At 68.3% G+C, this 42,011-nt stretch carries 40 protein-coding genes (1 of these 40 only partly in view); 23 read left to right on the forward strand and 17 right to left on the reverse strand.

From position 1 onward, the window contains the following. The 4 genes from MX571_RS21860 to MX571_RS21875 form a co-directional block, all read right to left on the reverse strand. Positions 1–1,297, reverse strand: the 5' portion of a protein-coding gene (locus tag MX571_RS21860; RefSeq protein ID WP_247421772.1) for a class I SAM-dependent methyltransferase. 608 nt of this gene lie to the left of the window's left edge; 1,297 of the gene's 1,905 nt are visible here — the first part of the coding sequence; it begins with the start codon at positions 1,295–1,297; its stop codon lies beyond the left edge, outside the window. Positions 1,298–1,478: 181 nt separating this feature from the next. Beyond that, a complete protein-coding gene (locus MX571_RS21865; protein WP_247421785.1) occupies positions 1,479–1,934 on the reverse strand; it encodes a type II toxin-antitoxin system VapC family toxin in 456 nt (151 codons plus the stop codon). Then, complete coding sequence (locus tag MX571_RS21870) at positions 1,931–2,287, reverse strand: DeoR family transcriptional regulator (protein WP_247421788.1); 357 nt, start codon at positions 2,285–2,287, stop codon at positions 1,931–1,933. Before MX571_RS21870 ends, MX571_RS21865 begins: the two co-directional genes overlap by 4 nt. An 88-nt stretch (positions 2,288–2,375) precedes the next feature. Then, positions 2,376–3,800 carry a lipopolysaccharide biosynthesis protein gene (locus MX571_RS21875; protein WP_247421791.1) on the reverse strand — a complete coding sequence of 475 codons (1,425 nt, stop codon included), beginning with the start codon at positions 3,798–3,800 and terminating at the stop codon, positions 2,376–2,378. Between the two features lie 168 nt (positions 3,801–3,968). Between MX571_RS21875 and MX571_RS21880 the strand changes: the two genes are divergently transcribed. Further along, the gene (locus MX571_RS21880; RefSeq protein ID WP_247421794.1) at positions 3,969–5,006 is read left to right on the forward strand and encodes a glycosyltransferase family 4 protein; all 1,038 of its coding nucleotides are present in this window, start codon (positions 3,969–3,971) and stop codon (positions 5,004–5,006) included. Positions 5,007–5,100: 94 nt separating this feature from the next. Here MX571_RS21880 and MX571_RS21885 read toward each other — a convergent pair whose 3' ends face one another. Together MX571_RS21885 and MX571_RS21890 are read right to left on the reverse strand one after the other, a co-directional pair. Next, complete coding sequence (locus MX571_RS21885; RefSeq protein WP_247421796.1) at positions 5,101–6,171, reverse strand: glycosyltransferase family 4 protein; 1,071 nt, start codon at positions 6,169–6,171, stop codon at positions 5,101–5,103. Between the two features lie 62 nt (positions 6,172–6,233). Further along, complete coding sequence (locus MX571_RS21890; RefSeq protein WP_247421798.1) at positions 6,234–6,656, reverse strand: hypothetical protein; 423 nt, start codon at positions 6,654–6,656, stop codon at positions 6,234–6,236. 128 nt (positions 6,657–6,784) lie between these two features. Between MX571_RS21890 and MX571_RS22880 the strand changes: the two genes are divergently transcribed. From MX571_RS22880 to MX571_RS21905, 3 genes are all read left to right on the forward strand, one after another. After that, on the forward strand, positions 6,785–7,699 hold the full coding sequence (locus tag MX571_RS22880; RefSeq protein ID WP_247421813.1) for a M48 family metallopeptidase: 915 nt from the start codon (positions 6,785–6,787) through the stop codon (positions 7,697–7,699). 158 nt (positions 7,700–7,857) lie between these two features. After that, positions 7,858–8,088, forward strand: coding sequence for an antitoxin VapB family protein (locus tag MX571_RS21900; RefSeq protein WP_247421815.1), 231 nt, complete (start codon positions 7,858–7,860; stop codon positions 8,086–8,088). Next, the gene (locus tag MX571_RS21905) at positions 8,085–8,480 is read left to right on the forward strand and encodes a PIN domain-containing protein (RefSeq protein WP_247421826.1); all 396 of its coding nucleotides are present in this window, start codon (positions 8,085–8,087) and stop codon (positions 8,478–8,480) included. The genes MX571_RS21900 and MX571_RS21905 overlap by 4 nt, the downstream gene beginning before the upstream one ends. 17 nt (positions 8,481–8,497) lie before the next feature. On the opposite strand, the gene MX571_RS21910 is transcribed toward MX571_RS21905, so the two are convergent. Then, complete coding sequence (locus tag MX571_RS21910) at positions 8,498–9,532, reverse strand: halocyanin domain-containing protein (protein ID WP_247421833.1); 1,035 nt, start codon at positions 9,530–9,532, stop codon at positions 8,498–8,500. Positions 9,533–9,537: 5 nt separating this feature from the next. Continuing rightward, positions 9,538–10,683 carry a multicopper oxidase domain-containing protein gene (locus MX571_RS21915; protein ID WP_247421835.1) on the reverse strand — a complete coding sequence of 382 codons (1,146 nt, stop codon included), beginning with the start codon at positions 10,681–10,683 and terminating at the stop codon, positions 9,538–9,540. A gap of 175 nt (positions 10,684–10,858) precedes the next feature. Here MX571_RS21915 and MX571_RS21920 point away from each other — a divergent pair, with 175 nt between their 5' ends. Continuing rightward, positions 10,859–11,335 (forward strand): redoxin domain-containing protein, encoded by a 477-nt coding sequence (locus MX571_RS21920; RefSeq protein WP_247421837.1) that lies wholly within the window; start codon positions 10,859–10,861, stop codon positions 11,333–11,335. A 96-nt stretch (positions 11,336–11,431) separates the two neighbouring features. Here the strand turns inward: MX571_RS21920 and MX571_RS21925 are convergent, their stop codons facing one another. From MX571_RS21925 to MX571_RS21950, 6 genes are all read right to left on the reverse strand, one after another. After that, on the reverse strand, positions 11,432–12,487 hold the full coding sequence (locus MX571_RS21925) for an ABC transporter permease (RefSeq protein ID WP_247421839.1): 1,056 nt from the start codon (positions 12,485–12,487) through the stop codon (positions 11,432–11,434). Beyond that, on the reverse strand, positions 12,484–13,617 hold the full coding sequence (locus tag MX571_RS21930) for an ABC transporter permease (RefSeq protein WP_247421841.1): 1,134 nt from the start codon (positions 13,615–13,617) through the stop codon (positions 12,484–12,486). The genes MX571_RS21925 and MX571_RS21930 overlap by 4 nt, the downstream gene beginning before the upstream one ends. Beyond that, positions 13,614–15,218, reverse strand: a complete 1,605-nt coding sequence (locus tag MX571_RS21935) for an ABC transporter ATP-binding protein (RefSeq protein ID WP_247421843.1) — start codon at positions 15,216–15,218, stop codon at positions 13,614–13,616. Before MX571_RS21935 ends, MX571_RS21930 begins: the two co-directional genes overlap by 4 nt. 45 nt (positions 15,219–15,263) lie before the next feature. Continuing rightward, entirely contained in the window at positions 15,264–16,409 is a 1,146-nt protein-coding gene (locus MX571_RS21940; protein ID WP_247421846.1) for a BMP family lipoprotein, read from the reverse strand. A 374-nt stretch (positions 16,410–16,783) separates the two neighbouring features. Further along, complete coding sequence (gene msrA, locus MX571_RS21945) at positions 16,784–17,323, reverse strand: peptide-methionine (S)-S-oxide reductase MsrA (RefSeq protein ID WP_247421850.1); 540 nt, start codon at positions 17,321–17,323, stop codon at positions 16,784–16,786. A 102-nt stretch (positions 17,324–17,425) separates the two neighbouring features. Beyond that, complete coding sequence (locus MX571_RS21950) at positions 17,426–17,746, reverse strand: hypothetical protein (protein WP_247421855.1); 321 nt, start codon at positions 17,744–17,746, stop codon at positions 17,426–17,428. Between the two features lie 563 nt (positions 17,747–18,309). Here MX571_RS21950 and MX571_RS21955 point away from each other — a divergent pair. Continuing rightward, positions 18,310–19,131, forward strand: coding sequence for a ParA family protein (locus MX571_RS21955; protein ID WP_247421859.1), 822 nt, complete (start codon positions 18,310–18,312; stop codon positions 19,129–19,131). Then, positions 19,128–19,601 (forward strand): DUF8160 family protein, encoded by a 474-nt coding sequence (locus tag MX571_RS21960; RefSeq protein ID WP_247421862.1) that lies wholly within the window; start codon positions 19,128–19,130, stop codon positions 19,599–19,601. The genes MX571_RS21955 and MX571_RS21960 overlap by 4 nt, the downstream gene beginning before the upstream one ends. Before the next feature lie 179 nt (positions 19,602–19,780). On the opposite strand, the gene MX571_RS21965 is transcribed toward MX571_RS21960, so the two are convergent. Next, positions 19,781–20,977, reverse strand: a complete 1,197-nt coding sequence (locus MX571_RS21965) for a Cdc6/Cdc18 family protein (RefSeq protein WP_247421865.1) — start codon at positions 20,975–20,977, stop codon at positions 19,781–19,783. A 1,462-nt stretch (positions 20,978–22,439) separates the two neighbouring features. Between MX571_RS21965 and MX571_RS21970 the strand changes: the two genes are divergently transcribed. From MX571_RS21970 to MX571_RS21995, 7 genes are all read left to right on the forward strand, one after another. Then, entirely contained in the window at positions 22,440–23,012 is a 573-nt protein-coding gene (locus MX571_RS21970; protein ID WP_247421868.1) for a DUF7344 domain-containing protein, read from the forward strand. A gap of 221 nt (positions 23,013–23,233) precedes the next feature. Beyond that, a complete protein-coding gene (locus tag MX571_RS22950) occupies positions 23,234–23,410 on the forward strand; it encodes a DUF7563 family protein (protein WP_438267253.1) in 177 nt (58 codons plus the stop codon). Positions 23,411–24,175: 765 nt separating this feature from the next. Then, complete coding sequence (gene glmS, locus MX571_RS21975) at positions 24,176–26,002, forward strand: glutamine--fructose-6-phosphate transaminase (isomerizing) (RefSeq protein WP_247421871.1); 1,827 nt, start codon at positions 24,176–24,178, stop codon at positions 26,000–26,002. 155 nt (positions 26,003–26,157) lie between these two features. Beyond that, complete coding sequence (locus tag MX571_RS21980) at positions 26,158–26,889, forward strand: DUF4129 domain-containing protein (protein WP_247421875.1); 732 nt, start codon at positions 26,158–26,160, stop codon at positions 26,887–26,889. Next, positions 26,889–27,602 carry a DUF7269 family protein gene (locus MX571_RS21985; protein WP_247421878.1) on the forward strand — a complete coding sequence of 238 codons (714 nt, stop codon included), beginning with the start codon at positions 26,889–26,891 and terminating at the stop codon, positions 27,600–27,602. Before MX571_RS21980 ends, MX571_RS21985 begins: the two co-directional genes overlap by 1 nt. Beyond that, positions 27,599–28,990, forward strand: a complete 1,392-nt coding sequence (locus MX571_RS21990) for a DUF58 domain-containing protein (RefSeq protein ID WP_247421881.1) — start codon at positions 27,599–27,601, stop codon at positions 28,988–28,990. Before MX571_RS21985 ends, MX571_RS21990 begins: the two co-directional genes overlap by 4 nt. Continuing rightward, positions 28,987–29,688, forward strand: a complete 702-nt coding sequence (locus tag MX571_RS21995; RefSeq protein ID WP_247421886.1) for a DUF7519 family protein — start codon at positions 28,987–28,989, stop codon at positions 29,686–29,688. The genes MX571_RS21990 and MX571_RS21995 overlap by 4 nt, the downstream gene beginning before the upstream one ends. Before the next feature lie 401 nt (positions 29,689–30,089). On the opposite strand, the gene MX571_RS22000 is transcribed toward MX571_RS21995, so the two are convergent. After that, the gene (locus tag MX571_RS22000) at positions 30,090–31,082 is read right to left on the reverse strand and encodes an AAA family ATPase (protein WP_247421889.1); all 993 of its coding nucleotides are present in this window, start codon (positions 31,080–31,082) and stop codon (positions 30,090–30,092) included. Positions 31,083–31,324: 242 nt separating this feature from the next. Between MX571_RS22000 and MX571_RS22005 the strand changes: the two genes are divergently transcribed. The 4 genes from MX571_RS22005 (at position 31,325) to MX571_RS22020 (ending at position 33,051) form a co-directional block, all read left to right on the forward strand. Beyond that, positions 31,325–31,720: a hypothetical protein gene (locus tag MX571_RS22005; RefSeq protein ID WP_247421892.1), complete on the forward strand. Its 396-nt coding sequence runs from the start codon at positions 31,325–31,327 to the stop codon at positions 31,718–31,720. 292 nt (positions 31,721–32,012) lie between these two features. Beyond that, a complete protein-coding gene (locus MX571_RS22010; protein WP_247421895.1) occupies positions 32,013–32,156 on the forward strand; it encodes a hypothetical protein in 144 nt (47 codons plus the stop codon). Positions 32,157–32,317: 161 nt separating this feature from the next. After that, complete coding sequence (locus MX571_RS22015) at positions 32,318–32,494, forward strand: hypothetical protein (RefSeq protein WP_247421896.1); 177 nt, start codon at positions 32,318–32,320, stop codon at positions 32,492–32,494. Between the two features lie 335 nt (positions 32,495–32,829). Next, positions 32,830–33,051, forward strand: coding sequence for a DUF7511 domain-containing protein (locus MX571_RS22020; RefSeq protein WP_247421915.1), 222 nt, complete (start codon positions 32,830–32,832; stop codon positions 33,049–33,051). Between the two features lie 504 nt (positions 33,052–33,555). Here MX571_RS22020 and MX571_RS22025 read toward each other — a convergent pair. Further along, entirely contained in the window at positions 33,556–34,104 is a 549-nt protein-coding gene (locus MX571_RS22025; RefSeq protein ID WP_247421565.1) for a DUF7344 domain-containing protein, read from the reverse strand. A gap of 298 nt (positions 34,105–34,402) precedes the next feature. On the opposite strand from MX571_RS22025, the gene MX571_RS22030 reads away from it, so the two are divergent. The 5 genes from MX571_RS22030 to MX571_RS22050 form a co-directional block, all read left to right on the forward strand. Beyond that, positions 34,403–34,681 carry a PadR family transcriptional regulator gene (locus MX571_RS22030; RefSeq protein ID WP_247421922.1) on the forward strand — a complete coding sequence of 93 codons (279 nt, stop codon included), beginning with the start codon at positions 34,403–34,405 and terminating at the stop codon, positions 34,679–34,681. An 89-nt stretch (positions 34,682–34,770) separates the two neighbouring features. Continuing rightward, a complete protein-coding gene (locus MX571_RS22035) occupies positions 34,771–35,775 on the forward strand; it encodes a DUF8471 domain-containing protein (RefSeq protein WP_247421580.1) in 1,005 nt (334 codons plus the stop codon). Between the two features lie 833 nt (positions 35,776–36,608). Beyond that, positions 36,609–37,649, forward strand: coding sequence for a glycosyltransferase (locus tag MX571_RS22040; protein ID WP_247421583.1), 1,041 nt, complete (start codon positions 36,609–36,611; stop codon positions 37,647–37,649). Between the two features lie 142 nt (positions 37,650–37,791). Continuing rightward, the gene (locus tag MX571_RS22045) at positions 37,792–40,080 is read left to right on the forward strand and encodes a hypothetical protein (protein ID WP_247421586.1); all 2,289 of its coding nucleotides are present in this window, start codon (positions 37,792–37,794) and stop codon (positions 40,078–40,080) included. A gap of 107 nt (positions 40,081–40,187) precedes the next feature. Beyond that, on the forward strand, positions 40,188–42,011 hold a 1,824-nt coding region (locus MX571_RS22050; protein ID WP_247421919.1), incomplete at its 3' end, for a hypothetical protein.

Below are 42,011 nucleotides of genomic sequence, written 5' to 3' on the forward strand. Positions count from 1 at the left end.
GACGGGTCGTCGGGTTGTCGAACGCGAACAGCGTCCCCCAGCCGTCCTGCCGGTCGACGACGCTCGCCATCCCGCGGTCGATGGCCTCGCGCACGTCCGGGGCCGGTCGGCGCTCGTAGAGGTACGTCCAGCCGTACAGCACCAGCGCGTCCTCGCTGTGGTCGAAGCCGGTGCGAGGGGCGGCGTGGTCGAACAGGTCGCGGGCGCGGTCGAGGTACCGGCCGTCGAACACGTCGCTCGCCAGCGCGAACGCGCAGGTCAGCGGCCCGAGCCCGTAGCTCGACAGCTCGTCCAGCGCCCCGTCGTCGACCTGCTCCTCGAAGTAGGTCAACTCACGGCGGAGTTTCGCGTCGTGCTCGTCGGTGCCGTGCGCCGAGACGCGCCACTGCATCGCGCCCATCAGCGCGAACGGGGCGTAGCGCCACTGCGCGTCGTCTCGCGCGGTCCAGTTCGTCGGTCGGCCCTCGGCGTCGACCTCGTAGGTCAGCTCGCGGGCGACGTGGCCCCCCTCGCCGTCGTCGAGCCAGAACCCGGCCTCCTCGGCGGGCCGGAACAGGCAGTCGAGGGCGCGCGACAGGTCGCCCTCGCGGTCGGCGGGACGGGCGCTCAGGACGAGGTACGCGGCGTCCTCGGGCGCTCCCCGGGGCCGGCCGTCGTCACCGGGCGCGTTCAGCCGCGCCGTCGCGCGGTCGGCGTGGGCGACGAACGGCCGCTGGAGGGCGTCGGGCGCGAACGTCGCGAGCTTCGAGTGGAGCCAGTATGGGTGCTGGTAGACGAGTCGGTACTCGGCGAGCGACCAGTCCGGTTCCAGCAGGGCGCGAGCGTCGCTCGGTTCGTAGTACCGCATCCGGTACTTCCCGCCCGCCTCGTACGGCGAGCGCGGCGTCGGAATCGAGAGGACGAACCGCCCGTCGGGCGCGACGACGCGGCGCACCTCGGCGGTGAGCGCCGCGACGTCGAGGAACCGCCAGTCGTACGGCCCGACGCAGACCGCCGCGTCGAACTGGTCGTCCGGGAACGGGAGGCGCGGCGACTCGGGCGGAACCCGCTCGTAGCGCCCGACGCGGTCGCCGAGCACCGTTTCGGCGCGCTCGCTCGCGGCGTCGGCGAAGTCCACGCGGGTCACCGACTCGGCGGTCAGTCCCTCGGTGACGGTCGTCTCGCTGGCGACGTCGAGGACGTGCCCGCGCTCGCCGAACAGGTCCAGCGCCTGCTCGCGTTCGGCGTCGCGGAGGTACTGCGTGAGGGGGTCGGCGGGCGGCTGGTCGACCCAGCGCGTCAGCGTCTCCTCACGCACGGCGACCCCTCCTGGGGACGGTGTGTCGCGGTGTAGTCGTGTTCATGGACGGTGTTGCCGTGGCGTCCGCATCAGTAGTCGCGACATACCTCCCACGAATACGGAGCATCGACGAGCCCACGCGAGACGAGCGGGAATCCCGAGCACGCTGGCGAGGAGTGCACCGTCTCGCCGCTGTCGGTCACTCCCCGGTGAGTTCGATGTCCTCGGGAACGAGGGAGAATCCGAGCGTCCGGAAGTCGCTATCGAAGGCGAAGACGTGGTCGATGTCACGCTCCGCGGCGAGCACGCCGGTCGTGTGGTCGACGAACGAAATTTGCTGGTCGTCGTACCGCTCGAACTGCTCGGCTGCGGCCTCGAACGTCGGTCGCCCGACGGGGAGACGGTTGATACTGTCCGACCCTCTGATAGCGCGAAGCGCCCTCGTGGCGACGCTGTGGCCCAGTTTGTACAGCGCCAGTGTCGCGAACTCCGAGAGAACGGACTGGGACGTGTACATCGGTCGGTACGGAACGTCGCCGGACCGAATCCCATCGAACAGGCGGGTCGCCTCGTCGTGGTGTGCGTCGTCCTCGTCGGCCCGCGCGTAGAACGCCCCGGTATCGACGAATATCGGCGTCGCGCCGTCACGGCTCACGCCGACCGCTCACCGTAGAGGACGGCGTCGACGTTCTCCGAGACGTCCGACTCGCCCGACGCTCCCGGTTCGAACGACCAGAACGGATCATTCGGGTCGACAGCGTGTGCCGACTCGGTCCCGTCAATTCTCCACCAGACGACCCGACCGGCCGTCTTTCGACTGGCGAGGTGCCCCTGCTCTTCGAGCGTCCGGAGCTTCCGGCGGGCGGTCTCCCGGGAACAGTCGAGTGTCTCCGCAACGTCACCGGACGTGACGACCGGACCGTCGACAGTGGCGAAGACACCGAGCACGTCGTCGAGCGTGACGCTCTCGGCGTAACGGCCGGTGTCGTCGCGCTCGTCCTTGCTCATAGAGGAACCGAACAGCCGCTGGCAGATAGCTCCTGTGGTGAACCCAACACGGGTACACCACACCGAGTGCGTTCCACACCGGATGCGGTCAGCTCTCGGTCCGGGAGCGTGCGAGGCCGACGAACCGGGCGCGTGTCGGCGGGTGGACGCCGAGGCAGGCCCCGTAGGTGAGCGCGCCGAGCGCGACCAGCGCGAGCAGCGACCCCGCCGAGTCGGGGGTGACGACCCGCGAGGCCCCGAACACGACGGCACCCATCGCGAGCGCCGCCCCCACCTGCCAGGCGAGCGCGGTCCAGTCGGCTCGGAGCCGAATCTCGCTCGACAGCGCGCGCCACAGCAGCGCCGCCGCGACCCCCGCCGTGAGCGCCGTCCCGACGGCCGCGCCGAGCGGCCCGTACGCGAGCGCGAGGCCGACCGTGAGGACGAGGTTCGCCGTCAGGCCGACCGCGTTCGCCACGAACACGGCTCGCGGGCGGTCGAGGCCGAGCAGCGTCGACTGGACCACCTCCTTGACCGACTGGGCGACCTGCCCCGCGACGAGCACCGCGAGCAACGTCCCGCCGCCGAAGCCGTAGGCGACGGCCATGAACGGCCCCCCGAGGACGGCCGCGCCGACGACGGCGGGGACGACGAGGACGAGCGCGAGCGACAGCGACTCGGTGACGCTCTCCTCGATGCGCTCGATGGCCCCGCTCGACGCCCACGCGCTCACCGACGGCGACAGCGACGCGCCGACGGCCGTGCTCGCCATCGCGACGACGACGCTGACGCGCCACGCCGCCTCGTACGTCCCCACGGCGGCCTTCGAGACGAAGATGGCGAGGACGAGCGTGTCGAGCCACGAGTACGCGAGGTGGCTCACGTTCACGCCCGCGGTGTACGACGAGAACGACACGAGGCTCCGCATCGTCTCGCGGGTCGGCCGCGCGAACCCCGTGTCGAGCAGAAGGAGCGCCGCGAGCACGCGAACCGCGTGGCCGAGGACGAACCCGTAGACGAGACCGAGCGGTCCCACCCCGTCGAGGACGAACCAGACGCTCGCGCCGACCCGGACGAGTTCGCCGCCGAGTTCGACGCCCGCGCTGGTCGGGAGGCGGCGCTCCCCGCGGAGCGCGGAGAGGAGCACCCACTGGCCGGACTCGGCGGCGATGGCGACGACGAGTAGCGGCGCGACGGCCAGCCCCACCAGCGAGGTGAACGAGTCGGCGAACAGCAGGACGGCGGCGGTCACGGTCAGGAGCGGGACGGTGACGATGCCGAACGCGCCGGTGAGGTAGCGGGCGCGTTCGGTGGCGTCGCCCGCCCCCGCGAGTCGCTGGACGACGGCGGTGTCGACGCCGAACCGGGCGAGGACGGCGACGAGGACGACGACCGTCTCGAACGTGAAGTAGACGCCCAGCCCCGACGCGCCGAGCTCTCGGGCGAAGAAGACCGTGCTGGCGAAGCCGACGGCGCTACCGGCGAGGCGCGCGCCGAACAGCGCGAGGCTGTCGCGGTCGACCCCCTCAGCCATCGACGCCCTCCGCGTCGTGAGGGCGACCGACGGCGACCGGCGCGGACACGACCTCCGAAGACGAGCGACTCCCCACGCGACGCTGGTCGAGGAGGCGCTCTGTCATGGCCGAGGGGAGCCGTCCAGTCCGGATAGTTATATGACGGCTACCGCCGACCGACCAGAGGAATGGACCCCGAGGCCGCCCGCGTCGTCATGCTCTGCACCGACCCGCACCCCGCCCACGCCGGGTTCGCGCGGGCCGTGGGCGCAGAACAGGTCGGATTCCGCGAGCGCTCGGCCGGACCCCTCGCCGGCAGCGTCGCCGAGGACGCGCTGAACGCGCTGGCGTACCCCGACGCGGACGTCTACCTCGTCGAGGGGTCCCAGCCGCTGTACGCCGCGACGCTCGCCCGCGCCAGGACGGGCGCCAAGGTCGTCTACCTCTGTGCGGACCACGGCCTCTACGACCTCGGCCGCGGGTCGTTCGCGGGGCAGTCGGGACTCAAGACGCTCGTCGGGCGGTTCGGCCGCCCCGCCGTCCGCCGCATCGCCCGCCGGAGCATCGACGGCTGCGTCGCCGTCTCGGGGTTCGCCGCCGACTTCGTCCGGCCGTTCGTCGGGAGCGCCCCCGTCAGGGTCGCCCACCCGTACGTCCAGCCCGAGCGCTACGACGCCCTCCTCGATATCGACGACCCCCCCGACGAACCGACCGCGCTGACGGTCGGTCGCGGCGCGCGCTACAAGGGCGTCGACCTGCTCGTCGACGCGTGGCCGCGGGTGAGAGCGCGCCACCCCGACGCGACGCTCCACGTCGCCGGTGCCGGCCACCCCGGCGAGTACGGTGACGTTTCCGGCGTCCACGTCCACGGGTTCGTCGAGGAGTCGCGGCTGGTCGACCTGTTCGCCGCGAGCGCGCTGTTCGTCCAGCCCTCCCGGATGGACACGTTCCCCGTCAGCACGCTCGAAGCCTGCTGTGCGGGGCGGGTACCGCTGGTCACCGAGACGGCGGGCACCCGCTCGGAGGCGCGGGCGCTCGACCCGTCGCTGGTCGTCGAGCCGACGAGTGAGGCGCTCGCGAGCGGCGTCGCGGACTTCTTCGACCGCCCACGCCACGACCGCGAGACGCTCGCCGCACAGGCCCGCGAGCGCGGCCGGTCGTTCGACGCCGACACCCGGCAGGCGGCGTTCCGACGGGCGTTCGAGGACGTGGTCCGGCGGCTCTGACCGGCGACTGGTCGGTGGCGACGTGCTCGGCGACGACAGGGTTCGACAGCGGCTGGGTTCGGCGGCGACCGGTGTCGGCCGCCGTGGAGCGCGCTCAGAACTCGTCTACGGCGTCGGAGCCGTCGACGACCCGGTCGTAGACGGCCGCGACGCCGTCGGCGCAGTCGTCCCAGGTCGGTATCGCCGCGCTGGGTGCGGCGCGGCCGACGGCCCGGTGGACCGCCGTCGCGACCGTGTGCGGCGAGCGGTCGGCGACGCCGACGCAGTCCTCGCGGGCGGCCCAGTCGCGCAGGCCGCGCGTCGCCGAGACGACAGCGGGCGTCCCGGCCGCCAGCGACTCGCCGACCGTCAGCCCGTACGCCTCGACCGACGACAGCGCGAGGTGCGCGCTCGCCCCGGCGTAGAAGGCCGGGAGGTCGTCGTCCGGGACGTAGCCGAGGAACGTGACCCGGTCGGCGACGCCCGCTCGCCGGGCGAGACGCTCGAACGCGGCGCGTTCGGGGCCGCTTCCCGCGACCAGCAGGTCGTACTCCGGGAGCGAGGCGAGCGCCCGGATGGCGTGGCCGACGCCCTTGTACTCGACCAGTCGCCCGACACAGAGCAGGTACGGGCGGTCGCGGTCGTGGCCCGCCCCGCGGGCGGCCGCGAACCGCTGGTCGACGCCGTTGCGGACGAGCGTGGCGTCGACGCCGAAGTCGGCGGCGAGTCGCTCGCGCTCCCAGTCGCTGACGGCGACGACGGCCGCGGCGCGGGCGAGTGCGCGACGGCCGAGGGGCCGGTAGGCGGCGAGCAGGAGACGACGCAGTCGGTCGGCGCTCGTCCCGTGGTAGTGGGGCGTGGCGACGACCGGGACGTCGGTGGCGAGCGCCGCCTGGACGAACGGGAACGCGTGGTAGTTGTGGACGTGGACGAGGTCGGCCGGGCCGCCCTGGAGCGCCGAGGAGAGGCCGGGCGCGAAGTAGTACGCGTCGCCCGGCGCGACGCCCCGCAACCGGCGGACGGCGACGCCCTCGCGGACCTCGAACACCGGCAGGTCGCCGCCGTCGGCCGCGACGACCGTCACGCGGTGGCCGGCGCGCCGCTGGCGGGTCGCCAGCGCCCGGACGTGGCGCTCCACGCCCCCGTCGCTCGGGGGGTAGCGATGGGTGACGTGGAGGATGTGCATGGCGGTTTTTCGACGAGCGACCGTTTGGTTAAGAGTCCGTTATCCGGTCGCCGTGCGTGAGATTAGCTCGCGTCGTCGTCGAGGACGGCGTCGAGCGAGACGGCGTCGTCGTCCAGGAGCTTTCTGAACACCGCCTCCGCGCCCTCGTCGGTGATGACGGCGGGCGGCGACCACCCGCCCTTCGTCGAGAGCGCCTCGCGCGTGGCGTCGAACCCCTGGTCCTCGACGTACCACGTCAGGAGGTGGGCGAACTCCCAGGCCGACAGCGCTCGTTCGAACGTCACCGGCGTCACCGAGCGCTCGCCACTCGCCGTCCGGGTCCACAGCGAGACGTCGTAGGCGTCCGCCTCGTCCTCGGTGTCGACCCGTTCGGTCGTCGAGAGACCGCCACCCGCGTAGACGCCGACCGGTTCGACGGCGACGACGACGCCGTCACGCTCGAACCCCCCATCCCTGTCGGTCCAGTCCGGACACGGTGAGACCATACCCGGCGTGACCGCCACGCGCGGAAAAAGCTGTCCGCTCGGAGCGTGTCGCCGTCCTCGGCGAGAGGCGAGTCGGTGAGCAGCGACGCGGTGACTCTTTCTCCCCGGACGGTCGAGCAGTCGGTACAGTGTCAGTCGTCGTCCTCGGCGTGGTGGTGACCCTGTCGGTCGTCGTCGCGGCGCTCCACCAGTGGGTGCTCGACGCGCCGCTGCTCGAACTCGGCGGCGTGTCGTGGTTCCCGACCGGCGGCGAGCTGTCGGCCGCGGCGGCGCTCGCGCGGACCGCGCTGGCGGGAGTCGTCCCGCTCGCCGCGAGCGTCGCCGCGGCGATACTCGTCGCGACGACGCCGGTCCGGGTGTGGCTCTGGGGCGTCGTGGCCCTGCTCGCGGTGACCGTCGCCTGCTCGCCGGTGTTCGCGGTGTACCGCTACGCCGTCCGCCCGCCGACGCCCGCGGAGAGAGCGGTGCTCGGTTCGGCATCCACCCTCGGCTGTGACGTGCTGGTCGTCACGGACGCCGGGGACGGCCCCGTCAACGGCTACGCTATCGGCGGGCCGTTCCGGGACGTCGTCGGTGTCAGCGACTTCGCCCTGACGCACCTGCCGCCGGCGCAGGTGGCCGCGCTGCTGGCTCACGAGGTCTGTCACCACCGCGAGCGGCACGTGCTCGTCCGCGGCGCGGTGAGCGTGGCTGTCCTCGCCGTCGGGGCGGCGGTCACGACGGTGCTGTTCGACGAACTGGTCCTCGCGGTGACCGCCTGTCTGCTGGTGACCGTCCTCGTCGAACGCGTCGTCGCGTACTGGGTGATGCGCCGACTGGAGTTCCGGGCCGACGCGGTCGCCGCCCGGCGGACGTCGGTCCCGGCGGTCGTCTCGCTGCTGTCGGCGCTGGACGACGCCACCGATGTCGACCAGGCGCAGGTGCCGTGGCTGCTGCGACTGTTCTCGACACACCCCACCTACGTCGACCGAATCGCACGGCTCCGAGCACAGGAGTCCCGAGGCGGTGAGAAGTACCCGGCGACGCCGACCACCTCGCGGTAGTCGTGACACGGGCTGGCCGCCGCCGAGGGGCGACCCACGGCCGTCGACTGTCGGGGGGCGGCGGAACGCGACTGACAGAACCCGACTCTCGGAGACGGAGTGGTGCCGATGGTCCACGAGTTTATCATCTACCCTGCTCGTACACTGCTGTATACAGCATGTCGAAGAGCATCCGAGTCTCCGAGGAGTACCACGCCTTCCTCAAGGCCCACAAACGGGAGGGCGAGACGATGGAGGAGACGCTGCGACGACTCACGGGGGGCCCGGACCCAGAACTCGTGGCCGGAATCCTGTCCGACGACATGGCCGACGAAATCGAGAATCGCCTCGCACGGAAACGCGAGTCGGACGCCGACTCGAAAGACGCCCTCCGGGACCGACTGCGGTGATCCTCGACAGTTCGTACCTGATCGACCTGTTCCGCGGCGACGACGGCGCGTTCCGGGTCGGCGTCGACCTCCGAGAGCGAAACGTCGTTCAGCGAGTTCCTGCACCGGTCGTCGCCGAGCTCTCGTACGGTGTCGCTATCGAGGGAACCGACGAGGAGCGACGGCGCTTCGAGAACGCGATGGCGATGTACCCCGTGACGGCACAGACGCGTGAGCTGGCACGGGACGCCGGGGAACTGCTCGCACGGGCAGACCGCGATGCGGGTGGTGAGAGTGGCGTCGGGATGGTCGACGCGATGGTGGCGGCCGTCGGTGATGCGGTCGGAGAACCGATTCTCACCGACAACATCCGTGATTTCGAACGTCTCGGTGTCGAGACCGAGTCGTACTGACGTCGGCCGTCGGTACGCTACTCGCTCGACGTGATGTTCCGGAAGTGCTCGCGGAACGCGTAGAGGAACGGCGCGCCGAGGACGACGGCGCTCCCCCCGACGACGCTGTAGCCGAGCGTCGAGAACCGGGTCGTCGGCCCGTCGCCGACGACGACCACGCCCCGCATCCCCTCGTCGCCGTACTCGGTGCACTCGTAGGTGCTCAGGCCGTCGCCGTCGAACTGGACCGCGAACCGGTGGCCCGCTCCCGCGACCTGCTCGCTGTGGAACCCGAGGTCCGGGTCGGCCACGTCGTACGCGAGGTCGCCGACCCACTCCCAGACGACGGTCGTGCCGGGGTCGACGCGCATCGCCGGCGGGTCGAAGGCCAACTGCCCGCCGTTGCCCTCGGCCCCGACCTCGACGACCACCTCCGACTCGCCGCGCCGGTCGACGAGCGCGTGGTAGTTGTCCGTGTTCGCCAGCCAGCCGTCGTACGTCTCTTCCGGCTGGGTCGGCGTCTCGCCGGCGTCGTCCGTGTCGCCGCCAGCGCCACCGCCGCCACCGCCGCCGAGCGTGACGTCGGCGTCGCCCACGACGACGGCCCCCTTCATCCCCATCGCCTCGTGGGGGACACAGGAGTAGCGGACGACGCCGGGGTCGGCGAACGCGTGCTCGAACGTCTCGCCCGTCGAGCCGTAGTACTCGGAGGTGAACGAGCCGTCCTTCGCGGCGACGTTGTGCGTCCCGCCCTCGCCCGTCCACGTCCAGACGACGGTCGTGCCGGGGTCGATCCGGACCGCGACGGGGTCGAACGCGAACGACCCGCCGTTGCCCGACGTCCCGACCGCGACCTCGACGCTGGACTGCCCGCGCGCGTCGACGACCTCGCCGACGTTCTCGGTGTTCGCGAACCACGCGGAGAGGTCGACCGCGTCGCCCGAGCGACCGCCGTCGCCGGTGCCACCAGCCCCGCCGCCAGCCTGCGCCGTGGCGGGTGTGGCGAGCAGGCTCGCCCCGACCGTCGCGCCGGCCGTCGCCGCGAGGAACCGCCTGCGGGTGGTTCTGGTCATCGCGCTCACCCCTCGTAGCCCGCGTACTCCATCAGCGAGCGGAAGATGTCGGTGTCCATCGCCTCGTCGTAGACGATGGCGTTGAGCATCCCGCCGGGGTACGACGACCCGTTGCGGACGTGGTCGACCTTGTGGCAGTGCATGAGGTAGATGCCGGGGTCGGCGTCCGCCTCGAACTCGACGGTGTAGCGCTCGGCGGGCGCGACGTTGAGGACGTCCTGCTCGAACTGGAGCGCCTCGGGCATCGGGCTGCCGTCCTTCTCGACGACGCGGAAGCGGTGGTTGTGGGTGTGCAGCGGGTGGCTCATGAACCCCGCGTTGACCCAGTGGATGCGGACGGTGTCGCCCGACTCGACGATGATCGGCGAGCCGGTCTCGGGGTGGAGCGTCGCGGGCGCGGACTTCCCGTTGAGCGTGAACGCGTCGGCGTGGCGGTTCGTGAGGTCGTAGCTGACGTTCTCGCCGCCGTGCTGGCGCGAGAGGCGGGTGTCCCACTCCTTGGCCGTCATGAAGTACTCCTTGTCGGCCTCCTCGTACCCCTCGGGGTCGACGCGGAGGATACCGTACATCCCCATCTCCATGTGCATCGGCGTCTGGTAGTGGCAGTGGTAGAGGTGGGTCCCGGGGACGTTCGCCGGGATATCGTAGGTGTGACTCTCGCCGGGCATCACCGTGATGCCGGTCGTCGTCGGCACGCCGTCGTTCTCCCAGGTCTTGCGGACGCCGTGGAAGTGCAGCGTGTGGGGGACCTCCATCCCCGTGTTGTCGAGCGTGATCTTCAGGTCGTTCCCCTCCGTCGTCCGGAGGATGGGACCGGGGACGCTCGGCGTGCCGTCGTCGGCCTGGAACGCCCAGACCACGGGGAGGTTGATGGGCCCGCCCATCGACTCGCCGGGGTGGATGGCGTGGCGCGCCATGACGGACTTGATGGTCACCTCGTGGTTGCGCTCGTCGAGGTTCACCACCTCGGGGCGGCCGGTCCAGGGGAGGTTCGAGGGGGCCGCAGTGCCGTCCGTGGTCGCGTTCACGACCTGTGCGGAGGGCGAGGAGGTCGTGGTACACCCCGCCGTGGCGAGGAGGCCGACCGACCCGGTCGCTGCGAGGAACTGTCGTCGGGAGATTCCCGTTCCGGGGGCACCGATGTCTGACATACACGCTAGCGTTGACAGCTAGAAGAGATAATACGGAAACCCGATTCCCACTCGGTAAGAATCGCCGGTCTCGTCGGCTCTCTCGGGTGAGTTCCCCAGCGGGATAGCCCTCACGCCAGCGGCGAGCGCGACCGCCAGCACGACCCGTTTACCGCTCGCGGCCCTTCGAGCACGTATGGTATCCGAAGGCGACAGCGCACCCGACTTCACGCGGAAGGTGGCGACCGGCGACACGGAGGAGTTCACGCTCTCGGAGCGCACCGGCGACGGGCCGCTCGTGCTCGCCTCCTTCCCCGGCGCGTTCACGCCGCCGTGTTCGAACGAGATGGTCGCGCTCGAAGACCACCTCGACGACTACGAGGACGCGGGCGCGACGCTGTACGGCCTGAGCGCGGACTCGCCGTTCTGCCTCAACGCGTTCCGCGACGAGCAGGACCTCTCGTTCGACCTCGTCAGCGACATGAGCGGCGACGTCATCGAGGAGTACGGCCTGTCGATGGACGCCCCCGACCTCGGCCTCTACGGCGCGGCCAACCGCGCGGTGTACGTCCTCGACGACTCGGGGACGGTCACCTACGCGTGGGAGGCCGACGACCCCGCCGAGGAGGAACCCGACTACGACGAACTGCTCGACGCCATCGAGTCGGCCTGAACGGACGGACGAATCGCGACGCGGTCGAGACGAGGACCATCGTTTTCCTGTGGAGAAAAGCGCACCCACGGCAGGTACCTCACAGCGAGGCCGACCCTACTCCTCGCTCTCGTAGTGCTCGCCGACGGCCGACGGCATCCGGGTCGAGCCCCAGACGGTCAGCACGACGATGACCGCGACGTACGGGAACAGGTTGACGAGCCGGTTCGGGAGCTCGATACCCGCCGTCTGGAACTGGATCTGGAGCATGTCGAGGCCCCCGAACAGCAGCGCCGCGGCGGCCGCGCCGAGCGGGTTGTAGTTCCCGAACAGGTAGGCGACGATGGCGATCCAGCCGCGACCGTTGACCATCGTGTCGCCGGTGCCCGTGAACGACCCGGCGTGGGCCATGAGGACGGCGCCACCGAGGCCCGCCATCGCGGCCGAGAAGACGACGGCCACGTACCGGACGCGGGCGACGTCGATACCGGCCGTGTCGAGCGCCTCCGGGTTCTCGCCGGCGGCCTGGACCCAGTAACCGTACTTCGTCCGGTAGAGCAGCACCCACGCGGCGACGGCGGCGAGGACGGTGAGCCACACCAGCGGCGAGGTGTCGAACAGGATCGGGCCGACCACCGGCAGGTCGGCGAGCACCGGGATAGTGAGGTCGGCCATGCTCGCCAGGCCGGGGCTGTTCCGGTTACCCCAGAGCAGGACGGCGACGAACGGGCCGAACCCGAGACCGACGAACCAGACGGCGAGCCCCGCCACGATCTGGTTGGCCTCGTAGCGGACGAGCAGGACGCTGAACGCGACGCCGAGCACCACGCTGACGAGCGTCGCCGCGGCGATTCCGAGCCAGAGGTCGCCCTGGCTCGGCGACTCGCCGCCGAGGAGGAACGTCACCGCCGCGGCGTTGACCGCGCCGAATATCATGAACCCCTCCAGCCCGATGTTGAACACGCCGCTCTTCTCGGCGTAGAGGCCGCCGATGGCCGCGAGCGCGATGGGACACGACGCCTGGATGGCACGCTCGACGAAGCCGACGGTGAGGATGTCGGCGACCGGCAGGTCGAACACCGTCGTCGAGAGGATGCCGAGCGCCAGGACGGCGAGGGCGCTCCCGAGCAACAGTCGGTATCGGTCGCTGTAGCGCACGAGCGCGCCACTCATCGACCTTCACCTCCGAGGCCGGTTCGCTTCGCCGCCATCCGGAACAGCTCCGGCGCGGCGACGAACAGCACGACGAGCCCCGCGATGCCGTCGATCAGCTGGATGGGGATGTCGGTGTTGATGCCGATGTAGGAGCCGGCGGAGTCGAGACCGCCGAACAGCAGGCCGGCCGGGACGACCCCGAGGGGGTTGTTCGCCGCCAGCAGGCTCACCGCGATGGCGTCGAAGCCGTACGTCCCGATGCCGCCGGGGTCGCTGTAGTAGCCCTGGATCATGATGGCGAACACCGCACCGGCGACGCCCGCGACCATCCCCGAGAGGGTCATCGTGCTCACGATGGTCCGCCTGGCGTCGACGCCCGAGTACGCCGCTGCGGACTGCTGGTAGCCGCTCGTCACCATGTCGTAGCCGACCGTGGTCCGCACCATGAGCACCGCGATCAGGACGACGACGAGCAGTGCGATGGCGAACCCGACGACCGAGAAGTCGGGGTTGTCGTAGACGAGTCGCGGGAACGAGACGTACTCGGGAAGGCGTGCGGTGTTCGGTGCGCGGTTGCCCTCGCCGCGGAACGGTCCCTCGACGAGGAAGCCGACGACGCCGGTCGCGACGAAGTTGAGCATGATGGTCGTGATGATCTCGTTCGCGCCGGCGTACGCCTTCAGTATCCCCGGAAGCGCGGCGTACGCGCCCGCGGTGACGATGGCCGCCAGCGTCCCGAGGCCGATGAGGAGGACGCCGCCGGTCGGACCCTCGGGGAACATCGGTGCGAGCCACAGGATGGTGACGATGGTCGTGAACCCGCCGACGACGAACTGCCCCTGCACGCCGATGTTGAACACGCCCGCGCGGAACGCGATGGCGACCGCGACGCCCGTCAGGATGAGGATGGTCGCGAACTTCAGCGACCGGGCGGTCGCGCTGCGGTCGCCGAACGACCCCTCGAACATGGCGCCGAGGAACTCGGCCGGGTCGTAGCCCGCGGCCGCCACGATGACGAGGCCGATGAGCAACGCGAGGAGCGTCGACGCCGTCGCGATGGCCAACCGTTCGAGGACCGTCAGGTCGAGCACTCGGTCGGCCGCCCGGTCGAGTGTCGACCGCGCTCGACTCGACCCGTCGTCGCTCACGACCGCACCCCCTCGTCCTCCGGCCGCTCGTCGGTGGGTCGCGTGTCCGCGTCCGTGTCGGTCGCCCCCGTCGAGTCGAGGGTCCGGCCGGCCATCAGCAGGCCGAGCTCCTCGTCGCTCACCTCGTCGGGGTCGACGACGTCGATGAACTCGCCCTCGTACATGACCGCGATACGGTCGGAGAGCGCCCGGATCTCCTCGAGCTTCGAGGAGACGAACAGGATAGCAAGCCCCTCCTCGCGGAGGTCGACGAGGCGGTCGTGGATGAACTCGATCGACCCGATGTCGACGCCGCGGGTCGGGTGGGCCGCGACCATCACGTCCGGGTCGTGTTCGATCTCCCGACCGACGATGAACTTCTGCTGGTTCCCGCCCGACAGCGACCGGGCTCTCGCGTCCGTGTTCCCCGGCTGGACGTCGTACTCGTCGACGATCTCCTCGGCGTGGTCGCGGACGGCGGGCCAGTCGACGAACCGTCGGCTGACGAACCGCCCGACGGTCTGGTTGCCGAGCAGCGCGTTGCGCACGAGGTCGTACTCCTGGACGAGCCCCTCGGTCTGGCGGTCCTCGGGGACGTACGCGATACCGGCCTGGATGCGCCGGCGGCGGCTCATCCCGGTGATGTCCTGCCCGTCGAACTGGACCGTCCCCGCCGAGACGGGGCGGACGCCCGTGACGGCCTCGACCAGTTCGGTCTGGCCGTTGCCCTGGACGCCCGCGATACCGAGAATCTCGCCCTCGTGGACCGTGAGGTCGACGTCGGTCACCTGCTCGCGGCCGCGGTCGCCCTGGACGTGGAGGCCGTCGACGTCGAGCATCGGGCGACCGGGCGTGCGCTCTCTGGGTCGGCGCTCGGTGAGCACCTCGCGGCCGACCATCATGCGGGCGAGTTCCTGCTCGCTCGTGTCGGCCGCGTCGACGGTCCCGATGGCCTCGCCGTCGCGGAGGACGGTCACGTCGTCGGCGACGGCCAGCGCCTCGTCGAGCTTGTGCGTGATGAAGATGAGCGAGCGACCCGCCGCGGTGAGTTCGTTCATCACGTCGAACAGCCGGTCGACCTCCTGGGGCGTGAGCACGGCCGTCGGTTCGTCGAAGACGAGGACCTCCGCGCCACGGTAGAGGCTCTTGACGATCTCGACGCGCTGGCGCGCGCCGAGGTCCAGGTCCCGGATCGGCGTGTCGAGGTACTGGTCGACGTCGAAGTCGTAGCGCTCACAGATGTCCACCACGTCGCCCCGGGCGGCCGACTCGTCGACCAGCCCGTTGTCGGTCGGCTCGTGGCCGAGGATGACGTTCTGGAGCACCGTCATCGGCTCGACGAGCTGGAAGTGCTGGTGGATCATCCCGACGCCAGCGTCCATCGCGTCGCGAGGCGAGTCGAACTCGCGAGGCTCGCCGTCGACGACGACCGTCCCGGCGTCCTTCTCGTAGAGGCCGTAGAGGACGCTCATCAGCGTCGTCTTGCCCGACCCGTTCTCCCCGAGCAGGGCGTGGACCGTGCCGCGGTCCAGCGTGAAGTCGACGCTGTCGTTCGCGACGACGTCACCGAAGCGCTTGGTGATGCCCTCCAGTCGGACGGCGGGCTGGGCGTTACGTCCCATACGTGAGCGGGTAGATGTCCATGAGAGAGGTTCGAGCGACGGCGGTCAGTTACAGCCCGAGGCGGTGCAGGGGACGCTGATGTCGCCGCTCGTGATGCCCTGCTTCGCCTCGTCGATGTTCTGCTGGACGACGTCGGGCAGCTGGCCCTCGTAGGCCTGCCCGATGACGAGGTCGACCGCCTCGTCCTCGAGGCCGACGGTGTTCTGGCCGGCGACGCTGCTGAAGTCGTCCTGCGCGACGGCGGCGGCGACCTCGCGGGTCCCCTCGTTGATGAACTTCACCGCCGACCCGAGGATGACGTCCTGGAAGTCCGGGAGCGTCTGTGACTGGTCGGCGTCGACGCCGATGGCGAGGCGGCCCTTCGACTGGGCCGCCTCGAACACGCCGCGACCCGCCGCCGCCGCAGCGTGGTAGACGATGTCGGCTCCGTCGTCGTACTGCGAGCTGGCGATGTCGGCCGCCGTGCTCGTGTCGGTGTAGTTGCCGATGTAACCGACGTTGACCTGGACATCGGAGTTGACCCACTCCGCGCCCGCGACGTACGCCCGCTCGAACGCGTTGATGAGCGACCCGTCGACGCCGCCGACGAAGCCGATCTGGGCGGTGTCGGGCCTGGTCGAGCCACCGCCCCCGGTCAGCTCCTCGGTGGTCATCGTCCCGCCGAGCACGCCCGCGAGGAACGACATCTGGTGGTTCGCCCAGGTGTAGCCCGCGACGTTGGGCTGGTCGACGTAGTCGTTGATGAGCATCCAGTTCTGGTCGGGGTAGTCGACGGCGTTCTGCGACAGCGCCTCCGTGTGGTTGTACGACACCAGCACGATGAGGTCGTAGTCACCGCTCTGGGCGAGGTTGGCCTGCGTCGACTGGTACTGCGCCTGCTCGGTCTCCTCGACCTGGTTGATCTCGATGTTGTACTCCTCGCTCGCGGTCTGGAGACCCTGCAACGCCAGGTCGTTGAACGCGTTGTCGTCGAACCCGGCCGGACTGGAGACGATGGCGACGTTCGTCGGCTCGCCGCTTCCACCGCCGCCACCGTCGCTACTGGTCTCGTTGCCGCCGCTTCCGTTACCGCCGCCGTCGCTGCCGTTCCCGTCACTGCCGTCGTCGCCACCGTCGCCGTCGCCACCACCGCCGCCGAGACAGCCGGCGAGCGCAGTGGTTCCAGCGAGGACGGCCCCGGAAGCGAGCACGGACCGTCGGCTGATCGACTGCTGTGTGCTACCGGTGCTAGAATCGCTAGATTCCTCAGAGGGTCTTTCCATGATACTGAACGTCGTTAACTCACCTGCGCATAAATATTTGTATGCTTACTGAACTTTTCCTCGTACTGTCTTCCGTTGTATTTATTTTCCGCCAGTTAGTTACCACTACGGACAGGTCGGTCGGGGCGGCCGTTCACGGGTACTGAATCGGACAGTCCACGCACGACCGTCCGAACCGTCGTCGAGTTCCGTCCCACCGGCGAGAGCGGGAGGAGAGGAGTACGGTCCGACGAGTAGCGTCCGACTCGTTCGGAGACTGCCGGCGTCGGGCTCGGTCGAGGCACCCGGCGTCGCGGGCCTGACTACTGGGTGACGTTCGCGGCGAACTTCTCGCGGACCTTCCGGATCTTCGGGTCGGCGTTGAACTGGCAGTAGCCGTCGCCGGGATTCTTCTCGTAGTAGTCCTGGTGGTACTCCTCGGCCTCGTAGAACGTCTCCAGCGGTTCGACCTCGGTGACGATGTCGTCGTCGTAGGCGTTCTCCGACTCCAGTCCCGCGATGTACTCCTCGGCGAGTTCGCGCTGCTCGTCGTCGTGGTAGAGGACGATGGAGCGGTACTGGCTCCCGACGTCCGGCCCCTGCCGGTTCAGCGTCGTCGGGTCGTGGACCGTGAAGAAGATCGCGAGGATCTCCGGGTAGTCGACGACTGCGGGGTCGTACTCGATCTGGACGACCTCGGCGTGGCCCGTCTCCTCCCGACAGACCGCCTCGTAGGTGGGGTCCTCGACGTGGCCGCCCGCGTACCCCGAGGTGACCTCGTGGACGCCGTCGACTTCCTTGTACACCGCCTCGGTACACCAGAAACAGCCACCGCCGACGGTGGCGAGTCGCGTCTCGCTCATACCCGCGGTAGGGCGGCCCGACGGTTAACTCCCGCGCGTCCGTGAGTGGTCGCCGGCACGTTCGCGGGCGTTCGCCGAGGCCGAACGGTCGACCGCACCCGGTCAGGTCTCGGCCAGCGAGTCCAGGTCGAGCCCGAACGAGAGACCGCTCCCCTCGACCGACCGCGTACACGGCACCGTCTCGCCTTCGAGGTCCTCGACGTCGTCGAGCGCGAGGTCGTACGCGTCGAGCAGCGTCTTCAGTCGGCAGTTCATCCCCCAGACGGGCGGTATCGTCAGCGCCTCCTCGAACCGGTCGCCACTCGGGAGTCCCAGCACCACGGTCACCATCGGGTCGTCGACGCGGACCGCGACGACGGGGAGGTCGTCGAGGCTACCCTGCGTCGCGGCCAGCGAGTCCGCGACGTCGTCGATGTCGGTCATACGAGCGCGTTCGACCGACGCGGCATAAGCTCACCCGTCGGCGAGGCATCCGGTCGACCCGTCCAGGCGCGCAACTCGGCGGACCGTCGAACCCGTTAGGCGTCGAATCCCTCGCGTCTTCGGAGCGCCGACCTGAACGAGCGGGACGGCTCGGTTCGCGTGGTTCCTGCGAGACCAGCTGGTTCACCTGGTTCGGGGCGACAGGACGGTTCGGCTGGTTCACTCGGTTCGGACACACCAGACGTACAAGACAGTTTTGACGGTTTTGACGTGTTTGACAGTTCGTTCAGTTTTGCCACCAGAGACGGACGAACCGGAAAACCCCGATTGTACCGCCAGTCTCAGCCCCACCGCGCGCCGAGACCAGCACACGACGTTTCCGGTGAAAATGCCATCCACAGCTCTGTAGCCGCGATATTGTACCTATGACATTCACGGAACTTGTGACGTCCGATGTGTCTCGCCCGATTCGAGTAGTTCAGACAGTTTGTACGTCAAAACCAGTTCGCCCATCACGTACGCGTCTGACGTAACGTTAAGCCGACTCGTCCAAACCGGTTCGTATGGCCGGTCCAGCGAAGCTATCATTTTCGAATCAGAAGGGTGGCGTGGGCAAGACCACCGTCGGCATCAACGTCGCCGGCGCGCTCAACGCACGCGGGCGCGACGTGCTGTTCGTGGACCTCGACCCGCAGGGCAACGCGACGGAGGGCCTGGGCTTCCGCGAGGCGTACGACGAGGACCCACCCAGCCTGTTCGACGTGCTCACCGACCCCGAGCATCGTGACTCGTTCCCCGACCTGGTCCGCGACCACCCCGAGATGGACGTGGTCCCCTCGAACATCGACATGACCGCGGCCGAACCCGAGCTGACGCTCTCGCGGCGCGGCGGCGAGCAGTTGGCACTCGCGCTGGAGACCGTCGAGGACGACTACGACTACGTACTGGTCGACTGTCCGCCACACCTCGGCTACCTCACCGACAACGGTCTGCACGCGACGCGGAACGTCCTCATCCCGGCGCTCGCCGAGTCGACCAGCAAGCGCGCGCTCGAACTGCTGTTCGACCACGTCGAGTCGCTGGAACTCGACTACGACATCACCATCGCCGAGCGCGGCGTCGTCGCCAACCGCGTCGAGTCGACCAACGAGGGCCGGACGATGCTCGACTGGTTCGACGAGGCGTTCCCCGACATCCCCGTCTGGGAGGTCCGCAAGCGCGTCGCACTCCAGCGCGCGTTCTCAGAGGGCGTCTCGCTGTTCGAGTACGACCCCGAGGTCGACATGACCGAGACGTTCCTCGCCATCGCCGCGAACCTCGACGAGCAGTTCGGGTTCGACGACGCCCCCGCGGAAGCGACGGAGACCGCGGAGGTGCGCCGATGAGCGACGACCGCGCGAGTCGCCTACGCTCGCGACGCGGGAAGGCCCGGGAGCGCGCCGAAGCACAGCAGTCCGAGGCCGAGGAACGCGAACGGGAGTCGGGGGGCGAGTCAGTCGACGAGTCGGCGAGTGCCACGGAACCGGCCGACGCAGGCGCGACCGATGCAGCGACAGACGAGACCACCGAGACATCCGGCGACGAGCGCGACGCGAGGGATGCGAACGAAGACGAAGACGCCGGGGACGGCAGCGTCAAGGAGGAACGCGTCGGGACCTACATGTACCTCCCCGAGTCCCAGAAGCGCGAACTCCAGCGGGTCTACGGGACCCTGAAGGTCCAGTACGAGTACGAGTACGACGAGGAGTTCGAGAAGAACCGCCACTTCTTCCCCGCGGTCGTCCGCCACGGCCTGGAGACGCTCGACGGGATGGACGCCGCCGACGTGCGCGCGGTCGTCGACGACCTCGACTGACCCGGTTCCGACCGGCGACCCCCATCGAACGCCACAGTCGTGAACGGCTATCGACTGTCACCGACGGTTGACGACGGTCACCGATCCGTCGATTCGAATCGGCGGTACACACCACGTTTCCGGTGAAATCGGGAGATTGTCTCCAATGACAAAGAGTCTCTACTTCGAGTATAAGATGCCTACTCGGTGTCCATCAGCACGCTCTGGATGACCTCGGGGTCCTCGAGGAGTCGGTGTTCCGTGTAGCTCCCTTCGGCGGACCCGCCGCTGTGGCGGGACTGCTCGATGACGTCGAGGAAGGCGTGTTCCTTGAGCAGGTCGCGGACCCGGCGCAGCGACAGCGACTCCGACCCTTCCTGGCGGCAGACCTGCTCGTACAGCTCGTAGATGCGCGTCGTGCGGAACGCCTCGTCGTCGCCCTCGTTGAGCGAGAGCAGCGTCAGCGCCTGGAGCACGTACCGGGCGTGAGGCGTCGACCCGCGGATGAGTTCGCGGAAGCGGTCGGTCTCGGCGCGCTGGCGCGCCTGGACGACGAAGTCCTCCTGGACGACCTCCGCGCCGGTCGACTGCGCGATCTCGCCCGCGTACCGGAGGATGTCGATGGCCTTGCGGGCGTCTCCGTGCTCGCGGGCGGCGAGCGCCGCGGCCCGCGGGATGACCGAGTCGGCCAGGACCCCGTCCCGAAAGGCGTCCGACCGCGCGTCCATGATGTCGCCCAGCTGGGCGGCGTCGTACGGCGGGAAGACGAACTCGCGCTCGCAGAGGCTCGACTTGACGCGCTCGTCCATCCGGTCTTTGTACTTGATCTTGTTCGAGATGCCGATGACGCCGACCTTGCAGTTGGTGAGCTTCCCTGCCTCGCCCGCCCGCGAGAGCTGCATGAGGATGTCGTCGTTGTCGAGCTTGTCGATCTCGTCGAGGATGACGAGGACGACGTCGTAACACTCGTCGAGGATGGCCCAGAGGCGCTTGTAGTACGTCGCGGTCGCGATGCCCTTGTCGGGGATGTTGATACCCGTCTCGTCGGGTCGGTTGAGCGCGCTCGCGATGGTCTGGACCGCCTGGGTCTCCGTCGAGTCCTGCGCGCAGTCGACGTACGCGAAGTCGGTCGTCACCCCCTCCTCCTCGGCGGTGTCGATGAGTCGCCCGGAGACGTACTTCGCACAGAGCGATTTCCCCGTGCCGGTCTTCCCGTAGATGAGGACGTTGCTCGGGCTCTGGCCGAAGATGGCCGGGTTGACCGCGTTTGCGAGCTGGCTGATCTCCTCGTCCCGGCCGACGATACGCCCCTCGTCGGGGAGGTGGTTGATCTCGAGGAGCTCTTTGTTCACGAACACCGGGTCCTCCCGGATGAACAGGTCGTCGGCGTCGGACATCTGGATACACACCGCGTTTCCGGTGAAACGTCTTGACTGTTCCCCCTACAGGCCGGTGAAAGTGAAAAGAGACAGCACGTCCACTAATATACTACAGAAAGCATGATACATCCAACTGTTAGTGAGAACTCGAACGATACAACAATCCACGCGCGCACACCACGTTTCCGGTGAAACCGCCCGAGAGGGTGGGTCGGTCCACGAGAAAGGGGGGTCGGTGGTGAATCTCCGCTCGGATTCACCGGAAACGCGGTGTGTCCCTGTGGGCTCTCGTCGAGGCGAGACGTGAACCGGGAGCACCTCGAGATTGGTACACGAGACGGCGAGACGGCGAAGAGACGGAAAACAAGACGGAGTCGAAACCGGACGAGAGAGGCACCGCTCTGGACGGGCGCAGTATCCGACGATCTCGACTGTCGACGAACAGTAGCTTCGGGTCGAAGAGGAGTCCGTATCGAACGACGCTCGTCGTTCTCTTACTACTATGAAACTAGCTTGGTGGACTTTTCGCTGGTGTAGTATTTAATGATTGGTAGCTAGTCGAAACTGAAAGTGAACTCTCAGTCAGCGTGAGCATGCATATTCTGTCGGCATAGGGACGGCAGTTCGAGGTTAGCTGACTGGAGGCGTCTGGCCCATCGGTCGTCGTACCGATCAGCGACTCTGCGGCGTAAGGGACGGAGACGGGCGTTATCGGCAGCTCCGGTCCACCGACCGTTCTGCCCGACTTTTTCCATCGACCCCACGGCTCTCCACGCTCGCCCCCCTCCCCTCGACCCCCGTTTCACCGGAAACGTGGTGTGTGTGTCTCGACTCCCTCCACCCTCCGACCCTCCTTTCGAGTGGATCTACTGGAACGACGGTGAGTCGTCCACCGTGACGAGAGTCGCTGCTCGACCGGTCGGGGGGCTGTCCGATACCGCCCACCTATCGACCGAGAGCCGTCCGGGTGATACTCGGGAGTACCGAAGCGACGACTCCCACGGGTCCCCCTATCGCCGACGCTGATAGGGGGACAGCGGTGGGGGTTTCACCGGAAACGTGGTGTGTGTGGTCGGTCAGGCTGCCGACCACACTGTCGACGAGGTGTGGGTATCGCGTTCAGTCGGATACGGAGGCTGTCCGAACGATCGGTCACGACAACTCGGACCCGTTTCGGCGAGGCCGTGTTCTCCGAACACCGCTTCACCGGAAACTCGGTGTGTCCCGTCGCTCCCCGGACCCGCCGTGAGCCACCTGGTCCGCTCTCGAACCAGTATCGAAACGAGAATGTCTTTGAATTGCCGAATGATTTAAGCCCTAACAGCCAAAGCGCCAAATAGAAGCGGTAGAGCGGTCCTCGAACGTGTCGTCGAGGGTTCATCACATCCGTCGGGCGGCCACTGGCCAGACCATACCAAACTGTTTTGGTTCCACCTTGAAGACCGATGCTGGAGTCGGATACTGTGAAGGTCACGAACACATGAACGCTACGGGAGTCACGAAGACCGAGACCGAGACCGACCCCGAGACGGACGTCGCCGAGACGGCCGCTCCGGAGACACTCGCCAAAGACGACCTCTTCCACCTGCTACAGAACGAGCGCCGCCGCCGTGCGGTCCAGTATCTGCTCGAACAGGACGAGAGCGTCGACATGGGTAGCATCGCCGAACACATCGCCGCACTGGAGAACGACATCACGGTCGCCGAACTCTCTTCGGCACAGCGCAAGCGCGTGTACGTCGGGCTCTACCAGTGCCACCTGCCGAAACTCGACGAGGCGGGCGTCATCGACTACGACAAGAACCGCGGAACGGTCACCCGGACCGCCCTCACCGAGGACCTCGCGCCCTATCTGTCGGTCGGCGAGACGGACGTCGACGCCGAGGAGGAGTCGCCGTTCACCGCAGTCCAGTATCCGGCGGCCGTGACGGGCCTCGCGGTGGTATTGACCGTCGCCTCCTGGGCGTCGGTGCTCCCCGCTGCGGGCCTCTGGCTCCCGACCGTCCTGACGCTCGCGTTCGCGAGCGCCACGCTGGCGACCGCGGTTCGCTGAACCGGTTCGGACCGTCGCGACTCCAGCCCGCAGCGACTCCCGTCTTTCCCACTCGAACGTACTATCCTCTCGTTGCCATTTCGGTAGACGCTCTCACCGGCCTGTCGACGGCTGTATTCTCTCATGGATAGCTGAATTTTCGATAGTAGAACACGACTAACCGGGATTATAGAGTTGGTAGCAAAGGACGTTACTCCCGTCGTCTCAGTCGGTGTCGAACGATGAATCTGGTAAACTCCGCGCAAGCGACTGACTCCCAGCGGCGATGTAACAACTGCGGCGAATTCGTCACGCGACAGTTCGTCCGTGTCTTCGGTGACAACGCCGACGAGGTCTACGGCTGTCTCAGCTGCGGGACGGCCCGCGACCTCCGGGATGGGAAACAGATTCGTCCGTAGACCAGAATCGCCCGACCGAACGTACCTGTCATGTGTCCGTTACGCGGTGTCCGGCCGATTGGCCGGACGCACTCTCTTCGCTCGATACCGACCGGTCCGCCCGTAGTGACTGCGCTATCCGCACGACGACTACGCCGTCCGCAGCGACTGGTCTGTTCTCGGTGACTCGCTCACTCTCAGCGCCCCACCTCCCGTCACTCGACCGGTCGTCGAGTTCTCGGCGACTCTTCGTGTTTTCTCCCCCTCGTATTCTCGGCCTTCGACGCTCCGTTCCCCGTGATATCGCTATCGGTGCCGCCCCCGTGACCTACCGTCTCTCCGTCGCGATATCGGTGGGCTACACTCGCTGCGACTCCAGTAGCTGTCGGCGACGGCCGTTCCCTCCCGGAGCCGTCGGCCACGATACTCCCGGCTGTGGTCACTCCCGGAACACGTCGACACACCTCACCGCCGAGGCACGTCGGCGGGACGTTCGAGTGGACACACGACTTGAGTGCTCAAGCATCTCGTCGCGACGCACCCCGGCGACCGCTCTCGCTGCCGGTCCTGTCCGTTCACGGTTCGCCAGCCGTATGGGGGCTATAAACCGCCGGACTGCGGCCGAACTGACACAATCTTGTGAACGGAACCGAACGGTCACGAACGGTTGTCTGCACGTGACTTACACGGCTCATAATAATGTGCCGCAGGCGAGTACGTCGGTACAGATGAGGTCGTGGACTCCGTGTGCGGCCGGTCGCCGCGGGTGTCGACCTCGGACCAGCTATGTGTGGAATCATCGCGTGCATCGGAACGGACGACGCGGTCGGTGACCTGTTGACCGGCCTCGAGAACCTCGAGTATCGGGGCTACGACTCGGCCGGTGTCGCCGTCCAGAACGGGAGTGGAATCGCCGTCCGGAAGCGGTCGGGCCAGATCAGCGACCTCGGAGCGGCCATCGCGGCCGACACGCCCACCGGGCAGGTCGGCATCGGTCACACCCGGTGGTCGACCCACGGCCCGCCGACGGACGCGAACGCCCACCCGCACACGAGCCAGTCCGGGCGGGTCGCCGTCGTCCACAACGGTATCATCGAGAACTACGAGGCGCTCCGCGCACGCCTGCGCGAGGAGGGCTACACGTTCCGGAGCGACACGGACACCGAGGTCGTCCCGCATCTGGTCGAGCACTATCTTGACCGGGGGCTGGAGGTCGAGACCGCGTTCGAACGCACCCTCGACGACCTGGAGGGGAGCTACGCCATCGCGCTACTGGTCGACGGCGAGGACGTGGTGTACGCCGCCCGACAGGACTCCCCGCTCGTGCTCGGTCTCGTCGACGACGACGAGACCGGCGAGCGCCGGTACTACCTCGCCAGCGACGTCCCCGCGTTCCTGGAGTTCACCGACCAGGTCGTCTACCTCGAGGACGGCGACGTGGCGACCGTCGACCGCGACGGCTACCACATCCGCGACCGCGAGGGCGGCAGCGTCGACCGTGCCCCCGAGACGGTCGAGTGGAGCCCCGAGGAGACCGGGAAGGGCGAGTACGAACACTTCATGCGCAAGGAGATCGACGCCCAGCCCGAGGCACTCCGGGGCACGCTCGCCGGGCGCGTCGACGGCGACGACGTCGACCTCGACACGCTCCCCGACGGGACGTTCGAGGAGATCGACCACGTCCACCTCGTCGCGTGTGGCACTTCGTACCACGCGGCGCTGGCCGCCTCGCGACAGCTGGTCCGCGCGGGGCTCCCGGCCACCGCGTACCGTGCGAGCGAGTACCACGACCTGCAGCCGGTCGACGAGTCGACGCTCGTCGTCGCGGTCACGCAGTCGGGCGAGACCGCCGACACGCTCAGTGCGCTCCGTCGCGCCCACGAGGCCGACGCGCGGACCGTCGCCGTCACGAACGTCGTCGGCTCGACGGTCTCCCGCGAGGCGGACGACACGCTGTACATCCGCGCTGGTCCCGAGATCGGCGTCGCCGCGACGAAGACGTTCACCTCGCAGGTCGTCGCGCTGAGCCTGCTGACCCACCGCGTCGCCAGCGACAGCGCGGCCGCGACGGTCCGCGAGGACGCCGCCGAGTTCCTCGCGGCGCTGGAGGCGCTCCCCGAGGCCGTCGAGGACCTGCTCGCGACGACCGAGGCCCGGAGCGTCAGCGACGCCCACATCGGACGCGACGCGCACTTCTTCATCGGTCGGGACTTCGAGTACCCGGTCGCGCTGGAGGGGGCGCTGAAGTTCAAGGAGATCACCTACGAGCACGCCGAGGGGTTCGCATCGGGCGAACTGAAACACGGCCCGCTCGCGCTCGTCACCCCCGAGACGACGCTGTACGCGCTGCTGACCGGCGACCGCGGCGAGGAGACGCTGAAGAACGCCGAGGAGGCGAAGGCCCGCGGGGTCAACGTCGTCGCCGTCGCCCCCGAGGGGATGGCGGTCGGCGGCGTCGCCGACGAGGTGCTCCGCGTCCCCGACACCCACCCCGACGTCGTCGGCCTGCTCGCGAACGTCCAGCTCCAGCTCGTGTCGTACTACACCGCTCACGGCCTCGGCCGGTCCATCGACAAGCCGCGCAACCTCGCGAAGAGCGTCACCGTCGAGTGACGTGCTAGCTCGGTTCGTCCCCCACACTCCCTGAAACGGGCGGGACGACCGCCCAGAAGGTGTAGCTGCCGATTAACTATGCACGCGAGAGACGCTTTCTCTGTATCGACCGTGATGTCCACTGATACGATGCGGCCCACCGAACGAGGCGACCCATGAACGCCGACCGGGTCGTCGCGCTCGCCGTGGCACTCGCCTGCATCGTTGCGATGGGGGTCTCCGCGACGACGCTCGAATCGTCCCTCTCGTCCGACCCTGACGAGGTCATCGACCTCGACTTCGAGAACGTCCCCTTCGGCAACGACCAGGCAGAGACGATCAAGAAGCAGGTTGAATCCAACAAGGACAACCCCGAGCAGCAGGTCCAGAAGAAGGAGCCACAGCCCCAACAGCAACAGGAACAGCAGCAGCAACAGGAACAGAGCTCCGACTCCGGGGATCAGGGCGACGAGCAGTCCCTCTGGGAGCAGCTGCTCGACCTGCTGTTGGCACTCCTGCCGTTCCTCCTGGCGCTGCTCGGCCTGCTGGTCCTGGCCGCCGTCCTGAAGCGCTACGGCGAGCGGATTCTCGGGCTGTTGCTCGCGCTCCTCCCGCAGGGGAGCGACGGCGGCGACGGCACCGGCGTCGAGTGGGTCGCCGACCCGCGCAACGAGATCGAACGCGCGTGGCTCACGATGACCGACCGCGCTGGTATCCAGCGCCCCCGACAGATGACGACCGCCGAGTGCGCGAGCGCGGCCATCGCCGCCGGGCTGGACCCGGACGGCGTCAGCACGCTGCGCTCGGTGTTCGAGAACGTCCGCTACGGCACCCAGCCCGTCACCGACGACGACGCGCGTCGCGCCCGCGAGTCGCTGCGACGGATGGACCTCGGTGGTGAGTTCTGATGGCGTCGGTCAGACGTGCGCTCTGGTACCTGTTCGTCGTGCTGGGTATCGCCGTCTTCGGCGGCGCGCTCGCCGTCGTCCTCTCGCCGGAGCTGGGGGAGGTCCTCCCCATCCAACCCGCCATCGAGGCGCTCGGTAGCGACTACCTCGTCGTGGCGGGCATCGGCGTCCTCGCGCTCCTCGTCCTCGTCGTGATGCTCGTCGCTCGCGCGGCCAGTAGCGTCGACGAGGCCGCGGCCCCCGAACCCGAGTTCGTCGAGCAGGTGCCCGTCCTCGGCGCGGAGTTCGACGACCTGGTCGACCACGGCCTGGGCCTCCGCGCGACGTACTTCTCGGACGAACCCGAGGGGGTCCGCGAGGACCTCCGCGAGAAGGCCATCCGGACGCTGATTCGGAAACGGGGTGTCGCCCGGGAGGACGCCAGAGCGCTCGTCGAGTCCGGGCGCTGGACGGACGACCGGACGGCGAGCCAGTTCCTCGCGACCGACGGTGTCGCCCCGCGCTCGGCGCGCGTTCGCGCCGCGCTCAACGGCCAGTCGTGGCTCCAGTACGGGGCCGCGGCCACGGCCGAGGAGATCGTCCGCATCGCGTCCGACGCGGCGCCGAGCGGGCGGCCGGGGGCGTCCACCTCGACCGCACCACCGAACGACACAGCTGACGCCGCTGGACCGAACGCCGCCGGACCGGCCGGCACCTCCGGAGGAACACGATGAGCAACGCTACCGCCACCGCCAGCCAGTCGAACCAGTCGAACCAGTCGAGCCAGTCGGAGACGGCGTCGAGCTACGGCCAGCGCGTCTCCTCGGCCACCGACGGGGACGACCTCGCCGTCGAGGTCGAGCGCCGTCGGACCGGCCGCTGGCGCGGTATCGTCGCCGTCGCGCTGTTCGCCGGGGCCGTCGGCGTGCTCGCGGCCCGCCCGCTCCTGCTGCTCGCGACGGTGCCGGCCGCGGCGTTCGCGGCCTACCCGCGGATAACGGGGCGGCCGAAGCCGACGCTCCGCGTCGAGCGCACCGTCGACGACGACACCCCCGACCGGGGCAGCGACGTCGAGGTGACCGTCCGCATCACCAACACCGGTCGCTGGCCGCTCGTCGACGCGCGGTTCGTCGACGGCGTCCCGCCGATGCTCGCGGTCCGCGAGGGATCGCCCCGTCACGCCGCGTTCCTCTGGCCCGGCCGGTCGACGACGTTCTCCTACACCGTCGGCGCGGAGTACGGCCGCCACCAGTTCGACCCCGTCACGACGTACCTCCGGGACGTCTCGGGCGGGACGGAACTCGAAGCCACGGTCGACTGCGAGCCAGCGACGTCGCTGACGTGCACCGACGCCGTCCCCGAGGTGCCCCTCCGGAAACAGTCCCGGCACTCGACGGGCCGTCTCGTCACCGACGACGGCGGCGCCGGCATCGAGTTCCACCGCACCCGCGAGTACCAGAAGGGCGACCCGATGAGCCGCATCGACTGGAAGCGCTACGCGAAGACGGGCGACCTGACGACCGTCGAGTTCCGCGAGGAGCGCGCCGCGACCATCGTGTTGCTCGTCGACGCCCGCCAGAGCGCCTACCGCGCGAGCGCCGAGGGCGAACCCCACGGCCTCGCGTACAACCTCGCCGGAGCCGAGCAGCTGCTGACCGCGCTCGGCGAGACGCGTGACTACGTCGGCCTCGCGGCTATCGGCCGGGAGTTCTGCTGGCTCGCCGCCGGGGTCGGTATCGAGCACGAACTGACCGCCCGCGAACTGCTCGCGACCCACCCCGTCCTCTCGACGGTCCCGCCCGAGGAGGACGCCGAGAACCCCGACGAGCAGGCGGCCGAACTCCGCAAACGCCTCTCCGGTGACGCACAGGTCATCTACCTGTCGCCGCTGGCCGACGAGTACAGCACCTCGCTCGCGCTCACGCTGGAGGCCAACGGCCACCCGGTGACGGTCATCTCGCCGGACGTCACCAGCGACGCGACGGTCGGGAGCCGACTCGCGCGCGTCGACCGCCAGAACCGCCTCAGCTCGCTCCGTCAGGCCGAGATTCCGGTCGTCGACTGGACGCCGGACCAGCCCCTTGGAACCTCTATCGTCGACGTCATGGAGGCCTCGGAGTGACCCGCGTCGTCTACCACCCCTCGCGGGTGAGTTCTGCTATCGCCGTCCTCGCCGCGGCGGCGAGCGTCGCCGCGCTCGCGAAGGTGCCAGAACAGTACACGGCCGTCGGCATCTCGCTGGGCGGCGTGCTCGTCCTCGCGCTCGGCGTGGCCGTCTACCGCTGGGGCTACCGGTTCCTCGGCCTCCCCATCGCACTCGTCGGGGTGGCCGTCTCGTTCGCCGGGTTCGGCGTCGGCGTCGTGCAACTCGGGAGCTACGAGGCGAGCTTCACGCTCCGGGGGGAGCTCCTGGGGCTGCTCGGCGTCCCGTTCGTCGCGCTCGGCGTCGTCCCGGTACACCGGCGACTGGCGCGCCGACTCGTCTCGCTGGGGTTCGTCTTCCTCGTCCTCGGCGTCGTGTTCACGGGGGCGGTCAACGGCACCGGCACCGACCCCATCCCGCTGCTGGCGGGGATGGTCGCCGCCATCGTCGCCTGGGACGCGGGCGAACAGGCCATCAACGTCGGGCGACAGCTCGGCCGGTCGGCGCGGACGTGGCCCGCCGAACTCTCGCACTCGGGCGGCACCGCGGCGTTCGGCGGCATCAGCGTCGGTGCGGGGCTCGTGCTGTTCGACGTCGACGTCACCGGCCTGCCTCTGGAGAGCCTCCTGCTCCTCCTCGGCGCGGCGGTGGTGCTGATGATCGCGCTGTACAAGTAGCGCGACTCGCCCTCACACCACTCCGAGCGGTTCCCGCCACGCTCCGTTACGACCACGGAACCCCCTTCCCTCTCGCGCTCTCCCATCCCCCAGCGACGCGGCCCCGCCGCTCGCCGCCGTTCGCCACCGCGGCTCGTACGTGGCCATCGCACTGTCACCGGGTCACGCGACCGTCGAGGTCGCACAGCCCGTGTCGATGCGCGCGTCACAGCGAGACGGAGCGTCGCCGTCGGGGGTGCCCCCGGTCCCTCGGTTCGGCGTCTCCGACGAGGCATCGGTGAGCAGCGCGGTCGGGGACGACCGGCGCGGCCGCTCTCGTTCGGGTCACGGCGTCACGGAGTCGTCGAAAACGGGCCGAGTGCGGGCGGGTCGACAGCGTGGTCGGGTGCTCGTCCGTCGAGTCAGTCGTCGCCTGCTGAGGGCTGGCTCTGCTGCTGGGAGGTGTACTGGACGGTCGGGACCTCTATCTCCTCCAGAAGGTTCTGGACGACCGACTGCTTGCTGACGTTGCCGACGCGGGCGTCCGCGGTGAGGACGAGGCGGTGGGAGAGGACGGTGGGCGCGATGGCCTTCACCTCGTCCGGGGTGACGTACGCCCGGCCGTTGATGGCTGCGAGCGCGCGCGACGCCTCGAACAGGCGCTGGGTCGCACGCGGCGAGACGCCGGTCTTCACCCGCGAGTCCTCGCGGGTCGCCCGGCAGAGCCGGGTGATGTACCGTCGGACGTCCGGGTCGGTGTGGATGTGCTCGGGGGCCTCCCGGAGCGCGAGGGCCTCCTCGTCGTTCGTGACGCGTTCCGCGCTCGGCGACGTCGTGTCGCGGTTCGCCCGGCGGTTGATGATCTCCAGTTCGCCGTCCTCGTCGGGGTAGCCCAGCGAGGTCTTGATGATGAACCGGTCTTTCTGCGCCTCGGGCAGCGGGAACGTCCCCTCCTGTTCGACGGGGTTCTGCGTCGCGATGACGAAGAACGGGTCGGGCAGCGTGTGCGTCGTCCCGTCGACGGTGACCTGACCCTCCTCCATCGCTTCGAGCAGCGCGGACTGGGTCTTCGGGGAGGCGCGGTTGATCTCGTCGGCCAGCACGATGTTGGAGAAGATGGGGCCGGGCTGGAACTCGAACTCGCGGGTCTTCTCGTTGAAGATGTGCGTCCCGGTGACGTCGGAGGGGAGGAGGTCCGGCGTGAACTGGATGCGCGAGAACGAGAGACCGAGCGCGGTGGCGTACGACCGCGCCGTCAGCGTCTTCCCGGTGCCGGGGACGTCCTCCAGTAGGACGTGACCACGGGCGAGAAAGCCCGTCAGTACCGTTCGTAACACCTGTCTGTCGGCGATGACCGCCCGCGACACCTCGTCGAGGATCGCGTTGCTTCGCGAGTGAACCTCCTGTATCTCCATACCGTCTCTCTGTGGTGACGGGGCTTTGTTATCACCCGCATACGCACATCCCGACGACGCCCCTGGGCTCGGGACGGGCACTGTCGACTCTCACCGTTCGCGTCGGCACACTGTCGGTAAACGTATCGATTCGACCGATGGCGTCCCGTTTCAGGCGCGCTGCTGTCGTACGCAAGCCGCTGTAATCAGACGTATAACTTAACGGTGAAAGACCGTATTCGATGGCGGAGCGTCGACCGACCATGAGTCAGAACCCCAACAGCGGAACCGGTAACACCGCACAGGGCCGTCAGGGCCAGCAGTCTCAGCAGGGCACTGCCCAGGGACAGCAGACCCAGAACGCCCAGCAGGGCAGTGGTCAGGGAACGCCCCAGTCGAATCAACCGCCCCAGCGCCAGGCTCCGAACAGTACCACCGAGGAGGTGGGGAGCTGGTTCACCGAGACGATCGTCCGCGCGGGCATCCTCGTCATCGGTGTGGCGGTGATGCTCTTCGCCATCGGTCAGGCCGTCGGTGCGAACCTGGTCGAGCCGATGGCGGAGTTCTTCACCTCTGGCACTGGTGCGTGGTTCGTCGTGGCGTTCCTCGCGCTCCTGGTGATGGTTGCTGCGACGAAGAGTTGGCGTACCGTCAACTGACGTCGCGCGGCTACTCACGTATTTTTCGACGTTATCTACCCGGTCGCGCCGCGGTTACCGCTGTACGAGATAGATAACTAAGCCCCTGACTCACGGAGTAGAGCCTGCGCCCCACACGGGGTGTTGGATCGCCTGGGCGACCGCCGGGACCCCACGTGCCATCGTCACTGCCAGCGACATTCCCACCCCCGGTCGGCCCCACGCGCTCATTTTGACGGTCTGTCACGCTGCGAGTCGAGTCGGAAGATAGTAGTGTGCCGCGTCGAAGCTTTCGCTCCATGAGGGGGAACCGATGAGTATCATCACGTCGATCGTTGAGCGGTACCGCGAACCGACCCGTATCTACGAGTGTCGCCACTGCGGAACGACGCTCCCCGAGGCGGACGCCGTCTGCGAGGCCTGTGGCGAGACGTCGGTCGCCGTCTACGACCTCTAGCTCCGACCGCTCTCGCCCTCGACACGTCCGGTGTCTCCGGCCGCTCCGTCTCTACCGGGTCGTTTCGAACGACGGTCTCGCTCCGAGGGAGCGCACGAGAGACGTATTATTTCGCTATTCAATCTACTGCATTTATTGGGGCGTCACGGGTAGTCGGAGGTATGTCCACCCGAGAGGAGTGGCCGACGTTCGCGCTCGAGTACGAGTTCAACCTCGACGACGAGGGGCTCCCGTCGCTCGCCCCCGACCAGGTGGTCGTCTACGACCCGTCGGACCGGGGCGACGGCTGGCTGACCGCGACTCGTGGCTCGTACGTCGCCCTCGAAGACGTTCGGTAGCTCCCCCCGACCGTGTCGACCTCCTTCCCGCCAGTCCGAGGCCGTCGCCTCGACGCTGCTCCCTCGGCACGACGCTTCGAGCCGATCCGCGAGCGCCGCCACGACTGGAGTTCGGCCGACGAGTACGGGGGTCGACGGGCGAGGGACACACCCAGTTGTACCGGGCGTAGTCGGAGGGTTCTGCTGCAGAACCGCGTGACTGCGACGGCCTCGTCGGTCCGGGGGCGGAGGCGACGGTTGGACACGTCGGCAGGTCGATAGGGAGCGCTAAACAATGTCATACCGCCGCATAACTATACGACGTAGTGGTGTAGTGAGAGGTGTTCAGGACCCCTATGAGAGAGGACATCGATACATCACCACAGCGGGACGCCGAGGCGCAAGAGGGGTCACTGTTCGCGTGGCCTCGCTTCGAACTCGACTACACGGTCGAACCGTACGACGACGCACCGGACCTGTACACGTTCTACCCACACGACGCGTCCGACGAAGAGATCATCACCCAGTGGGTGTCGGCGGACGAGGAGTCCCTCGTCGACGTCACCGCGGTCCGGTGACCGGCCGAGCGCGCACCTGAGTCCGGCTTCTCCGTCGTCCGACGCGTGTTCACGGAGTGGACGGCTCGCGACTCGACGCCCGACGCCCGACGTTCGCCGGAACTCGCTCGTTCGTACCTGCCGCACTGACCGTTCAGTACCGACTGTGTCTAGCGAGTCTGACAGGCTGGTCTGGGCGGGCCGGACGCATCACGGTTCGACCGACTCGCCGCTCGCTCGTCGGTTGGCCCACTCGCCAGCCGGGTCCACTCACCTGTCGAACGTTCGCGGGTGTCCGTCCCGTCGCTGCCTCCGTCGATAGCGTTCGACTGCTCGTCGCTACACTACGGCCGTCGCTATGCCGGGGTCGTCGATGCGCCACGCGCTCGAGCATCTCGCGTGGTGGATGCAGTCGCGTGGTGGATGCAGTCGCGTGGTGGATGCAGTCGCGTGGTGGATGCGGTCGTCGGCCCGACGGCTCTCGGGGGTCTCGACGTCGTCAGAGAAGCGGCCGGGGTACTCGAACTACTCGAGGTCCTCGAGTTCGAGGAGGTCGCGGTCGTCGCTCGACCGCCGGGTGACGAACTGGAAGCCGACCAGCGCGAGCAGTCCGAGCGCGATGACCACCGCGGCGATGGCCGACGGGACGAGGTTTATCGCGACGGCACCGAGGAGGACGACGGCGACGGCGCTCAACCCGACGTAGTACCAGGTGAAGTCGCGGGTCTCCTCTTCCTCGACGGGGAGATACCGGACGATCTCTCCGGCGCGCTCGGTCAGCGTGACGGTGCCGTCGTCGCGGTCGTAGTCAGCGATGTCGAAGTCGTCGAGCTTCGGCAGGTGCGTCTGGTAGAGCGAGACGTAGACGCGTCGCCGCGCGGTGTCGTCGAGGTCCTCGATGGGAATCTCGTTCTCCCAGGCGGCGATCTGTCCGGCGAGTTCGTCGATGGTCGCGGGCTCCGTGCGCGTGTACAGATAGTACAGGATGTAGCGACGGCGCGAGTTGCTCAGGATGTTGAACGCGTCGTCGAGCGCCAGTTCCGACTCCTCCGACATCAGCGTCTCTCGGTCCATCTGGCCCCGTACACGGAGCACCCCCCTCGTTCAGCTACGCTTACAGCACCGCCGCCTTGCGCGTACGGTGCCGTCGTCGTCGTCAACATGCTATTTACTCGGGTACGTAATCCCTTTGTTACGGACCAGCTATTAGACCCCGCAGGGACCCTGGAGCGGGTGCCTACTCCGATTCGTCCCGGTTAGCGTGACCCTCGCAGACGGTTGCACCGGTGAAACCATGCGGTGGGTCAGCGAACTGACGATTTACTTGGTGACTAACAAAATCGGTTATCCGATATTTTAACATGTCATGCAGATATTCGACCTGACGGGCTTTCAGCGTGACCTGCTGTACGTCATCGCTGGGCTGGACCAGGCCTCGGGCCAGTCCGTGAAAGAAGAGCTCGAAGCGCACACCGGTCGCGAGATCACCCACGGGCGACTCTACCCGAACCTCGACGTCCTCGTCAACCGCGAGCTCGTCGAGAAGGGACAGATCGACCGCAGAACGAACTACTACGCGGTCTCGGACTCTGGGATGGAGGCGCTCCAGAACCGCCGCGACTGGGAAGAGCAGTACCTCAGCTTCGACTGACGGCGCGATAGCAACCGTATAACAATGCGCCACAGCGGACTCGGTAGTATCATGACGTACCTTCCCCGCCGGAACGGAGGGCTGCCCCCGTGAGCGCACGCCGTTCGCGGGCGTCGGCGATTCCGTTCGACCTCATCCTCGTCCTGCTGTATCTGGGGCTGGTCTACGGACTCTTCACGTCGAATCTACTCGGTTCGCCGGGGAGCACGCTCCGCATCCTCGTCACACTCCCGTTGCTCGTGTTCGCTCCGGGGTACGCGCTCGGCGCGGCCGCGTTCCCCCACGCACCGTCCGGGGAGCGACGCGGCTCGCTGCTCGACCGGGTCCGGGAACGCCCCACCGGCATCGACACGACCGAGCGGGTCGCGCTCGGGTTCGGCCTCTCGCTGACGCTCCTCCCCATCGTCGGCGTCCTCGTCGCGTTCGAGACGGGGCCGTTCACCGCGGACACGTCCATCGTCGCGCTCTCGGGCGTCGCGGCGCTGTTCACCATCGTCGCGGCGATCCGACGCTGGCGGCTCTCGGCCGAGGAGCGCTACGGCCTCCCGTTCGGCGTCTGGGCCGACTCCATGGGTCGGTCACAGGAAGGGTCGGGGACCGACGTGCTCCTGTCGGTGGGGCTGGGTGTCTCGGTCGTCCTCGCGCTCGCCGCGGGCGGGTTCGCCATCGCCTCGCCCCTCGACGGCGAGCAGTTCAGCACGCTCGGGGCGGGTCACATCAACGACGAAGGCGAGTTCGTCCTCGGTCCCAGCGAGGAGCTCACCGAGAACATCACCGCCGGGGAGACCGTCGACTCGGCGTTCCTCGTCAAGAACGACGAGGAGCGGGCGACCGAGTACACCGTCGTCGTCCAGATCCACCGCGTCGACGACCAGGGGAACACGTTCCAGAGCAGCGAGATCAACCGCTACCGACAGACGATCGAACAGGGAGCGACGTGGATCAACCCCCACCAGGTGACGCCCCGTATCCAGGGGACGAACGTCCGCATCGTCTACCTCCTGTACGCCGGGCCGGTCCCGGCCGGTGCGAGCACCGCCAACGCGGACGAGTACGCGTTCCACGCGATAAACGTCACCGCGGGCGACGAGTAACGCGGCGCTCCCTCGTCTGCGTCCGTCCACAGTCCGCCACAGTTCGCTCCGCTTCGCTCGCACCGTTCTCGCGCCGACTCACTCCTGTTCAGTCGCTTCTAGCCGGTCGCTCCAGCGTTCATCGCTCCACGGACCCGGCGCTCCTGACCCCCTCGACGCGTTCCGTGAGCCGCCGCTGTGACCACCGCCGGCTGATACGTCCAGGTGGGCCTCCCTGCCGTTCCGTCTCCCCGTGGCCCCGTCCTCGCCGCTGCTCGACGCCGTGAGGGTCGACACGACGGACAGCCGCAACCCCGAGCGACCGCCGGGCGCTCGCTCCCTCGACCGACGACGGTACCGGACTCCCGTTGTACCGGACCGCTGTGGTACCGAGTCACTGTCTACCGTGCGAGCGTTACGACCACCCGACGACCGGTGGTCGAGGGGAACCGACGGCCGTTCCAGGGTGTGTCGACCCGTGGTCGCTCCCGTGTGCTCCGTAGTCGTCCGGAGATGGGGGGTCTGTGGACCGTTCACGGTGTCTGACGTGCGTCGGATAGTTTGGGGTTAACGGATGTTTGACGGTCTCTGTGGCCTACTTAGGCGGTGACCTGTCTCGGTTTACTACATCCCTATCCAGCGGCCGTCTTCGGCGGTTTCGACTGCAAGTTCCACATAACAAAGCGTCACACGAGGGTGTAGACTAGTAGCTGAACTCGGCGCCCCACGGGCGTCGAGGTCTACCACATCCATGCAGGACGCACACGAACTACGAGAGACGACGGGGAGCGACCGGCCACACGGCACTGTCGCCCACGACGAGCTTGCTGCCGTGCAGACGGCAGGTGGTGGCCGTGTACCGTAACCAGTCCATCGGGGTCGTCGTCCCCGCGTACAACGAGGCTGGTCTCGTCGGCGACGTCATCGAGACGATGCCGACGTTCGTCGACCGCGTGTACGCCATCGACGACCGCTCGACCGACGAGACGTGGGCCGAGATCCGCGCGGCCGCCGAGCGCGTCAACCGCCAGCGAGCGGGTAGCGGCGCGGACTCCGACCGAGAGTCGGAGTCCGAGGCGGCTACCCCCCTCGCCGACGGTGGCGTCGCACACGACGGTCCCGTGGTCCCCCTCCGGAACGACCGGAACATGGGGCGCGGCGCGAGCGTCAAACGCGGCTTCGAGCGCGCGCTCGCCGACGGCATCGACATCGTGGCGATGATGGACGGCGACGGCCAGATGGACCCGCAGGTGCTCGACCACCTCCTCGACCCCATCGTCGAGGACCGCGCCGACTACACGAAGGGCAACCGCCTGATGGCGGGTGGTGGCTGGGCCGGGATGTCCCGGTTCCGCCTGTTCGGGAACCACATGCTCTCGTTCCTCACCAAGTTCTCGACGGGCTACTGGGAGGTCGGCGACTCACAGAACGGCTACGCCGCCATCTCCAGCGACATGCTCCGCCGACTGGACATCGACGGGCTGTACGAGGACTACGGCTTCGAGAACGACATCCTCGCGAAGCTGAACCTGCTCGACGCGCGGGTCGCCGACGTCCCGCACCCGGCGGTGTACGGCAACGAGACGAGCACCATCCAGTACGAGACGTTCATCCCGCGCGTCTCGGTACTGCTCGCGTCGAACTTCGGCAGACGCGTCCGCTCGAAGTACCTCCAGGGAGGGTTCCACCCGGTCGTGCTCTGCTACCTGTTCGCCGTCGTGGCCCTCCTCGTCGGGCTGGTCGGTTCGGTTTACTCGTTCGTCGTCTGGGCGCAGGGGTCGCTCGGCCCCGCGCTCGTCTCCTCGGTCGTCTTCCTGGTCGGTGGCCTCCTGCTCGTCACCGCCCTCGCGGTCGACGTGCGCCTGAACTCCCACCTCGCGGTCGACGGGGAGTGACCGACCGGGACGACCCGTGCGTGCCGGTAGCACGGGTACACGGTCGGTACTGACGGACCGTAGACCGTAACGGCTGCGTAACAAAGCGACCACATCGTCTCTGACACCGATAGCAAATGACAGCGACCCTCCGGAGCGAACGATGAAGTACGAGGACTCGGCACGCCGACGCCGCTCGAAGCTGCTGCTCATCGTCGGCTTCCTCGGGCTCGCGCTCGCCATCGTCCGGGCGCACTTCGCTCCCGCAACCGGGTACGAGCTCTCCATCTACGGGGCGACGCCCGTCGAGGTCTGGATCGGCGTCGCGATAGCGCTGCTCGTCGCCGTCGCCGTCACCGCCCTCCGACCGAGAGGCTGGCTCGTCCCGACGAGTCTCGGCCTCGCCATCCTCGCCACGGCGACGGTCGTGTTCATGCCGACCATCCGGGGGTACTACGCCTACGGACGCGCCGACGAACTCACACACATGGGCTGGGCGCGTGGCATCATCAGCGGCGAGATGGGGGCGATGGACATCTTCTACCCCGGCGGTCACACCTCCGTCGGCCTCATCCACGCCGTCACCGGCATCTCCATCCCGCACTCGATGATGCTGCTCGTCCAGCTGCTCGCGCTCGTGTTCCTCGTCTTCCTCCCGTTGACGGTCCGGACGCTGGTCGACGACCGCGCCGGGACGGCCATCGCCACGTTCGCGGCGTGCATGTTCCTGCCCATCACGAACATCTCGACGTACCTCACGTTCCACCCGTACACGATGACGACGCTGTTCTTCCCCGTCATCCTCTTCTTGCTGTTCGAGTACCTCTCGCGGCGCTCGCGCGGCCTCGCGAACGGCGTGACGGCGACCGGGCTGTTGCTGTTCGTCGGGGCGGTCGGGTCCATCCTCTACCACGGCCAGGTGGCGCTCAACATCCTCATCCTGTTCGCGACCATCGCGCTCGCCCAGAAGTTCTACCAGTGGCTCCCCGGGGGGAGCACCTTCGCCGACGCGCGGTCGCTGGCCGTCCCGACAGTGCTGTTCGGCGCGTTCTACGTCGTCTGGGCGTCGCGCTACCAGATCGTCTACTCGATGTTCGACATGGTGTCGACCTCCGTCCAGAAGTGGGTGGAGGGAGAGGCCGGGGCGGGCGGGGGCAGCGTCGCCAGCACCGGCGACTCCGCCTCGAAGGTCGGTATCAGCATCATCGAGCTGTTCATGAAGCTGTTCTTCGTGAAGACGGTGTTCGTCGCGCTCGCGGCCATCCTCGTGCTGGTCGCGCTCGCGGGCCGCCTCGACGACGGGCCGGAGGACCGCAACGAGGCCATCACCTACTTCGCGTACGGGGGGCTGGTGCTCGGGCCGTTCTTCCTGGCGCACTTCCTCGGTGACGTCTCGAAGTACTTCTTCCGGCACGTCGGGTTCGCGATGGTCATCGCGACCATCCTGGGCGTGGTGATGCTCCACTCGTTCTACCGGGCCATCGCCGGCGGGAAGTACGACGGCGCGCTGCGGGCCGTCGCGGCCATCGCCATCGTCGGCGGGCTGTTGCTGTCGCTCATCGTCGTGTTCCCGTCGCCGTACATCTACCTCCCGTCGACCGGCACCACCGAGGCGGTCCACGACGGGTACAACACGTCGTTCGCCTACAACGCGAACGACACCCGCTGGAACGACATCAGGAGCGGTCCGGGACGGTTCCAGGACGCCCAGCGCACCAGCGGCGTCGTCCCGTGGGGCACCGTCACCGAGAAGAACCTCATCGCGGACAACCTGACGTCACACTCGCCGTATCCGTACTATCTGTCGATATCGGCGTTCAACTATCAACGGGAGGTGGACGCCTATCGGGGCGCGACGTTCTCGAAGGAGGCGCTCGACTCCATCTCCGACGAGGACGGCGTCAGCAGAGTGTTGAGCACCGGCGTGCGGAGTGACGACGGCACCCGTCTGGACAACGGACTGGTGGTGTACTACGTCGACTCCAGCTACCCGCCCGACCGGGGCTCCGACGACGACGCGTCGGCCAACGACAGCGGCGGCGAGGGCCAGCAGACCGAGGGCCCGTCGACGCAGCAGACCCAGTCACAGCCGACGGAGACCCGCACGCCCATCCCCGAGGTGACGCAGGCTCCGCCGTCGACGTCGACCCCGGCGGCCGGGAACGGCACGGCGACGGGTGGCGGGACGACTGCCGGCGGTGGCGGGAGCACCGACGCGGGCGGTGGCGGCACCGGTGGCGCGCAGACCACGACTGGCACGACCGGCGGCGGAGGCGGTACCGGCGATGGAGGCGATGGAGGCAGCACCGAGACGGGTGGTGCCACGACGACGGCTCCCTCCGGCGGGACGACCACCGCGCCGAGCACGCCGACCGGGACGACCACGGGGACCGACGGCGGGAACACGACCGGGTCGTTCCTCCCGTTCGGCGGTCTCCTCGGGGGGATTTAAGCTCGGTCGTCGCCCCCCGTCGGGAACAGACGTAGCTGACTTCTCCGGGCCGTCTAATACCATTACACAGAATCTTTATACGGGTAAGGGTGTGCTTTCAGGCCGTAATGGCACACGATGCGGCACCCGAACCGGACAGCGAAGAAGTCGCAGACGAGGCGACTGTAGAGGACAGTAATTCACTGCTTAACAGGCGCTCGTACATGAAGCTCAGCGCGGCGGCAGCGGCTGCGATGGGGACGGCGGCCGTCACGGGGACGGCCAGCGCGGCGACCTCCCGACACGGCATCTCCTTCGACCGCGTCGTGAACGCGGTCGAGGATCTCGGCTGGGACCCCGACGGGAACGACCCGATCGACGTCCCGACCGACGAGGGCCTCCTCATCGAGGTCCCGCCCGGCGAGTACGTCTTCCCGCTCAGCGGGAGCGAACCCCACTGCGTCAGCGGCGACCTCCGCCGCTGGGGCATCCGCGGGCTCGGCGACAGCCGGAACGACGTGACGTTCCGGACGGCGTCGGGCGACTCGGGCTACTTCATCCGCTCGGGGTACAACTCCGAGGGACTCCTGCTGGAGAACTTCGAGTTCGACAACACGGGCGACCACACCGGCGGCGACATCGGCAACTGGCTCCGGGCGCAGGACAAGCTGATGGTGAAGGACATCGACCACGTCGGCTTCTCCGGCCGCGAGCCGTACTGCCGCTGGTCGATCCTGCCGGAGATCAAGAGCGAGAACGGCTCCGGTCGCATCGTCAACTACACCAAGACCGGCCCCTCCGTGTTCGCGGGCCACGGCGCCTCCGACGGCGCGGGTGGCGTGTTCTCTCACGACGGGCTCCTCACCTTCGAGAACTGCGTCATCGCCAACCAGGGCGGCGACGGCGGGCTCTACACCGGGAAGCACAACGGGAAGATCGTCTACGACAGCTGTGAGTTCCGCAACAACGACATGGCGGCCATCCGGGCCGGTGCGGGCTGTGAACTCCGGAACTGCCTCGTCGTCATCGACTGGGACAACGCCCACCCCGACAACGTCATCGACGACCAGAAGGAGCCGACCGGGACGGCCGGGCTCTACCTCTCGACGGCGGAGTACGGGAAGTCCGGCGGCGGCGTCTACAACTGTAACTTCGTCTTCAAGTCGACGTACTACAAGGGGATGGCCGGCATCCACGTCAACAACTCCGACGGGAACTTCGACATCCACGACACGCGCATCCAGGTCGACTTCGACCGGATGCCCGCCATCTGGGGCGGCAATCCCGAGGACCAGCGGTTCAGCAGCCACCAGACGCCGGAGAAGCCCTGGGGACTCGACATCCGGAACGTCAGCATCACCGGCTCCGGTAACATGCGTGGCGACGGCGCTATCTTCATCGAGAACCGCCACGGGACGACCATCGCCGACTCGTGCATCCAGACCCCGAACGCCGACGGCGTCCACATCAGCTCCGCCCGGAACTGCACCATCGAGAACACGAACATCAACGCCGGTGGTCGCGCGACGGTGTTCGACAACAGCTCCGTCGACACCAGCGGCGTGACGAAGAACGACAGCTGTCCCCTCCCCGACACGTCGTCGCCGGTCGGCTCCGGCGGGTCCGACGACGGGACCGAGGAGACGGAGTCCCTGCGGACCCGCCTCGTCGTGGCGGCCGACGAGAACATGCGCTACCACGTTCGCGGTCAGAACACCCAGGTGGCCAGCGACAACGAGGGGCCGACGCCGACCATCGACACCGACGACGACGGCGCGTACGGCGCGCTGGTGGCTGGCGAGTCGGTCGCCCTCACCATGGACTCGTACAGCGTCGCGCGCATCGAACCGGAAGGCGGCGCGACGCTGACGCTCGACGGCGACGTCCTGCCCCCCGAGGAGTACGGGACGATGTCGACGCCCGCGTGGGAGGTCGGCGAGGACGTCACCATC

Source organism: Halomarina salina, from assembly GCF_023074835.1.
Classification (GTDB): Archaea; Halobacteriota; Halobacteria; order Halobacteriales; family Haloarculaceae; genus Halomarina; species Halomarina salina.

Excerpts from the sequence above, each read along its gene's own strand:
- MX571_RS21935 (WP_247421843.1), bottom strand. The coding sequence starts at position 15,218 with ATGGGACGTAACGCCCAGCCCGCCGTCCGACTGGAGGGCATCACCAAG.
- MX571_RS22950 (WP_438267253.1), top strand. The coding sequence starts at position 23,234 with ATGAATCTGGTAAACTCCGCGCAAGCGACTGACTCCCAGCGGCGATGT.
- msrA (WP_247421850.1), bottom strand. The coding sequence starts at position 17,323 with ATGAGCGAGACGCGACTCGCCACCGTCGGCGGTGGCTGTTTCTGGTGT.
- MX571_RS22005 (WP_247421892.1), top strand. The coding sequence starts at position 31,325 with ATGAGTCAGAACCCCAACAGCGGAACCGGTAACACCGCACAGGGCCGT.
- MX571_RS21880 (WP_247421794.1), top strand. The coding sequence starts at position 3,969 with ATGGACCCCGAGGCCGCCCGCGTCGTCATGCTCTGCACCGACCCGCAC.
- MX571_RS22025 (WP_247421565.1), bottom strand. The coding sequence starts at position 34,104 with ATGGACCGAGAGACGCTGATGTCGGAGGAGTCGGAACTGGCGCTCGAC.
- MX571_RS21955 (WP_247421859.1), top strand. The coding sequence starts at position 18,310 with ATGGCCGGTCCAGCGAAGCTATCATTTTCGAATCAGAAGGGTGGCGTG.
- glmS (WP_247421871.1), top strand. The coding sequence starts at position 24,176 with ATGTGTGGAATCATCGCGTGCATCGGAACGGACGACGCGGTCGGTGAC.
- MX571_RS21970 (WP_247421868.1), top strand. The coding sequence starts at position 22,440 with ATGAACGCTACGGGAGTCACGAAGACCGAGACCGAGACCGACCCCGAG.
- MX571_RS21885 (WP_247421796.1), bottom strand. The coding sequence starts at position 6,171 with ATGCACATCCTCCACGTCACCCATCGCTACCCCCCGAGCGACGGGGGC.
- MX571_RS21925 (WP_247421839.1), bottom strand. The coding sequence starts at position 12,487 with ATGAGTGGCGCGCTCGTGCGCTACAGCGACCGATACCGACTGTTGCTC.
- MX571_RS22000 (WP_247421889.1), bottom strand. The coding sequence starts at position 31,082 with ATGGAGATACAGGAGGTTCACTCGCGAAGCAACGCGATCCTCGACGAG.
- MX571_RS21900 (WP_247421815.1), top strand. The coding sequence starts at position 7,858 with ATGTCGAAGAGCATCCGAGTCTCCGAGGAGTACCACGCCTTCCTCAAG.
- MX571_RS21990 (WP_247421881.1), top strand. The coding sequence starts at position 27,599 with ATGAGCAACGCTACCGCCACCGCCAGCCAGTCGAACCAGTCGAACCAG.
- MX571_RS21870 (WP_247421788.1), bottom strand. The coding sequence starts at position 2,287 with ATGAGCAAGGACGAGCGCGACGACACCGGCCGTTACGCCGAGAGCGTC.
- MX571_RS21950 (WP_247421855.1), bottom strand. The coding sequence starts at position 17,746 with ATGACCGACATCGACGACGTCGCGGACTCGCTGGCCGCGACGCAGGGT.
- MX571_RS22015 (WP_247421896.1), top strand. The coding sequence starts at position 32,318 with ATGTCCACCCGAGAGGAGTGGCCGACGTTCGCGCTCGAGTACGAGTTC.
- MX571_RS22010 (WP_247421895.1), top strand. The coding sequence starts at position 32,013 with ATGAGTATCATCACGTCGATCGTTGAGCGGTACCGCGAACCGACCCGT.
- MX571_RS22020 (WP_247421915.1), top strand. The coding sequence starts at position 32,830 with ATGAGAGAGGACATCGATACATCACCACAGCGGGACGCCGAGGCGCAA.
- MX571_RS21890 (WP_247421798.1), bottom strand. The coding sequence starts at position 6,656 with ATGGTCTCACCGTGTCCGGACTGGACCGACAGGGATGGGGGGTTCGAG.
- MX571_RS22045 (WP_247421586.1), top strand. The coding sequence starts at position 37,792 with ATGAAGTACGAGGACTCGGCACGCCGACGCCGCTCGAAGCTGCTGCTC.
- MX571_RS21910 (WP_247421833.1), bottom strand. The coding sequence starts at position 9,532 with ATGACCAGAACCACCCGCAGGCGGTTCCTCGCGGCGACGGCCGGCGCG.
- MX571_RS21960 (WP_247421862.1), top strand. The coding sequence starts at position 19,128 with ATGAGCGACGACCGCGCGAGTCGCCTACGCTCGCGACGCGGGAAGGCC.
- MX571_RS21875 (WP_247421791.1), bottom strand. The coding sequence starts at position 3,800 with ATGGCTGAGGGGGTCGACCGCGACAGCCTCGCGCTGTTCGGCGCGCGC.
- MX571_RS21915 (WP_247421835.1), bottom strand. The coding sequence starts at position 10,683 with ATGTCAGACATCGGTGCCCCCGGAACGGGAATCTCCCGACGACAGTTC.
- MX571_RS21965 (WP_247421865.1), bottom strand. The coding sequence starts at position 20,977 with ATGTCCGACGCCGACGACCTGTTCATCCGGGAGGACCCGGTGTTCGTG.
- MX571_RS21985 (WP_247421878.1), top strand. The coding sequence starts at position 26,889 with ATGGCGTCGGTCAGACGTGCGCTCTGGTACCTGTTCGTCGTGCTGGGT.
- MX571_RS21980 (WP_247421875.1), top strand. The coding sequence starts at position 26,158 with ATGAACGCCGACCGGGTCGTCGCGCTCGCCGTGGCACTCGCCTGCATC.
- MX571_RS21920 (WP_247421837.1), top strand. The coding sequence starts at position 10,859 with ATGGTATCCGAAGGCGACAGCGCACCCGACTTCACGCGGAAGGTGGCG.